We start from the raw sequence: 57,671 nt of genomic DNA, 5'->3' as shown, positions 1-57,671 counted from the left end.
CAGGCGTGGCAGCGGTACATATCGAAGATCAAGTCGCGCAAAAGCGCTGCGGTCACCGCCCAAACAAGGAGATTGTCAGCATCTCAGAGATGGTCGATCGTCTAAAGGCCGCTATGGATGCCAAGACCGATCCTGACTTTGTGGTGATGGCGCGTACTGATGCCTTATCAGTCGAAGGTTTGGACGCCGCAGTAGAGCGCGCCGTTGCCTTCGCTGAAGCTGGCGCGGATATGATTTTCGCCGAAGCCTTGACCGATATCGAGATGTATCGTAAGTTTACCGATGTATTAGACATTCCTGTCCTTGCCAATATGACAGAGTTTGGTCAAACCGATCTATATACCACCGAGCAGCTGTACGGTGTCGGTGTCGATATGGTGCTCTATCCTTTATCGGCATTTCGAGCGATGAATAAAGCGGCGCTTAATGTCTATCAGCACTTATTGGACGATGGCACGCAAGAACAGGTTGTCGATACAATGCAGACACGCATGGAGCTATACGACTTTTTGAATTATCATGAGTTTGAGCAAACACTAGATAAATTGTTTGCTGATAATAAGTAATATAGCTGTTGATACTCACCGAACTTTAGGGTCTCTATGTCAGTTGTTATTCATATTAATAAGCAAATCTTATCCAAAGTCTCATTAGGCTGTGCTTTAGCTGCTGCGGTATTTATGACCGGCTGTAATGATACTGCTACCACTGAGACGGTGGAAGGCGTCGATACGGTCAACGATACGGCCGTCGTCGCTAGTGAGGATGTCGATACTAATTCTAGTGCTAGCGCTGATTCAGATGAGCTGGTCATGACGACGATAACGCTAGATACCGTCGATCAGATGTTATTTGTGCCGCTACTTACCAATGGTGAGCTGAGCCAAGAGCAAGTCAGCTGTCTTGAAGCTCGAGATAAAGATTTGGGTAAGTCGGAGGTCGATGCCTTTTATAAAAGCAAATTTAGCGATGCTGAGCTTGCGTCATTAAACGAGTTTTATGCTTCAGATGTCGGTCAAAAGCTACTAGACTTCGGTAATGAGCAGCTCCTTATTATGAATGGCCAACAGGTCGCTGAACCTATGCCTGATCCTACTCCTGAAGAGATGGCTGAGATTCAGACCTTTATGGAGTCGCCACTAGGCGTTAAGTATATGGAAGTCAATAATGCTGAGGGCGCTGGCAGTGCTATGGAAGTAATAAACGCCCCTATTAACGCCGAATTTAAGCGTTGTAACATCGATATAGAGCTATAAGTTTTTAGTGAAGCAAATTCGTTTATTTTATTAGTATAATTTTTTATTAAGTTATCAAGTTCACCCCCAAAAGCCACCAAAAGGAATTTAATCATGGCAGCACAAAACCAATCTGGAAAAGTATTATCAGGCGCAGGTCTACGCGGTCAAGTCGCAGGCAAGACAGCGCTCTCAACCGTTGGTAAGTCAGGTTCTGGCCTGACGTATCGCGGTTATGATGTCTCAGAGCTTGCAGATAAGTGTGTCTTTGAAGAGGTCGCCTATCTACTACTTTATGGCAATTTGCCGACTCAAAGCGAGCTTGATGACTATCAGGCCAAACTCAAAAAACTTCGTGGCCTGCCGCAGCCGCTAAAAGATGTGCTTGAGCGCATTCCAAAGGACGCGCACCCGATGGATGTGCTGCGTACCGGCTGCTCGATGCTCGGTAACCTTGAGATGGAAACCGACTTTGAGCAGCAAAATGATAAAACCGATCGCATGCTGGCGGTGTTCCCATCTATCATTAACTATTGGTACCGTTTCACGCACGACAATGAGCGTATCGAAACGGAAACTGATGACGATACAATCGGCGGTCACTTCCTGCATCTGCTTAAGGGTGAAAAACCAAACGAGCTGCATACTAAGGTGATGAACGTCTCGCTTATTCTTTATGCTGAGCACGAGTTCAACGCGTCCACCTTTACTGCTCGCGTTTGCGCCTCAACTCTATCTGATATTCACTCTTGTATTACCGGCGCGATTGGCTCACTACGTGGTCATCTGCATGGCGGCGCGAATGAAGCAGCGATGGATATGATCGAGGGCTTTAGCTCACCTGATGAAGCCGAGAAAGAGATGATGGCGATGCTCGAGCGTAAAGATAAGATCATGGGCTTTGGTCATGCGATCTACAGCGAGTCTGATCCGCGTAACGTGGTGATCAAAGGCTGGGCTGAGAAACTAGCTGACGATGTTGGCGATACGGTATTGTATCCCGTATCTGTGCGCTGTGAAGAAGTGATGTGGCGCGAGAAGAAGCTATTTTGTAATGCTGACTTTTTCCATGCCTCTGCCTATCACTTTATGGGTATCCCGACTAAGCTATTTACGCCTATCTTTGTCTGCTCGCGCCTAACTGGCTGGGCGTCTCATGTCTTTGAACAGCGCGCGAATAACCGTATTATTCGCCCAAGTGCCGAATATACCGGTGAAGAGCTGCGTTCAGTGCCTGATATCAGTGCTCGTTAATCTATATAGCGTTTATTTTAAATAATAGGTTTGTAAGGTGGGTTAGCAAAGCGTAACCCACCGATCTGATTAGCGCACCCTACAACTTATTTCAATTCAATTTTTCCTACCCTTTATTTAGCAAAGTTTATGTTAACTGAATCCTGTCACAGGAATAATTTTTGCTAAGTAAATTATTTTTTATACCTACTCTCAACCCATCTCACTTATAAAGGAAAGCCCGCCATGAGCGATGATAGCAAGCAGCCTTTAACGCAAGTTAATCCGCAAACCATGAATAATGAGTATAAAAAACCATTACCAGCTTTGGATGGAGGCAGTACTGACCTGCACTATTTCGATGTCGAGCAAGCGGTCAATGAGATCGAGCCAGGCGCTTATGCCAAGCTACCTTTTAGCTCAAAGGTATTATGCGAAAACCTCGTGCGCCGCTGTCCGCCAGAGGATTTGACCGAAGCACTGTCACAGCATATCTACCGTAAGCAAGAGGTTGATTTCCCATGGTATCCTGCCCGCGTGGTTTGCCACGACATCTTAGGGCAGACTGCGTTTGTTGATCTTGCAGGACTGCGTGATGCTATCGCAGCGGAAGGCGGTGATCCTGCCAAAGTGAACCCCATCGTACCGACGCAGCTGATCGTTGACCACTCATTAGCCGTAGAGCATGCTGGTTTTGAAGAAGACGCATTTGAGAAGAACCGCGCGATCGAAGAGCGCCGTAACGAAGACCGTTTTCACTTTATCAACTGGTGTCAATACGCCTTTGATAACGTCAACGTCGTACCGCCTGGTAACGGCATCATGCACCAAATCAACTTAGAGAAAATGTCGCCAGTGGTACAAGTGGTGGCTGATCAAGACGGCGATGCCATCACCTTCCCTGATACCTTGGTCGGTACCGATAGTCACACCCCGATGGTCGATGCGCTTGGCGTTATCTCTATCGGTGTCGGCGGGCTAGAAGCTGAAAGCGTGATGTTGGGCAACCCTTCATACATGCGTTTGCCAAACATCGTTGGCGTTGAGCTAACAGGCAAGCTGCAAGAAGGCATTACCGGTACGGATTTGGTACTAGCAATGACGGAATTTTTACGCGAGGAAGGCGTGGTCTCAGCCTACCTAGAGTTTTACGGCGAAGGTGCGCGCAATCTGACTGTTGGCGACCGTGCTTCTATCTCCAATATGACGCCAGAGTACGGCGCAACGGCTGCGATGTTCTCTATCGATGAGCAAACCATTGATTATCTGCGTCTCACCGGACGCTCAGAGCAGCAAATCAAAATCGTTGAAGCTTATGCCAAACAAGTTGGTCTGTGGGCGGATGGCCTAAAAGATGCTGAATATGAGCGTGTGCTGCATTTTGATTTATCAAAAGTGGTGCGTAATATCGCTGGTCCTTCACGTCCCCATGCGCGCGTATCAACGACAGACCTTGTCAAGGAAGGCATCGCCCACGGTGAAAATGAAAAACTACCAGAACCAGAAGATGGGCTAATGCCAGATGGCGCAGTCATTATCGCTGCTATTACTAGCTGTACTAACACCTCAAACCCACGCAACATGGTCGCCGCTGGTATCGTCGCCCGTAACGCAGTAGAAAAAGGCCTTATTCGTAAGCCTTGGGTCAAGTCGTCACTCGCGCCAGGCTCAAAAGCCGTTAAGCTGTATTTAGAAGAAGCCAACCTATTGCCCGAGCTACAAAAACTGGGTTTTGATGTCGTCGCCTTTGCTTGTACCACTTGTAATGGTATGAGCGGCGCGCTCGACCCAGAGATTGAGCAAGAAATCATCGAGCGCGATTTGTTTAGTACCGCCGTATTATCAGGTAACCGTAACTTTGATGGTCGTATCCATCCGTATGCCAAGCAAGCGTTCCTCGCCTCGCCGCCTTTGGTTGTGGCGTATGCTATCGCTGGTAATATCCGTTTTGATATCGAAAAAGACTCACTCGGCAAAGACCAAGATGGCAACGATGTTTATCTAAAAGACATCTGGTTTGAGGATAGCGAAGTCGATGCTATCGTGGCTAAAGCTGTCAAACCTGAGCAGTACAATCAAGTATACATCCCAATGTTTGATGAAGCCAAAGCACAGGCAGATCGTAATGAGGCATCGGTCATCGACCCACAATATGACTGGCGTGAGATGAGTACGTATATCCGTCGTCCGCCGTATTGGGAAGGCAAGATGGCGGCGATGAACCGTCTTAAAGGCTTACGTCCATTAGCGGTACTTGGTGACAACATCACCACCGACCATATGTCACCATCCAATGCGATTATGGGCGACTCTGCGGCTGGCGAGTATCTCGATACTATGGGTCTGCCAGCGGAAGACTATAACTCCTACGCCACGCACCGCGGCGATCACTTAACCGCGCAGCGTGCCACTTTTGCCAATCCAAAACTGCTCAATGAGATGGTACGTGATGAGGAAGGCAACGTTATCCAAGGCTCACTCGCGCGCGTGGAGCCAGAAGGTCAAGTTATGCGTATGTGGGAGGCGATCGAGACGTATATGAATCGTGAGCAGCCACTCATCATCATCGCAGGTGATGGCTACGGTCAAGGCTCAAGCCGTGACTGGGCTGCCAAGGGCGTGCGTCTCGCTGGTGTGGAAGTCGTCGTGGCTGAAGATTTTGAGCGTATCCATCGTCAAAACCTCGTCGGTATGGGCGCTCTTCCTGTACAGTTCAAACAAGGCACCAACCGTGAGACGCTAAACATCGATGGCACAGAAATCTTCGATATCGAAGGTGAGGTATCCGCTGGTGGCGAGATGACGTTAGTGATTCATCGCAAAGACGGCACAGTCGATAAGACGCCTGTTATCTGCCGTTTGGATACTGCTGATGAGGTGAAAATATATAACTCTGGCGGTATGCTCCAGCGCTTTGCCAAAGAGTTCTTAGCGGGTGAAGTGGCCTAAGCGTTTTGAGCGTTTAAGATTTAGCGCATAAGTAATACAGAGCCGATGTTGTATAGAGTGTCTATATGGCATCGGCTTTTTTGTAATTATTGATATACTTTTATAAATAGCGTAACATGTACAATAAATAGTACAACTATTGGAGTTTATCATGAGAGTAATTAGTTTTTCAGAAGCGAGAAAGCATTTAAAGTCGGTTTTAGACACCGTTAATGACGATGCCAATGCCACTATAGTGACTCGCCGTGATGCAGATGATGCTGTGGTCATGTCCCTTGATTACTACAACAGCTTGATGGAAACCGTCTATTTATTAAAATCTCCTGCTAATGCAGCTCACTTAGCAAAATCAATTGCGCAGTATCAAGCTGGCAAGACAGCAGTGCGTGATTTAAGAGATAATGAAGATGTAGAGGACGCTGATAGTTATTCAAGCGATGAAACCGATGCTGAAGATGCTTAATACTACTGCGAGTAAAAGCTATGAATGAACAGCTAGCATGGACGGATGCCGCTTGGAAAGACTATCTGTATTGGCAAACGCAAGATAAAAAAACCCTTAAACGCATCAATAAGTTAATCACAGAGTGTAAACGCAATCCATTTGAGGGCATCGGCAAGCCCGAACCTTTAAAAGAAAATCTATCAGGATTTTGGTCTAGGCGTATCGATGATTCTAACCGTCTAGTATACGCAGTTGATGATAACTATCTGACTATTATTTCTTGTCGCTATCATTATTAACTTTTTAAATCTATCCAAACTTAAAAGGTGTAACCTGACCTATTTCAATCTCTGTTTGAGCGATTAATAATTGACGTATGAACTCATAAGACAAATCAGGGTTATCTTGCATTATCTGATTAATTTTTGCCGAATTATCACTTTGTTCTTTTCCTAAATTCATAACAACCTCTATTTCAATTAGTCTTGATCACTCTATATTACCAATAAAACTGTAAACAAGTCATAAATACATAAAGGACTCTCAAAAATGACCAAACCAAAATTCGCCCCGCAAATCTCCGTCCCTGCCACCTATATGCGTGGCGGCACTTCAAAAGGCACGTTTTTTAAATTATCCGACTTACCTAAGCGTTGCCAAGTTGTAGGCTCGCCGCGAGATAACTTCTTACTACGTGTTATCGGAAGCCCAGACCCTTATGGCAAGCAAATCGACGGTTTAGGTAATGGTAGCTCTAGTACGTCAAAAACGGTGATTTTGTCTGAAGCAAAACAAGCTGATCATGACGTTAATTATTTATTTGGACAAGTTAATATCGCAAAGCCGATGATTGATTGGGCGGGTAACTGCGGTAACTTAACCGCCGCAGTTGGTGCTTGTGCGATTAATATGGGTATTGTTGACGCGGATAAGGTTTCTAGTAGCATTGATGTCGATGCCGTTAGCGGTATTTGTGAAGTGCGTATCTGGCAAGAAAATATTGGCAAAACCATCATTGCTCATGTGCCTGTATACAAGGATGAGAATGGTCAGGTGCAAGTACAAGAAACCGGCGACTTTGAGTTAGACGGCGTCACCTTCCCCGCTGCTGAGGTCAAAATTGAATTTATCGATCCGGTTGACTCATCCAGTGATATGTTCCCGACCAACAACCTCGTCGATGACTTTGATGTCTCTGGTTGTGGCCTCGATAAAGACAGCATCAAAGCGACCTTTATCAGCGCAGGCATCCCCACTATCTTTATGAAAGCGGAAGACTTAGGCTTTAGCGGTACAGAATTACAAGGCGATATTAATAGTAATGACGAACTATTAGCCAAGTTAGAAAAAATACGTGCGCGTGGCGGCGTGGCGATGGGACTGTTTACCGATGAATCTGAGGCGCAAAGCAGTCAGCATATCCCCAAAATTGCCTGGGTAGCACCAGCACAAAGCTATACCTCGTCAAGTGGTAAAGAAGTTAAGGCAAATGATATCGATTTAGTGGTACGCGCGATGAGTATGGGGCAGCTGCATCATGCGATGATGGGCACCGCAGCGGTCGCCATTGCGGCAGCGGCCACCACGCAAGGGACATTGGTCAATGAGGCGGCAGGCAGCGGCGAGCTGTCCGAGGTGCGTTTTGGTCATCCATCAGGGACGCTACTGGTCGGCGGTAAAACAGAAATGGTCGACGGCCGCTGGCAAGCCAAAAAAGTGTCGATGAGCCGCTCAGCAAGGCGTATCATGGTCGGTGAAGTTTTTGTGCCAGCGGATGCGTTTTAACCAGTAATCAGGGTATTGATAAATGAATAGAAATTTATATAAGCAGTCATTTACCTTGAGTAATTCACCTGATTATAATTGTCCTAAGTGTAATATTGGACTTCTACGTATTCAGAAAGATAGTTTTAAAAAATATACAACCTTTGACTTAGATGAGCTGCAGAAACATCCCGATTTTGAACCAGAGTGGATTGAATATATTTTTAACTGTGTCTTTGAATGTAATAACGATAGATGTGAAGGTAAGGTACTATGTACAGGACATGGAAGTGTGGGTTTCGATATAGATGTTGATGATTATGGACAACAATATCAAGAGTGGGATGATTATTATCGACCGTTATTTTTTCATCCAAACCTCAATTTAATTATTATCCCAGAAGATACGCCTACTGATATCAAAAAAATCCTCAACCAGTCATTTGAATTGTTTTTTACCTCTCCTTCTGCAGCAGCTAATTTAGTAAGAATAGCTATTGAAGGTATTCTTACAGATCAAGGTGTAAATCTGTATTCTAAAAAAGATGGAAGTAAAAAAATATCTTTACATATAGTCACTGCACTACAAAAGAGTTATGATTTGGATGAATATCATAAAACAATTTAGATAAGTCATTTTCCATCCAGCCTTGGCGTAAAAACTTCACTTGAGCCCATTTTTTCTCGATGGGATTTAAGTCAGGACTATAAGGTGGTAAGAATAGAAGCCTGTGACCATGTCTGTTAAGCAACTTTTGAACGCGCTTATGAAAGGTCGCATTATCCATAACGATCACACATTTTTTCTTAAGCTTTGGTATCAGCGTGAACTTGCATCAGTGATAGAAAACCTCTTTATTGATGTTGGTCTTTAAGCAATCGAGTGCAAACAGCATTTTGCCATATAGCGCACCAATCACGTTGGTTCGCTCCTTGGCTTGCCAGTTATAACTGCCAATGCAGGGGCTACCAATGGGTGCATAACCACAAGGACGCATCGTTTCACTTTCAAAGCCACTTTCGTCCATATAGACAATAGCAAAGCCTTGAGCAATGTAGTGGTTAAGCTTGGCTAGATAAGTCGCTCTTTTAACAGGACAAGCTTTGGGATGCTCAAGTGTCTTTTTTTTTGCTAATACCAATACGCTTTAAGGCTTTGCTGATGCCTGTTGGGCTACAATTAAAACGCTGTGCTCGCTCATAGTGATAATCGTCAGGGTGGTCTTTGACATCTTGAGCTAGGGCTTCATCCTCTATTTTGTAGGGCTTAATATATCGGGTGGTTTTACTATGAAGACGCTTTTTCCACTTCTGGATAGTCGTTGGACTGATATCATAGAAAACAGCAGCTTCGGCAAAGGTCATGCCCTCATCTAAGCTTTGTAAAACTTGTTTGCGGTAATCTAGGGAGTAAGTCATGGTCATTTATACTGGTAATCGTTTAGTTAATTTATGTTATAACATTTTTGTGGTCAGGTGACTATAGTAGAATTGAGGATCATCTGCCAGATAAATATCAAACTATAAAAGAGCATTTTGAGGCTGTGAAATGGTTGGGTAACGCTGGGAGTCATTCAGGTGAGGAATTAACTGCAAATAATACTATGGATGCTTACGAACTGATTGAATACATTCTCTCTCAGGTGTATGCGCCCCCTACTAACAATTTAAATAGATTGGCACAAAATATAAATAAAGTTAAAGGTCCAATAAAAAACAGGTGATTTAACAATAGTAATTAATATAACGTTGCAATAAGGTTTTATGCCGACACCTCCCCAACCCCGCCGTGTGCAATTAGATAAAAAGCCGCCAGTCAAAAAGACTGAGCGGCGCGCTTTATTGTGGAATATCCTCAAAAAGCTGGCGGTGTTTGCCGCGCCTTATAAGCTTTTAATCATTGCCACCTTGATTTTAACGGTGCTTGGATCCTTTACCGCGCAGGTCAATGCTTTTGTGTTGCGTTATGCTGTCGATACTTTGACTGAGATTGCCACACTTGCCGAGCCTTGGGAAGCGGGCGTACGTATGCTTGGCATTATCAGTGCGGTACTACTGACCAAAGAGATACTGTCGATATTTATCTCATTTGGGCAGCGTTTTTTTGGCGAGAAGATTCGCATCAATCTCTCGCGGGATTTATCACAAAAGATTATCGAGCGTATTTTGACTTATCGCATGGCGTTTTATACCAGTAGTGAAAACGATAGCGGTAAACTACAAACTCGTATTGATTATGGGGTTAGTAGCCTAACAAGTTTGGTGCAAAACTTCTTTATCGATATGCTACCGCTGTTTGCCAGTGCCATTGTCTCGCTTATTATTATGTTCTCGACCAACTTTTGGATTGGTCTGGTTGGGCTGTTTATTATTCCGATTTACTTTTTTATTAGTCAAAAACAAGCCAGACGTCTGCAAGGGTTTCGTCGGCAAATGCGCGGCTTTCGCGAAGCCAAAAGCGGACTGGTTATCTCGCTTATCAACTCAATTAGTGTGGTCAAATCCTTTGTCCGCGAGCCTATTGAAGCGCAAAAGCATCTCAAAATACAAAAAGAGATGACGGATAATCAGCTGCGTATTCGCAGTATTGGCTTTATCTATGACGCGGTGAAAACCTTTATTGAACAAATCGGCGTCGTGGTCATCATCTTGCTGACTTCTTACTTTGTGTTGCAGGGTCAAATGACCATTGGCATGATTTTATTTCACGTTATGCTGTTTCAAAACGTCGCCGCCCCTATTCGCCAGCTGCACCGTATCTATGATCAGATTAATAATGCCTTAACTTATGCTGAAGGCTTTTTTGATATCTTAGAAGATGATAAGCAAGTTGAGAATATCGATGGCATCAGTAGCAAAGATCTAAAGGGCCATATCGAGTTAAAAAACGTCGACTTTACTTATCCCAACGGTACCCAAGCGCTAAAAGATGTCAGCTTTGAGATTCGCCCTAACCGTATCACCGCGCTTGTTGGGCTTAGCGGCGCGGGCAAGAGCACCATTATCAATCTATTGGTCAAATTTTATGAGCCAGATGCTGGCATGATTTGCTTAGATGGTCATAATCTAAAGGACTGCGATACTCATGACTTACGTCAGAATATCGGTCTGGTATTACAAAATAATCATATCTTCTCAGGCACTATTAGTGAAAACATCCGTTATGGCAATATGAATGCGACTATGGATGACATTATAGTCGCAGCAAAAAAGGCTTCGATTCATGAGCAAGTGATGCAACTAGCAGACGGTTACGAGAGTACGGCCAAATCGCTATCGGGCGGTCAGCAGCAGCGTATTGCGCTAGCACGTATGTTCTTAAAAGATCCACCGATTGTATTTTTGGATGAGCCAACGGCGAGTCTCGATGCCATCGCCAGTCAACAGGTCAAAAAAAGCTTAGATCTTATCAAAAAAGATCGTACGGTAATTATGGTCTCGCATAACATCGCGCAGATCATTGACGCTGATGATTTGGTAGTAATAGAAAATGGTCAAGTGGTTGAGACGGGTACCCATGAAGCGCTGTATGATAAAGGCGGTAAGTATTACGAGATCTTTAGTGCCATGTCCGATAGTTTAAATCTAGATAAGATCAGTCAGACGATTCAGGGTTAATGTCTTATAGATTATTGCAAAAAGTACGTTTTAATAATAGGGCGTGTTGAACATTCAACCATGGCACTGACAGAGGCTATTTTTTAGACGATTCGAAGGTAAAAATAGTAAGCTTAGTCGCTCTAAGCGTCTATTTTTACCAATGAAGCGGAAAAAAAAGAGTCCTGTCCCTACGGCTGATGCTAAAATTGTTCCATACTGCGTTGCAAATCTAGCTAAGGCATCTGCATTATCGTCGCTTTGCGCCTTGTCTGGAACAATTTTAGCGATCAGCAGTGCCTATTTGTGAATGTTCAACACGCCCTAATCTAAGCGACGTCGTAGGCTGGTGCTTTTAGCCTAGCACCATAAACCCAAAAGCATTAAAAATATGCTTTCATTCAAACGCATTATTATCATCTCATTAGCAAAAGCCAAACTATTATGACCACCCAATTTTCTATAAAAACCTTTGATGAGTTAACCTCCGTCGATATCTACCATATTCTAAGAGCGCGCTCGCAGGTGTTTGTGGTGGAGCAAAACTGCGCTTATCAAGATATGGATGAGCTAGACTTTGACTGCTTACATCTCGTCGCGCATCAAAACGAAGCGCTCGTTGGTTACTGCCGCATTATTCCGCCTGAATACAACAGGCTCAGATCTAACTTGAGCGCCGCTGATACCGATTCGCTTAATACCGCTATGTCAGCTATTGGTCGCGTACTGGTATTATCAGAGCATCGCGGTCAAGGCATAGCAAGGCAGATGATGATTCAAGCTATCGCTAATTGCCGCAAAAAATATGGCAAAAAGCGTCCTATTATTATCTCCGCACAGACTTATTTGCTCAGCTTTTATCAGTCCTTAGGGTTTGTTCCTGAAGGAGATTACTACCTTGAGGATAATATCGAGCATGTCAAGATGGTGCTGCGAGTGGCCAAAAAGAGCAAAGTTAAAAAGGTCAGTGCTGCAAATGGTAGTAAGTCCTCAAAGATTTTGAGCGCTCTACTCTTTATATTGGTGGCACTATTTATTCTCGGGCTACTTTATTTGATGATTTAAAATGAATCAGGATTTATTCAATAGACTTTATATATTAAGCAGATAAGGTTTTAATTTTTAACATAATTCAGTTTGGTTGTTGGCTTTTGCCTATGCTACTTTGAGATATGACTTATTTTTAAGTGGTTCTGTGGACGCTTTGATTGACAAAAATCAGATATAGTCAATCAATATTAAAAGTGGTACAAGGCAGACGAGTGCAAGTACTACAGTAGTAGGCTAAACGAGTCTAACGCTGTAACACTTTAATAGTGGTTCGACTATAAGTCGACTAGTTAAATAATAACTCACTCAAGGAAGAGGAGACGATCATGTCAAACACCCAATCTGATAATCAAAACACGACGGTAGAGAGTAACGTTCGTCCCGAGTACGATAGAGAAATCCAAAAAATCGCCGATTATGTGCTAGGTTACTCGGTAGATAACGACTCTGAAAATAGTGAAGAGGCTTGGACTACCGCGCGCCATTGTCTGATGGATACCCTTGGCTGCGGGCTGCTTGCACTACGTTTTCCTGAATGCACCAAACACCTAGGTCCTGATTGCGAAGGTCAGCTGACGCCTAATGGCGCACGAGTGCCTGGTACCACCCATCGACTTGATCCGATCAAAGCTGCTTTTGATATTGGCTGTATGGTGCGCTGGCTCGACTATAATGATACTTGGCTCGCCGCTGAATGGGGACATCCGTCGGACAATTTAGGCGGTATCCTTGCGGTAGCCGATTATATCAGTCAGCAAAACATTAGCCGCAACCTTAAGCCTTTGACCATGCGGGATGTGCTTGAGGCGATGATTATGGCACATGAGATTCAAGGCGTCATGGCGCTGGAGAACTCATTTAACCGTGTGGGTCTCGACCATGTATTCTTAGTTAAATTAGCCTCAACCGCAGTCGTCGCTAAGCTCTATAACTTACCACGCGAGCGTATCATGGCGGCGATATCACAAGCCCTTGTCGATGGGCAGGCACTACGCACGTATCGACATGCACCCAATGCCGGCAGCCGTAAGTCATGGGCTGCAGGTGATGCCACTAGCCGCGCGGTTCGGCTGGTCGATATTACTCGCCGCGGTGAGATGGGCATTCCAGGGGCTTTGTCCGCGCCGCAGTGGGGTTTTTATGATGTGCTCTTTAGCCATACCAATAAAGACTTAGCGACCAAACCTGAAGAAGATCGCCACTTTAAATTCCAGCGTGAGTTTGGCAGTTACGTGATGGAAAATATCTTGTTTAAATTAAGCTTCCCTGCCGAATTTCATGCGCAGACCGCTTGTGAGGCAGCGGTTATCTTGCATCCGCGTATCGATGATAGAATTGATGAGATTGAGAAGATCGTCCTCACCACCCATGAGTCTGCTATTCGTATTATCTCCAAGGAAGGTACACTCGCCAATCCTGCTGACCGCGACCACTGCTTGCAGTACATGGTAGCGGTGCCTTTATTGACAGGCGATTTGATGGCGGAGAATTATGAGGATGATTACCATGAGCAGCATCATATCTTAATCGACGGACTACGCCGAAAGATGGTGGTGGAAGAAGATGTCAGTTACACCAAAGACTATCACGATCCTAGCAAGCGCTCGATTGCCAATGCGATTCAGGTTTTTTTCAAAGACGGTACCTGTACGGATAAAGTGGTTATTGAGTATCCTATCGGTCATAAACGCCGCCGCGCTGAGGGTATTCCTATTCTAGAAGCAAAATTCCGCGCCAATCTAGCCACTCGTTTTATTGAGAGTCGTTGCCAAGAGATTATTGAGCTATGCGACAATCAAGCAAAACTAGAGCAAACGCCTGTGCATGAGTTTATGGATTTGTTTATGACAAATTAATATTGTTTAATCGCTTTTTTATGAGCTAAATCTGTACCAAACAAAAGGGTTTGGCGTTGATTGAGTAACGACAAACCCTTTTGCTTTTTCTGCTTCTTGTCACTGTGTTTTTGTGTTAAGTGTTACCAAGGTATCGACTCCCCTGCCCAATCAACAAAGCTCCCGGTCTGATCGCTACTCATATCTGCGAGCACCTCTAATAAGGCCTCAGCGCTATAAGCTGGCGAGAACAGATGACCTTCACGTACGTTGGCTTGAAACGGTGCGGACAACTGCGTATTAACGGTACCAGGCTGCATGACAACCACGCAGACGTCTTTTAAGGAGCGTGACCATTCAATACTTAAGTTTTTCATTCCCATATTGAGCGCCGCTTTGCTCATACGGTAGCTGTACCAGCCGCCAAGCTCATTATCGCTGATACTACCGACTCTAGCTGATATCGTCGCAAATATCGCCGGATTATCGGTACTACGCTCAGCGTTTTTGAGCAGCGGCTTGATGTGTTTGGCAATGAGCATGCTGGCAAGTGCATTGACCTGCATATTCTGTAGAAAAAACTCAGTCTGCATCTGCCGCAGCGCTTTTTCAGGCTTGTTATGCTCGGTATGCAGCATACCCACACAATTGATTACCCAGTCGATATGGTTGCTATGAGTTTTTATAGCCTCAATACTCTGCTTGATACTGTGCTCATCGCAGATATCCATCTTTAGCCAATACAAATTATCAGCCTCAATCTCAGGTACGCTATTATGATAAGTCGCAAACACCGCTATGCCCGTCTGTATTTTATGGGTCATCTGGATTAGCTGCTCGACCATAGCTTTACCGATGCCGCCTGTACCACCGATGATAAGATACGTTTTTTTATTCATAACTGGCTCCTAGTTTGTTATCACAGTTGCGTCATTGCCGTTTCGTTATCACTGTTATCACAGTTATCACTATGAATATAAGTTAGCATGGTTTGGCACTGTATTTGGTATTGTATTTGGTATGGTTTTGAGGTTCGTGAGCTCACATTATTTAATGAATATCGTTCAATAATAACCGTTATCGAGATTAGATTTACGCTACAATAATCTGCAGATGTCATTTTACTCATTTATCTTCTATTTTTACTTGGATCTTATTACTTATGCTATCCCCGCAAGATCAGCTGACTGAGCTGGTACGAAACCTTGAGAGCAACAATCATGTGTTTGCCACCGATCCGCTATTGGTGACCGAAAAGCTGCAAAATGAAGATGGCTCGCCAAAACAAAAGCTACATCGGCGCGCCAAACGAATCGATAGTAATGGGAATCTTGCAAAAGTCCTAGGTAAAATTGATGCTCGTATCAAGAGCATCATGGTCATGATGAGTGTGGTCTGGTGTGTTTCAGGATTCCTAGGCTTATTCACTCTATTGCAGGCCAACGTTGTCAATTTCTTTTATGTGCTTGTCTGCTTACTCGGCTTTCATACCCTTATGCTTGTTGGCTGGCTGCTCCTTACTTTTATCAATCGCGGCAAGCAATCTGCCAATTGGTTTGCAAGCCTGGTCAGTCCAAGCTACTTGATTCGCGGTAAAGACGATGTCACTCAAGCGGCGGTTAGTCTCTATGAGCAGCAGCTTGAGCATAGCGGTATGCGCTGGTATCTCGGCAAATTCAGCCATCAGTTATGGCTTGCTACTTTGACAGGTATGCTGCTTGCGATCATATTCTTACTAGTCGTGCGTCAGTACAGCTTTAGTTGGGAATCCACGCTGTTATCGGATAATGCCTTGATTGGTTTGACTCAAACGCTAGGCTGGCTGCCGAGTTTAGTAGGGTTTAACGTTCCTGATAGTGCGGCTATTATCCAAAGCCGCTTAGTGACTGATGCGCTGCCTTTATCGGTGGCGAGGCAATGGGCAAGTTTGCTCGTGGGTAGTTTATTGATGTATGGCATTGTGCCGCGGGCAATTGCTTGGGTGTTTTGTGCGCTGATGTTCCGCCGCAAAAAAATGCGCCTTGATATCAAGCTGCCTTATTACCAAAAAATCATTAGCTTCTGGCAGCGCAAAGTCATTGATGCCGATGACTTCAAAGAAGCGCCCGCTCCTATTGCACCAAAAGCTGAGATAAGCCAAGCCAAAAAGCTCGTCGCCCTACTCGAATATCCTAGCGCGCATCAGCAGTGGTGGCGGGCAGGCGCAGCAATCGAATCTAACGAAGCGGTTGAGAATTTCGGTATCCTTGATGATCGTGATGATATGGCACGCCTAAAGGATTACTTAGATGGTCATCCTGTGCAAGTGTTGTTAGGCATTCATAGTAAAGCCCTACCTGATCGCGGCACTCTGCGTAAGTTGGATCAAATTGCCACTCATGCCAAGCATGGTTTAATTGTACAATTACTAGATGATGATTCGGATATAGATGCTGATACTGAGCTTACTACCGAAACTTATAAAAACGATAATGTGCGCTACCAGCAGTGGCAAACGGCGCTGGCTGAGCGACAAATCGGTTTGGTCGCTAGTCATTAAGCGTTCATCATTCATTATTGAATTAAAAAGCACTATTTTGATAACCTGTAAATAAGACACATTATGAATAATAATACTGACAACGAAAATAATGAAAAGCCAGTCGGACTGTTTGCTGATAAAGCATTAAAAGATGATCCGGCTCCTGCGGTGGTGCCTGAGTCCACTGCTAGTGAAGAGTATGCGACTACGAAGCTCACTGATACGAACTTCACTGAGACAGATAAAGCGGATCAAACCCCCGATAATGATGATGTCAATGCTCCTAACCCTTCCAAACCTCCTTCTAACCTCAAAAAGACACTTGCTACTGGTGAGCCGTTAAAGCTTGCCGTGGTTGGTCATACCAATACCGGTAAGACGTCGATTTTGCGCACCTTACTGCGTGATGTTTATTTCGGCGAAGTCAAAAACGAAGCCGCAACCACGCGTCATGTGGAGCGTGCGCAATTGACCGATAGCCAGACAGGTGAGGTTTTAGTTGCTCTTTATGATACGCCAGGACTTGAGGATGCTTCAGGCTTGATGGACTGGCTTGAGGACAATACAGCCAGTCGCCGTGATGGTATCGAGCGCTTGCAGCAGTTTTTGGCAGCGGATATCGCCACTGGCGCTCAAGGTGCTGAAGACTATAGCCAAGAAGCCAAAGTGATACGCCAACTACTGGCAAGTGATATGGCAGTTTATGTCGTCGATGCGCGAGAGCCTGTGCTCGGTAAGTACAAAGATGAGCTTGCGATTTTGTCTTGGGCGGCGATACCTGTGATGCCGGTGTTTAATTTCACTGATAGTCAAGAAGCTAACATCGATGAGTGGCAGACGATGCTGGCACGGCGTAATCTGCATATCTCGACGCGCTTTGATTCGGTCGCATTCGAATTTGAAGATGAGATGCGACTTTGGCAAAACTTGGCTACCATGCTGACGCACTCAGAGATGCTTGAGCAGCTGATGCAGCGCCGTACCGAGGATTGGGCGCAGCTATATGATGAGGCGAAAATTATCATTGCAGATTTCTTGTTAAATGTGGCCGCTTTTGTGCGTGAGATTAGTGAAGATGATGATCCTATGCCGGTACTGCAAGATATGCAAGAAGCCGTTAGGCAAACAGAACGCACGATGCAGCATCAGCTACTTAATCTCTATAAGTTTTATGATAATGCGGTGGCCGCAACGCCACTTGAGTTACAGGCTTATCAACAAGATCCCTTTGATCCCGAACTGCTCAAAAGCTATGGTATTCGTACCACTTCTGGCGCGGCAGCAGGCGCGTTATTAGGACTAGGGATTGATGCAGCAGCACTTGGAACGACTTTAGGATTGGGTGCTGCACTAGGAGCAATAGGTGGTGGCCTATTATCAAACACCAGCAGTATCGCTGATAAGATCACTGGGGTGAAACGTTTATATATCGATCCGGCGACTTTGACGCTGCTTGCCACTCGTGCTACTGACTTATTGACCGCGCTGCGCCATCGCGGGCATGCGGCAACAGATGCCACACAATTGCTCTATCAAAATGAGAGTATTGATGATGGGGAGATATCAACAAGCAGCCAAGACGATGGTCTAGAAGAAGATAATGCGATCACTCTTTGGCCCCCTCATAAACTACCAAGTGAGCTTAAAAAAGCACGCGGCAAACCGCAGTGGTCATCTTTGAGTAGCGGTAAATCAGAACAAGCGCAGAGCCTGCGCATGGATACAGCATGGTCGCTGGCGAGTAAGCTATAGGGTGCATTGCTTATAGGTTTAACTTTTAGGTTTATTATCTTAATAGCTCACTCAAAGCTTCAAACCCTCGTATATCAGTCTGCTGCAAGTATATTGCAGATAACGGATAGCGCTTGAAGGTAGTCGCGATATCATCCATGATCTGTTGCTGCCTATTAGCGCGCTGCTGCCAAACATCAGCCAAAAAGGCTGCCTTTATCACTTATAGATGTTATAAAAACGCGAACACTTCATTAGTCATTTTAATTTATAGTCTACAATTGCCGTAGTATCACCCTATATCATCGCAGTGGTCAATTATAATCTGCAAAATTGATCGCACTTAAACGATATCTACTAAAACTGCGGTTAAATAAAGAATTATTATCTCAGATATTGATGTTATAGATAGTGACTGCAGCTGATAAACGAATGCAACGTCACTAGTTTTTTACGTATACTGTTCTATTTGATTTAGAATACTCATTTAATAAGATTCAAGGAAAAGATATGGCACACTATTTCGGATTTCCACCGTCAGAGAAACTCAAACAATTAATAGAAGAAGCGGCGCAAGCGGAGGCATCGGATGAGCATGTTGAGTACTATAAACATCGCGACGCACTAACTCACCAAACTGCTAGAGATTTGATCGATAATTTGCTGGTAGGCTTAGTAGAGATTATCCCTAACCCTGAACGTCAAGCCTCCATGCGCAAAATCGTTGGCACCATTGAGCGCTCAGCTGATACGCTACTTAACATCTTATTAAATAAAGAGAATAATGAAGACGTCTTGCCAAGCTTTCACTTCCTGCGCGACCGAGCCACTTTTATTGATAATGAAGGGGTCAGTCGGGTCGGTTTTAAGCTCTCCGAGGATAGTGCTCAAAAAATCACAGAAGGCTTTGCTTCAGTAACTCCTGATGATGTCGATATGAGTAAATTTAAGTTAGCATTAGAGACGATGAACGAAGATACGCTCACTCATTTTATCACTCGTTATGCCGAGACCCTTAAACTTGGCATGATTAAACGCAAATCAGTGCCCGTTACCAAAGCCGCTATCGATAAAGGTATGAGCATGGCATTGAATAAAATGCTACCTGACTTACCTATGAGCTCATTGAACCGTTTGGCCAATTATTATCGTCCTTTTATTGTGGAAAAGGCGGATTAATTAATATTAGGGTAATGGCGGTTTGCGATTAGGTAAATTCGCTAAAACTTGCTAAAATATGTGGCACTTTTATCAAAGGCGCACCCTACTATGACTCAAATCAGTAATCAAGAGATCGAACAAACTCTACGTAATTCAGAGTGTCTCATTAGCAGTATCGAAGTTGCGGCCGCTTACGAGCGTCTTGCTGCCCAGCTTAATTTGCATTATGCAGGCCTAAACCCTATCGTTATGGTAGTGATGAACGGTGGCCTTATCCCAGCAGGACAGCTACTGACTCATCTGACTTTTTATCATCGCATGCATTACATTCATGCGACGCGCTATCGTGACAATGAGGGGACCAGCGATCTTGATTGGAAATTTAAACCCGATGTCAGTATCAAAGGCGAGCATGTACTACTCATCGATGATATTTTTGATGAAGGTATCACGCTCAAAGCTATCGTTGAAGAATTAGGTAAAGAAAAGCCCGCTTCAATCGATTCTTGCGTCCTTTTAAATAAAATGCATGATCGCAAAGTTGCTAATTTCGATGTGGATTTTGTCGGTATCGATGTTGATGACCGTTATGTCTATGGCTGCGGTATGGACTTTCATGGTTACTTGCGTCACCTGCCAGGTATTTATGCGATTAAAGAAGACAAAGTGTAGTATTTCATTCTACACAATAAAAAGCATCCGTTATGGATGCTTTTTTGCGTTTATAGAGCTTCAAACTGTAGTGCTAACCCTGTATAGCGCTCAGTTGGGGTCTGCACTGCCTTCTCAAAGGCAGACTTGGTGCTATATATACTGACCTGTTTTTTGGCGCGAGTCACTGCCGTATAGATAAGCTCTTTACTGAGTAGCCTACTATGACTAGTATCAAAAGTAATCGAAACATGATCAAACTCAGATCCTTGCGACTTGTGAATAGTCATAGCGTAGGCAGTAGACACGAGCTCATCATTTAATAGACTAACGGCGATGCCCTGAGTTTTATTTTCAAAGAAGACTTCTAGTGGCGCGCCATCTGTCCCCGTCTGCAAGCAAAAACCAATATCCCCGTTGAACAACCCAAGCTCATAGTTGTTTTGTAGCATCATAACAGGCCGACCATGAAACCAAGTATTTTGACCTAGCGGCAGTTTTAACTCAGCCAGATGCCACTGTGTTAGGTAGTTATTAATATAATGATCGCCCCACTCCCCATTATGTCCAGCCGTAAGTATTCTAAATTGATTGAAAGCTTGTACCAGAGAGGTAATTGTCTCTTTAACAACTGCTGGCACGGATTTTTCTATTGGATTTCTTAATAGTACATTGATTTTTTTTATGTATTTTTGGTAGTTTAGAGTTATTCTTTTAAGATTTTCTATATTACTTAGGCTATTTTTTATCTGGTTATTTGGATTTGTTTGCGCAGATTGCGTATTTATATTCGAAAAACTCAGCGCCTGATCCTGCTTTAATAACTGCCAAATGCCTTGCGTGTCTGTATCCATATTATTGATTTGCTGAGCCAACTTACCAATACCTGAGTCTTTACTAAATCTGCGACTCTCAGTAAGCTCTACGTGTACGGGTTGCAGGCTTGGTATGCGGCATAGGTCGGATAAGACGGCACCTGCATCTACTGCTGCAAGCTGATTGGCATCACCCAGTAATATAAGTCTCGCGCCTTTTTTTACTGCACTAACCAGATAATTTGCCAGCTCTACTCCGAGCATAGAAGCCTCATCAACGATGATGATATCTTCGCCAAGTGGGTTGTCTGCATCGTAGCGCGGTCTGCCCGTTCGCCCAATGCCTAGTAAACGATGGATGGTTTTTGCTTCTTCTAGTTGCATATCAACATTTGCCGCATCTAAAGCCGCTTGCAAAGATTCCTGCATACGCTGTGCAGCCTTACCAGTCGGCGCAGCCAACGCTAAGCTTGCGCTATCGGTGCTAAACTTGATAGGTGCGTCATCTCCCCTACTCTGTGCTGCTTGTTGCAGAGCAATAACGAGCTGCGCCACAGTATAAGTCTTACCTGTCCCAGGTCCACCCGTGATGATACTAAAAGCGTTGTGATTAGCCACATTAATCGCTGCTATCTGTCGTTTTTCCAGATTATCTGGTATAGCAATTGAAAGAGGGGTTATCTGCTGATTTATAATTGAATTGATACGCGTAGCTAAGCTAAATTCTGCTTGCCAGGTGCGGTGTAGCCAAAGGGTGGCTGATGTATTTTGATTTTCTTCTTTTTGAATTTGATAAATGATTGGTTTATTATTTTTGCTTAGGCTATTTCTATCACCCTTATTAAGATGTTCAACATTACTGAACAAGTCATACTTACCGATTGAGTGAATAAAAGCATCTAGATCTGTATTTCTTAGCCGCTGATATAACGCAGTGATGGCATCTAAGCGCTTCGTCAAAAGCTCTCTTTCATAATTAGTCAGCACTGACTGTGACCATAGTTGATGTCTTTGAGCAACTATAATGCTTAGTAAACTAAAAAGTGAGGGCTCTGTAGCCACTTCATCTGCTATCAGCTGGTCGATTTGTCCCTCTGCTAATACCAGAAGTGGCGTGGCTAGCATCTCTAGCAGCTTCAATTGCCAAGCATACAGAGTCACTGATTCGCCCCCGATATCCCCCTGCACAGGCCTTTCATCCTTAGCCTCTTCCAGAGTTAATACTGTATGCCCTTGTTCTAAATGCGTCGTCAACATGACAAATACAGCGCTAAATAAGGCTTTATCTTGCACCCCATCTACTTGTTCGGTCTCGATATTCGTCTCAACATCAGACACGTGATATGCTGACTGCGTTTGCTGACGACGCAGCAACAGATAATCACTAAGATTGCTAGCCCAACTTTCGTGTAGGCTAATGGCTGCCCTACTATTACTGTTATTCATAATATGTTGTCTCTTATGTCTGTCTTTATGGCTATCTCATAAATCGTTGTTGCTTTATTTTTGGTAAATAGGTTATCTATTCTGAGCCCTAACTCATTAGTCTGGCAAACCAAGCAAGGTATCTAAAGCTTTGATGAAGTCGATGGGTATGTCCCAGATGACTAACCCAAAGCGCTTATCGGTAACTACATTACAATCGGCCGTATTTTTTTTATTTTGCCTAGCACTATCTAAAGCACTATCTAAAGCACTATCTAAAGCACTATCTGATGTCGACGCATCTGCATGATAGACCCCGCGTAAAAACACATACTCGACAGGACCAAGATATTTATCTTCATTACCATCATAATCGCTGACTCGCATACTTAAGAAACGATGCAATGCAACCTGATAAATGGCGGCTTGTAGCCAATACCCAGCCTTTGACATGGCTTGTTTAAGCGTCTTTTCATCATAGCTGCTTAGGCTATTTCCTAAATAGTTACTTTTGTAGTCCACCACATAATATTTGCCTGCGTATTCATAAACTAAGTCAATCTCGCCGCGTAGATAGCGATACAAGTGCGCTTTATTTTGCGCCACTAAAGTCACGTGCTTGTCCGGTTCGTTTGGTAAGTGCTCTGCAAACAGAGTGGTGATATCCTCTGCTCTAAAGTGCTCTGACAAGCCCATGTTGAACTCCAGCTCAGCAAAGCGCTGCGTAGTATCAATTGACTCTAGCGGCTGGTTAGAAGCTAATAGCGGCGTCTGTAGCACCTCTTTGATCCAACCCATTAACGCTTCATGTTGGCTCGCTACTATCGTATCTGTATCGACAGACTGACTATTCTGTTTTTTATTTGCCTGTAATACACGCTGCTGCTGTTCTGCGCTACTATAAATCAGTGGCAGCTGATAGCTACTCACCGCGCGGTCGATGACTTGAGACCACTGAGATTGATTATTAAAGTCAATTTTTTCAAATATTTCATGCAAAAATGTACCGGCATTCGCGCCTTTGACAAAAGTAAAGCGGATATCATCCTCTCGCTTAAGCTCCAAGTCGCAGCCCAGCTCGAAACCTTCATTGCTATCTATGACTCCTACTGGCTCTTTCGTTTCTATATCTATGGCATCATCAATGCGCTCATCGACAACCGCCATAATCTGTGTTGATTCATCTAACTGGCGCGCCAAAGCGGTAAAACTGGTCTTCGCCCAGCCAAAGAAGTAACGACTGCGCATAACTTCCAAGAACGGTGCGTATTCAATCTTCTGTGTCGCTAGTTTCGTTGTGACAGTGGTCAAACCATTTGCCGTGTTGGCGTTATTCGCTTGGCCCTTTTCATGATACTCATTAATTTTATGAGCTCTAATCATCCCTATCGTGCCTTTGAGCCTATCTGGCAACTCAATATTCTTAGCCGGTACGTCTAACCAATAGCAGACTGGTCTCAAGCACGCGTTCGTATTACTATGAGCATCTTTTAAGACTACATAAAGCTGCTCACTAGCACGAGTAAAGGCGACGTAGCCCAGGCGACGTAGCTCATCAAAACCTTCTTGGGTTTCAAACTCAGTGTAATAGTCTGCTTTAGTGGCTGAGCCTTGCACGGGTGAGAAACGGCGCTGATTGCTAACTGTATTTGGTTGTTGTGAGTTACGGTTCGATTGGTCATCATATAGATATAAACCATACTGCTCTTTATTACCGGATCTTCTACTGGCATCGCCCATACCCAGTACATAGACAATCGGGAACTCAAGCCCTTTAGACTTATGAATGGTCATCAGCTGCACTCCTGACTCCGTCGGGAGCGGATATTGCTTCGCCCAATCGCTGTTAGGGGCAGCGTCAATGTTTTGCCGAAACCACGCCAAAATCTCATGCTCGCCCATGCCGCTGCCGTACTGCGCCATAACATCTAGCACATGACGCAAGTCCATAATATGACGATCGCCTTCTGGATGATTCGCAAGTGCCTGCCAAACGCCTTGCGACTGGACCGGGCTCTTATCTAACAAATAATGTAGCGCTGACAAAATCCCAAAATGCTGCCAACGCTGCGCGCCTTCTTTTATATAAGCAATAAAGTCTTGGTAGCTTTGTTTGTGAGCGCTATCACTACGGTTAACAGCGCCTGACTCATGATCTGTCATCATTGCTCTAACGGCCTTGATATTTAGACCATACAGATGACTGGTTAACACGCGATTGATCATGTCATGACGATAGGGATAGAGCATAGCGCTCAGTAGCGCGGCCACATCCTCTGCCATGATGGTCTCAAAGATACTGACATCACTAGTCGTCAGCGTAGGCACTTTTAGCTTCACCAGCTCATCTTCAACCTGCTTTAAGTCTTTTTTGGTACGTGCCAGCACACCGATATCACTTGGTTGAATAGGCACGCCTTTTAAGGTCTGATTGCTGCTTAATAAGGTCGCAATATGACGCGCGGTAATCTCATACTCATCGTACTCAAGCTCGTTGTCATATGGTAAGTGTAATAAGCTCACTGGCTGAGCTGAGAGCACCTCCGTCACTAAATCAGGCACTAAATCAGTCACTAAATCATGGGTTTCAGAAGCTGCCATATTAGACCAAGACAACTGGCTATCTGGTTTTGCCGCTTTGATATGCTGATAATAAATCCCTGCACCTAACTGCGACAGCTTATTATCACCCGTGCTAGGCGTTGCCATACCAAACCAGCAATTCAGCGCATGGATGACGCCTGCATTTGAGCGGCGATTGACGTCTAGCGTCCAAAAGCTTTGCTTATCAAACTGAGCTTTCATGTCGTTGTAGTTGGCCACATCGCCACCGCGAAAGCCATAAATCGCTTGCTTAGGATCGCCAACTAATAACAAAAACTCATGACTGGTTTTTTTCGCGCTAGATTGCTTATCGTTGGCCGAAGCTGCGGTCTTTTTATTGGCTAAATAAATACTTTTAATCATCAATGCTTGCTCGCCATTGATATCTTGCGACTCATCAATAAGCGCAATGGGATAATGATGGCGAATATAACGCGCCAGCTTGGGCCCTTGCTTGCCTGTTAGTGCCTGATTTAGACGCACCATCTGTAGACCAAAAGTCGTCTCACCGCGCTCCTCTAAGATCACTGGCAGCCTATCCCGAACCGCGAGAACAATATGCCGGTTTAGGTTGGCCAACAATGAAATAATATGTTGGTCTAATTTTTCGACCATATCTAAAATGGCCATTAACTTCACTATTGTATCTAACCCAAAAAGAGCCTGATGTTCCTTTTCTCTGTCTTTATTGAAATTTTTAATCTTGCCTTCTTCATTGGGATATCTAGAGTCCTGTAACGAAGTCAGAATTTTATTTTCACGCTCGTCTAAATAGCTAGTAAAGGCTAGCTGATGTTCTGCTATTTTATGATGTACATCAACTAAGGCGTCAAAATGATTGATTAAATTAGAGTTACCACGAAACCCTTGTGACTTCCTATAGTCAGAATTTAAATATGGCTGAATATCTGCTAAATCTAATTGAGCAAATTCATAAAGCATCTTCTCGTACGCACTAAAGTCAAAGTCTTGATCTAGTTTCACCTCATCAATAGGCGCTGAGATAAAATTCAGCGAGCGCGTGACAAAACCCTTATGATCACCGATATCAGTAAGTTTGCCTTGCTGCTCTAGTAACGCATAAAGTTTCGGCTGCTCATGATAGAGGCGACTTTGAAATTGGCGTAGCTCATCATGAATGATGCTATCAGTGACTTGCTCGATACTGCTGTCTTCAATGATACCCATGCCCTGCTGATGACCGGTCTCGCTACTGTATTCCGTCAGCCACTTCTGCGCTAAGCTATCAAGCGTACCCACAAATAGATTATCAAGCGTCGTGAGCACCAATGCCGTGCGCCGAATAGCCTCGGTCATCGGGTAGCTATAGACATGATCGAGTAGATAGCTGATTAAATGTAAGTTGATTGGATCTTGCATGAGGCTATCTAAGCGCGCATAACTGGCTTGCTGTATGAGCCAAGTATCGCGCTCCTCTTTGGCTTTAGCGCGGTTTTCGCGAGTAGTGGTTTGACTGTTTTGTTGTTCATAGTCAAGATCTTGGTTTAGCTCCTCGCTCTTCTGACTGGGGTTCTCTTTGGACTGACTTTCTGAATTGATTTGTTCAGGGGTTACCTGTAAGGATTTTGGATAGAGCATATCTTTATTATTAACATCACTGCTTAGGCTATTTACCCATTGTAATAACTGATAAAACTCAACTAAACGCTCGTGGATACGCTGACGCATCTCGGCGGCTGCGGCACGAGTGAACGTAGTGGCGATGATTTGTTCAGGGGCCCGTCTTGCCTCAATCAACAAACGCAGGACGATGCCCGTTAGCGTCCATGTCTTACCGGTACCCGCTGAGGCTTCAATCAGGTGTTGACCGCTGAGCTCAACCTCAACCGCCGGTACCTTTTCGGATGATTTTACAGATAATTTTCCAGATAATTTTTCAGGTGCTTTGTCTGCTTTATTATTATTTGGCATATCAGCACTTCTCGTGGCGCTTTGCGACTCGTATAAATGCCCATCAGCGAAAGGCAGCTGTTGCGAGCTCTCCGCAAAATCAGGCGTATCGGTAAACTCTGTCATATTGGCGTACACTTTAAATTATTATCAATTTAATTTGGATTACAAAATTAGCTGTCTTAAACGGTATAAAGGACTAACCGTCTAACCCTTCCAAAGCGTCAAACATTGGCTCATATAAAGGCTGTGTGATAGTCGTCAATGCTGTAGCTAAAGCTTTAAAAGTATCTTGATCGCGCAAGACGTATTGCCATATAGCATGCTGCGAACAAGTATCATAAATCATATCTGCCTGATAACTCGGCCTTAGCCAGTCTGAGAAATCTGCGCGTTTTGGCCAATAGTTGCCACTATCACTGTCCTGCGATTTTTGCTGTTTTTCTAGATAACTGAGCGCATACTCTGGCAGTATCGTAACAGGCACTTGACCGACGAGCTGGGCGAAGATTGCCCACTTTATCAGCTCTAGTATGGCGTCTTCATAGACGATAGGAGCGATCTTAAAGGCAACTGACTTCTCAAACTTCTTCACCCCTGATCTAGACTTGTTAAAGCGCCATATGCTCACACCATCATTCAAGGTGACTTGCGCGGCCGTGGTACGTCTTGCGACTTGCCAGTATAAATGCGATAACCAGAACTTGAGTAAATGTTTGGGACTAGCCGCATTAGGCAATACATTGAGCCACTGCTTAGGCGATTGCTCGCTATAAGCAGTATTGGAGTGCAAATGAATATCCTCGCCATGAGCCGCTATCGGTACTTGTCCTTTTAACTTAATAACTTTAGGTAATAATCGCAGTAGGGACTCATGCTGACTGCCGAGCTCTTTGTCAGCGTTATTTATATCGCTATTAAAAATGGTTGCTAACTCTACCCGCACAGGATGCTCAGTGGTTGGGGTTATCAGTCGTAAGACACTAGACTTGTCCTCTACTCTTGCTAGTAACACATCTGTGTTAGCAAAACCATTAGCCATCAGCTGCTCTTGAAACTCTAAACACTGCTGTTGGAGCTTTTGCCGCTCATTTACTAAGGTGGTTTGCCGTGCGATACCTGCCGGCATGATCTTTTGGTACATTAAAGTTGAATAACTCGCTTGAGCATCAAGTTCAAAGTTAGCAGAGTTGTGTTCAGAGTTAGCAGAATAGCTATCTGGATTGGTATAAACGGTACTAGTAGCGAGCTCATTAATGAGATGATCTGTAATCTGATAATTGGTTAAGCCGTCCAAAAATAGTGGCTCTTGCTGCACCCTTGCTTGCTCACCTTGCATGACATACACCTCTTGAGCGCGCAAAAAGGCCTTGGCAGGATGACGGACTTGATAGGCCAGCACTCCTTCTACGTCTATCTCATGAATATCAAATAGGGTTTGACTGAGCATAGTCGTTAAGTCTGCATTATTTGTGTCGTGTGCATTGGTTTTCATATCGAGCGCCAGCAGTTCGATCAATGCTTGCAAATCTTTATGATCGACTTGTCCAAGCTCACCTAAACTGCGTCCAAGTACTTGAGCGATCGCTTCATATTGCGATTTTGTGGGCAAACCAACGAATTGTAAGCGTTTGCTTGGCACGCGGCTCTTTAGGGTATCAAAAACAGCTTGCCAAATCGGTGCGGGTGGAAATTGCTTTTTTTGTGCCAGCTTAGTTTTTTGCATAGCTTGATCTAAGAGTACATCTAACTCATCGCTAGCGTCAGTGGACGCATGGGCGTCAAGGTTGGCAGTATCCGCCACTTCGCTTTGATTATGAGCATCAACACTGCTTGTTGTATTAAGAGCCCCATCCTCTTCGATCATAGATTCAAACAGACTCTCGTGGAAAGGTAGAGCTGGATGTTCAGTGACTAGCCACTGCTTGATGAGCTTAGGAAGATAGCGCTTTAACTGCTCAGTAGTCGCATCAACACTCTCAGGCAATGCCTCTAATGCTTCAAGCGAGCTGACTTGCCACTGCACTTCACCTTGCAAAAACTGTAACAACTCACTGACAGGATTGGCGGGTAGATGCTCATGAGTATCGGTGAGACTTTGGCCGTTATAAAATATCCAGCAGGCACTGCGCGCACATAACAGCGCATCTAAAAACGCACCATTATCGTCATCCTCGCTGACTCTATCTCCGCGGCGAGCCATAGTAGTTTTCATCAAGTCGTAGCGGTTATTACGATCGCGGTCCGGGAACTCAGAGAGATTCATATTGAGCATGACAACCAGCTCAAACGGTACGTTTCTAAGAGCGCCAAAGCGACCAAAGGTAATTACTCCCGTCGGCTCGGCACTGACTTGCTGACTCTCAAGTTCAGCTTCGATACTATCAAGCATAAAGCTTAGCTTAAGCGGTAATTGCTCAACGCCCGCAAGCCGTTGTTCTACCTCGTGATTGTCAGTATCGTCACTCGCGTACTGCCGGTAATGACGATTGGCGCGAAGGCTAGATTTAAAGCCATTCATCGCGTTGTAGATCGCGCGCATCGTACGCGTCTGATCGACCTCACCAAAGTAGCGATGGATCACTTGCGTCTCAATTTGGGACAGCCACTCTTCAGCTTTTTTCTTTTGAGTATGGTCATGACGGCGCTCAGTCAAGCCTGCATAGATACGGCAAAATGCCTCAACGATCATGCCATCATCCAAACTCATCTGCGGTAATGGCAGGCTCATCTCAGGCATAGCCGTACTCGGCCAGTCTGCCTCTGCAAGAGGATACAAACAATCACTCGCGCTTGCCTCAGGCATAATTAAGCCAAGAGCCAATCTATCTAATGCTTGAGCGAAGCTGAAGCGGTAGTCATAGTCGTTGGCGTCTAGAGTCTGCTTGAGATGCTGCTCATCAAAGCCGCGGATAAACCCCGCCTCTACTAATAAATCACAGCCGCGGCTCATCTGCTCATGCGTCAGTCCAAAACTCTCATACAAAGGTGGTAACATGAACCAATCAAGAACCTCAGCGGCCTCAAAACGCGCGCTATGACTACCAAGGAGCTTATAAAAACCGATAATAGCTTCCCACAGTTGGCGAATATCGGTATCGACCACGCCAGTCACTTTGGCTGGCAAAGTCAAACCATCTTGCCCTTTGCCACTGACAAAAATAGAGCTGATCAGTTCATGATGGCGCTCAACATCAGGCATCAGCACGACAATCTCTGAGATATGGCGTTTTTTTTCGCCCGCTCTGATCGGCTCGTTAAGCCAGCGCCCAATCATAATACGTAGCACTTCTAACTGGCGCTGCAAATTATGGCAAGAATGAATGCTTAGGCTATTATCTTGAGCCGACATCTCCCAGTATCGCTGTTTGTCAAAGCGCTTGTTCTCTAATGCCTCATCATCAAACCACTGCACTTCTTGCTCAAAACTTAGCTCTATTTGCTCATTGACTGCTTGCGAGACTTGCACAGCGGTTGCTTGCTGGGTCGCTTGCTCATCGAGCATCAATACATCATTTTGCAAACGTCTGAGTAAACTCGAATTATTTTGTGCACTATCTGCTTCAACAGTCCATTCCTCACTGCTATAAGCATGATCGATGAGACTCTCAGCACTCGTATCGAAATTATCGTGCCATTCTACTAAGTCTTCTTCATATTGCTCATTGCCTGATAAATTCGCCAGCATAGCGAAAGTATCACGCGACTGCTTACCCAAACGTGACAGCAAACTATGACCATAATCGCGTAAGAACACACTTTCGGGGTTAATAATCTGCTGGCGCTGCAGCCAAGACTTATCGACGATATCCGCCCAAAATAGCTTTGATGGATTGTAGTGCAGCAGGGTGATATCCATGTATTTCGACAAGCGTTGCAAGAAGTCAAGCTCCGTCTGCGGCAGTTGCTGAATGGTAAATATGCGTAGCACAGCAGGTAACGGTTCACGCTCATTCGCCTTATTATGCTCAAGAGCTGACCAAAAGGTATTTTCAATCTCAACGCGGTGCTGGTGCACATCAGCAAACAAGTGTAACCATAAAAAACGCTGAGCGACTTCTAACTCAACATAATGTGCTACTAGCCAATCAGGGGTGGCGCGAGCATACTGATCAAAACGCAGCGACAAAGCATCTTTGTCAGCTATCAGCTTATCGACATCTAATAGCTTGTTCTGGGACCAAAGCGCTAGCCAGTCCTCACGGTGGGTTAAGTAGCGATTAAACACTCGCGCCAAATCACTTGCCAGCTGCCAAATACGCACGTCTTGCTGCGCTTTATCAGGGGTGCTGCCCTCTTGCGGCTTCTCGATTAGCGGTGCTAGCAGCGAGTGCACTGGATGCTTGTCATCTTTGACAATCAGCTCTTGATAGTACGTCAAATACCCAAACAGACGCCACTGCATTACTGTAGGCGACAATACCGCCACTTCAGGCACATTCAAGGTTGACGCTTCAGGATTATGCGCGAGCAGATACTCATTATGACGCGCTAACACCTTTTGCATCAAAGTCCACTGATACTGGCCCCAAAAGGTCGTCGTCACTAACGTACTAATACCCGCTTGGCTAGCAATAGATTTATCGAGCCAGTCGCCTAATACCATTGAAGGCACGATAACGATAAACTCAGCAAAGACTGGCTGGTTTTTCGATTGATAATCGGTGAGTAGCTCTGCAACTAAATGCTCAGTGCGGTGCGATTGAATAATTTTAAACATAGATAGCGATCTGATTCGAGTAAAAGACAAGATGAGGTAATAGCGAGATAAAAGATAAGTATTGTAGTCGTGGCAGCTTTTTATTTCTGTTAAGATATGGCGCACAGCCGCTTTAGGTGGCGACCTTGTTACCTTAATAGTTGTCTTATGAGTGAGGTAACGCTTAAGTGTGCCACTGATATCTCTGATTTACCAGTATACTATTTCAAAATGAGTCAAATCCAACATCGCTTGCGACAACTAGTGTCGTAAGTGCGATAAAACACCTTATTATAAGAACCATATTTTATGAGAGACTACAAGCTACTACTTGCAGGGATAATACTGTTATTGCTTCTTATTATTGTCGGGGTTATATCATGGTTATGGCTGAACAATAGTAAAAATATTGATCCCTTACCGATTTTGAGCCGTGAAGACGTCAAATCATTACAGGGCGAATCAGAAGAAGATAGCGACGCCGTCAAAAACGATGCCGCTGCCAATACGCTATATATTCAAGCGCAGCAGCCTCTGCAAGTACCTTTAGACGATGTAATCGTTAGCTTCGAGGCGCGTTATCCGCATATGCAAGTATTAACCAATTACGTGCCAGCTACTGACCTGTTAATTTTGGACAATACTCATCCTACTGACTTAGTCATTGCCGATGATAAGTTATCTGATTCGTTATTAGCGTTATTAGAAGATGAGCTTAATAGTAATGTAAAAAATAACATCGTTAATGCACCATCATCAACAAAAAACAGCTTAGTGACTGATGTCAAAAACCCAGAGTCTCAAACAACAACCGAGAACAAGGAGGCCCGAACGCTCAACCCGTTCGGTTATGCGATGAGAGAGTCGCAAACCGTTGAAGGCGTCATACTCAGTGATAAACCACTCGCTATCAACTTCCGCAACTTCCTTATTTCAAGCACTGGGCAAGACATTCTAAGACAGCATGAATTCGACAATATTGATGGCTATCAAAATAGTGTAGACGACTTATTCAACCCGACTTCAAATGGTAAAACGGCAGTAGAAGACACTGAGATCGTCACTGATGCTGTAACCAATAGCTAATGACAAGTCACTGTTTTTAATAAATCTCTCTTTCTATTCACTAGAAGGTTAAGATTGATTTTATCACGCCACTTTTTTACAATAATGCTTTGAAATGCGCCTATAGCTCAACAGGATAGAGCAGTTGCCTCCTAAGCGATCGATCCGAGTTCGAGTCTTGGTGGGCGCACCAATCACTGTATTTAGAGCCAACCTCGCATTACCTCAAGCCCTTTAAACATCTATCATACCTAGTTTTTAGTCTTTATTAAACACTTGCCATTACCTACTAGCACCTCTAAAATTTTGTTAAATGCGTTGTTAAAAAAACAAACGCATTACATAGGTAGAGATATGACAAAGCGAAAAAAATTACTTGTTATCTAGCTCAAGCGTGTTGGCTATCGCTAAACAACCTGCACCTGCAAAAGTTACCCGTTATAGTGATGGTGACAGCCTTTATTTAATCCACCATCCGAATGGCTCGCTATTTTGGCAAATGCCATACCGCTATCAGTCAGATAAAGACATCAAACCAAAACAAAAAACTTATCAGATTGGTGTCTTCAAGTCTGCAAAGCAAGATATTGATACCGCCTTCAAGCCTGAAGTATCTTTAAAGCAGGCAAGAGTTGAAAGAGATAAGGCAAAACAACTGCTTGCTGATGATATTGATCCGACTGAACATAAAAACAAAGAGAAGAATAAATATGAGCAAAAAGACCTGTTCAAAGTAATAGCAGCTGACTATATCTCTGAGAAACAAGATACCACCCCAAAGAATGTGAAAAAATTACAAGGTTTCTTAAGCAAACACATTCTAAAACACATCGGTGATTATCCTATTACCGCTATCACTGCTCAGGACGTTATTCAAACTGGCTTAGCAATTCAAAATCACTTCGAAAAACAAGGCGAATGGACAGCCGATACTACAAGTAAGTGTGTTGAACTAATTGGCTCAGTTTTTGAATATGCTATTAATACGTTAAGCTACGATATCATTAATGTCGCTTATGGTCGTAATAACAGAGCGCTGGATGTCTATCGAGCGTCTGCATACCCGGTTAATCCCCGTAATCACGGGGAACAGTCTTTTGCAACAATTTAAGAAATGGATAATTACGGTTAATCCCCGTACTTACGGGGAACAGGTCCATTGGTAAACCTGTAAAGGGTTAATCCACGATTTTAAGCTGTATAAAGATACTTGTCCTGATTGGTTACCTGAGAATACTAACTATCTATCAGACAGTGGTTATCAAGGGTTAGCAAAGCGACATAACCAAACTTTCACACCATTTAAGAAACCTCGTGGTGGTCAGTTATTGGAGATATGCAAACAGGCCAATCACTATCTGGCAAAGTTCCGTATTGTGGTTGAGCACAAAATAGGCTTAATCAAGTTGTTTAAAATCGTGGCTCATAAATATCGCAACCGTCGTTAGCGCTATGATCTTAGAATGAGGCTGTTTGCTGGTATCATTAATTCCGAGCTTAGAATATGACTTTTGCAAGAGGTCTATAAGTCTAAAAAAAAGACTTAGCAAACGTCTCCTTTAAACTCTTTGGCTCACGGCGCTTAACGTCGTTGAGTTTATGGCGAGTCTCGGAGGCGACTTGATAGGCCTTGAGACGCGACTGTTGTAAGTTTCCGATAGGACGGTTCTCTTCAAGACAGCGAAATGGGGTAAAGGATAGATTCTCCATAATCTCAAAATTACCGTCATCTGGTACGTCCTGGCAAGGAAGGGTTAAACGCGCTACGGTGACAAAGGGCGTATCCGACTCTTGCCACTGCGTCGTAATCTCTTCAATCGGCTGCTTTTTGAGATTACGGCATAGCTGAATCTGGATATCAAACTGATAATCATGTTCGCGTATCTCCTCGACGATAAGCGGTCGCAGCGCCTCTTCGCGGGCGTCGACATCGACATCACGGCGCGTGACTTTTTTGACAGAAGCGGCTGTTGGCGTTGCCCGTATCTTTGCCATATAATCACCATGACGCACCACACCTTGCGAATGAAAGTCGTATAACAAGGTGTTTTTTGGTTCAATCCTCGTAAAGCCGCCGATAGCTTTAAAGGTTTTAATCGACTCTTTGGTTGGTAATCTTGAGCCGTAATTGGTCAGCCAGTTAAACGCCAACTGCGCTTTACCGATCGCGCCCTTCTCCGTGTATTTAGGTAATTCCAAAAACAGTCTTGAGAGATAGGTATACTCCTCAATTCTATTGCAAAAGAACACCGGATGATTGATAAAGTTATAATCAAAGGTCGTACTGTCCTCCTCCCCGGGAGCGAGCTTCTTACCCGGTACGTCAAAGACTTTAATCGCGAGACCTTGAGCAAAGCCCAACTTACGATCAGCGAATACTCGAGATGAACCGTTGGAAAAACGAATTACCGCATCATGAATGCCCGCTTTAGCATACAAACCTTGCGCGTACTCTTTGGGAATATCATCTAATATCTCAAACTTGGCTTTTAGTGCGCAGTACCCCTTGGCATGGGCATCACGCGTGTGATAATCGATATTGCTGGCTTTATCACTACGCGCAATATAGCTTTTGATATCGTCGGTAATAGTACGAATGTTTTTTTCGTCCTCAGCATTTAATTCGATATATTTTGGATCGTAGGGGACGTATTTGGGTTTAAATAATTTTTTTAGCATTATATTTCCTAATTTTATTCATGATTATTATTGTTAAGTGGTGACTATTACAAATGGTACTGAGAGTTAAGACAGCTCGCTAATCCATTTTAGCGCCGATAAACTCGGAATAAAAAAGTACTCGCCGCCGTGCAAAGTATTAAAGGTTTCAATACCATGGTAGCGTTTGCGAATTGGATCAGCCGGAACAGTAAAGTTATCTGCATCGCTGTCTTTATCACCAGAGTGCAAACCAACCATAGGATCTTTTTCTTCGCCTAAGCTCATAAAGTTGCCATCGTTGATCCACTGTGATTGCAAGAACTCAACCGTCTCCATGGCATGAGCATTAATACCAATAAAAAACAGACCGCGATCTTTGCCATCGTCCTCTATTACATCGGGTGGCACAACTTCACCAAAGCCCACGCTACGTCTAACGATACGGTGAATACGCACATCGGATAAAATAAAATCTTCGCTATCGCGTGGGTTCATACGCCTGATATGCGCACCAAACGGACACTTTTTACCGTAAGGATCGTCTTTATAACCAAAGTCGTTATTGCGGCTAGGATCATCGCCAAGCGCTTTATCATCATGATCGGGAGACAAAACGAGCGGCGCGCCTGAACGCCAGCGTCCCCACATTTTTGCACCCAGCAGCTCCGCCTCTTCCTCGCTGTCGGTATTATCTTTGCGGTATTTATTAAAAGTAGCAACATGGCTATGGTAAGCACGTAACACCATGAACGAGCCGTTCTTGCCTAAGACTTCAGGCTGCGGCATAGGCGCAACCAGCCCTGCCTCCCCTTCGTAACCGAGCACAAACTCCCCTGCGGCAATAGGATCACCGTCATGGTTCGAAGGCGTCTGAATACCACTGCCTTGAATCTCAGGATTACTGATACCATCACGATAACCAAAGACGTTTTTGACGTTGTCATTTGAACCAAAGTCCTGCTCGATTAGGATTTCTACATCACCATTAGCAGGATTGTCCACATCGATATGATCGGTAAGATTATCTCGAAGCTCATCAAGTTTGGCCTGCCATTTATCTTTGGTATCAGCGATAATAGCCGCGCCCACATGGATATCACCCTTATCCCCAAAAGGTGCCATCCAATTCTCAGGGGCATTAACATCAAAATCGCGCAACTGCTCAGCACGTGCTGCCATACCTGCTTTAAAAGACTCAGGAAAGCTATCAAGTGATGACTGCGGTACACCTAGCGCTTGTAGACCCTCGTAAGTCATGACGATAGACAGCGTGGCTTGCATGTCTTTGTGCCAGTCTTCACTACCGGTTACATGAGGCAACACCTGCGCTAGCATTTGTTTGCCAACGTCAGCATTATTGATTTTTAGTGCTACTACCGTGCCAAAATATGGGGCGGGACGCTCACGTAGGACGATGGATTGAATATCTTTTAGCTGCATGGTGACGAGATTGGGGTTAAAGACCCCGCGCGCCCTACGAGCCATCATCTCAATACCGTCACCGACTTCCTCTTTCACGCCTTTAAGCCACGTCTCAAAATCACTGTTTTCAATGCGATTGCCAAACTCATCTTTTAAGTCTTGCAACTTATCGGTCAATCCCGTTAAAGGTTTGTTATCATCATTACTCATACATCGCCCTATTCATTTTTTATCGTTATTAAAGTATGACCGTATCAAAGCCCTGAAATTTATGCACTTAAAAATACAATGTCTAAAAAATTAGTTTGTTTGCGCTTCATCTAAAGCTTTATTGATGCCTTTAACAATACGCTCATGACGGCGAATATCTTGTACCGTCAGATGCGGGACGCCTACGTACCAGCCTGCAGCGGTAATCTGATGATCAAGAATAAACTGCTTAACACTTGGGTCTTTGATGCCCGGCCAGCCCTCGACATTGCCAAATAAAATATCCATGAGTTCAGGAATTTTGGTGGCGAAATCATCAATATAAGGATCCCAGTCACCGTCATAAGCGGTGCAAAAAAGCACTCTTGTATCATTATCTAAAAAGACGAAGCGCAAATCGTGCAAAGTGCCTACCCTTGTCGCGCCTTTTAGATTGCCCCCTGCTATTTTTAGAATCTCTTTGAGACGGGCAGCGCCGCCGTCTTTTAGCGGTGCGATAACGGTAAGCTCGGATACTTTGCCTGACTTTAGACCTTTCTCGCCTGCGCTAGAGGTTGAGTGATCATAACCATCATTGCCGCCCTCTTTTAAATTCGCCACTAACAGATCTGCCCGCAGTTTAAAGGCATCCATAGACTCAGTGATTTTATCTTTCAGATCTTCTGAATTATCGATAATGCGCTCTTTATTATTGTTTTTACTCATAAGTCTTTCCTATATGATTGCTGTTGAGCTATTACCATAGCAAAAACGGTAAAAGGCTCAAGTAATAGCGGACTAATCACACAAAACAACACATAGGTTTAACAATAACGTTTTAAATTGCAGCAGTGTTACAAAGATAGACGGCGCACCTACCGGCGCAATAAATCTTGGTCGTACTTATTAAGTCTTTAAAAGCATGACTGTTTTTGTACTCGTTATTAAATACTAAAAAAGCTTGGCTACTCTAGGTAACCAAGCTTTGAAATCATACTTCGAGTTTTTATAATTATTTATAGTTATTAATATTGGGGCTGTCCTAAATAATTTTACTTATCTAGGACAGCCCCTAAATTATTTATCCTGAGCATGCCGCCGGTGTTTTCTCCAAATTTTATGGTTTAGAGTCCATGGGTGATAATATATTCTTAGCCATTGGCATCGTACAATTGATCATTATCCTAAGCTTTGCTGCCGGTTTATTCAAAACTTGGACTTACGGTTTGGTTTTATTGCTGCATACTGTCTCAACGGTTTCAACTTTTAGTCTATACACTAGACCTTTTGATAACTTATTATTCTTTGCCGCTTGGCCGATGTTAGCGGCTTGTATCGCCTTATTCTTACTCAGAGATTGGGATAATTTAGTTTAGATAAAAAAGGCTTGCCCGCTCACATTGAAGCGGTAACCGATAACCATAAATAAAAGAACAGAACCTGCTATTTGCACTGTTACTTACAGACCCCTTTTGCCTTATTATTTAGCTGGATGTCCCATGATCAAAAAGATAGTTTTAATAGTAGCCGTATTGATGTTAGCCCTCGGTTTTTTTTACTTTGACCTCAATGAGTTGTTGACGCTTGAAGGTCTAAAGGGCTCAATGGCTCAGTTCAATCAATACCAAGCACAGACGCCTTGGTTGGTCATTGGTGGCTTTTTTTTAGCCTATATTGTTGTTACCGCCTTATCCTTACCTGGCGCGGCGATTATGACTTTGGCGGCTGGTGCATTATTTGGGTTGGTGCAAGGTCTGCTTATCGCCTCTTTTGCCTCCAGTATCGGGGCGACATTGGCTTTTTTGACCTCGCGTTATTTATTACGAGACTCTATCAAACAGCGCTTCCCCGAACGCTTGGCCGCTATTGATGCTGGTGTAGAAAAAGAAGGGGCGTTTTATTTATTTACTCTGCGCTTAGTGCCGATATTCCCCTTCTTCTTAATCAATCTGTTGATGGGTGTCACGGCGATCAAAGCGCGAACTTTTTATTGGGTCAGTCAACTCGGTATGCTCGCAGGGACCTTTGTCTTCGTAAATGCCGGTACCCAACTGGCGCAAATTACGAGCTTATCCGGCATTTTATCGTTCAACTTAATAGCCTCATTTGCGCTACTTGGGTTTTTTCCATTGATCGCTAAGGGCGTACTCAATCTACTAAAAAAACGCCGCATCTATAAAAACTATACTAAGCCCAGAACGTTCGATCGTAATATGATTGTGATTGGCGCTGGGGCTGGTGGACTCGTAACCAGCTATATCGCTGCCACAGTTAAGGCCAAAGTTACCCTCATCGAAGCAGGTGAGATGGGCGGCGACTGCCTGAACTATGGCTGTGTACCCAGTAAAGCTTTAATCAAAAGTGCCAAAGTTGCCGAGCAAATGCGCAATGGCGAGCGCTACGGCCTCGATAATACCCAGCCAACCCTCTCATTCAAAAATGTCATGAGCCGCGTGCATAAGATCATCGCAGATATCGCCCCAAACGATAGTGTCGAGCGTTATACTGAACTGGGTGTCGAAGTCCTCAAAGGCTATGCCAAACTCATCGATCCATGGACGGTAGAGATTACGCTGAATGAGGGTGGCACTCAAAGACTCACCGCACGCTCCATTGTTATCGCAACTGGCGCGCGCCCGTTTATACCAGACTTACCAGGTTTAGAGGAAACGGGTTATGTGACGAGCGACACGCTTTGGAATACATTTGCTGAGCTTGAGGAAACTCCCAAAAAGTTGGTCGTCCTTGGCGGCGGCCCTATTGGCTCAGAGCTGGCACAAGCCTTTGCGCGCTTAGGCTCTAATGTGACGCAGATAGAGCGAGGCGAACGCCTGATGAAAAAAGAAGATAGTGAAGTCTCAGAATTTGCCCAGCAAGCGCTCATTAACAGTGGTGTCACGGTCTTAACTTCAAGGCAAGCGAAACGCTGTGAGATACGTAGTGGTAAAAAATATATCATCGTTGAGCCTCATGGTGATCATACAGATCAGCAAGAAACCGCTATTGAATATGACCAATTAATCTGCGCTGTAGGTCGTAGCGCCCGCTTAGAGGGTTATGGACTTGAAGCTTTGGGTATCGAGACCAAACGCACCATAAGCACTGACGACTACCTAGAAACCCTCTACCCTAACATCTATGCGGCAGGCGATGTCGCAGGCCCTTATCAATTCACCCATGTTGCCTCTCATCAAGCGTGGTATGCAGCAGTCAATGGCTTGTTTGGACAGTTCAAAAGATTCAAAGTAGATTACCGCGTTATTCCTTGGACGACCTTTATTGATCCAGAAGTGGCGCGAGTCGGTCTAAATGAGCAAGAGGCTATCGATAAAGGTATCGACTTTGAAGTGACTCGCTATGACTTTGCAGACTTAGATCGTGCGCTAACAGAAAGCGCGAACCAAGGCTTTATCAAAGTTATCACCCCAGCAGGCAAAGATAAGATATTAGGCGTCACCATTGTTGCTGAACATGCCGGAGACATCATGCCTGAGTTTATACTGGCTATGAAGCATGGTTTAGGGTTAAATAAAATACTGGGCACCATTCATATGTACCCTACTTGGGCGGAAGCTAATAAATATGCCGCAGGTGAATGGAAACGCAATCATGCGCCCGAAAAAGTATTAAACTTACTTGAGAAGTACCATACGTGGCGCCGAGGTTAGTGATTTATATGAGCAGCCCCACTAAAAATATAGACCTGCTAAAAGTATAGACCCGCTAAAAATATAAAACGATAATGAAACCTCAAATGCACGTAATGAACGCTTTGCTAGCTTCACCGACCTTTCAGACACTCCGTCAATATAGTCGCTATAGCAGTTACGCTATCGCGCTTAGCTTTTGTCTAGGTATCTCTGCTAGTAGCGTCTCGACGACTAGCAGCGCAGCAGGTCGTAACGTACAGTCGTCTTGGGAGCAACTGTACGAGCGCGGCAAAAACCAAGACGTTTATTTTCATGCTTGGGGCGGTGATCCGCAGGTAAATGCTTATATTCAGTGGGCGGCAGACGCCGTTGAAGATAAATACCTAACGCCTGTCATAAAACCAATACTAACGCCGATAGCTGCCACCTTACATAAGCGCGGCATCACGGCTGACCAATTGACGCTAGCTGGGTTTCTTATTGGCATAGTAGCGCTACCACTATTGGCTTATCAGCTATGGTTTGCCGCACTGGTTGCGATTATACTCAACCGTGTTTTTGATGGCTTAGATGGCGCTCTTGCTCGTTATGCCAACCAAAGCACAAGCGCTGGTGGCTACTTAGATATTACCCTCGACTTTTTATTTTATGCCGCTATTCCGCTTGGCTTTATCTTCGCTGATCCTGAACAAAACGTCATTGCCGGAGCGCTATTGCTTGCTGCCTTTATCGGTACTGGCTCTAGCTTTTTGGCCTTTGCCATAGCCGCTGAGAAGTTTGAACTCGACAAGCCGCAGTTTAAATACAAGAGCTTTTATTATTTAAATGGACTCACCGAAGGTACTGAAACCATAGCTTTATTTATCGCCTTTTGTATTTGGCCACAGCACTTTGTGCTCTTAGCCAGTATCTTTGCTGCAGCCTGTGCTATCACTATCGTGACTCGTATCTACGGCGGTTACCATACTCTCAAACGTTTAGAAGCTAAATCGTGAATGCTGATAAGTACAATAGAATGGAAGAGATACCCTGACGCCAGACAAAACGCTTCGTTATGGGGATTGCTGCTTATGCCTTCTAAAGGTAAAGCCTTCTTGCAGCAATTAGCAGCGCTACCAGAATAAGAGCTGCTTTGGTTCAAGACTAAAAGTAAGCGACAACAAAGACAAAAAAGGGACAAACAAAAGGTCGACTCAAAATATAAGCTTTGAGTCGACCTTATTACTGAACGAACGATAGTGAACTAGCCTGCAGACTTATCGTTACGTAGCCCCTCTATTGAGAACGCCATATCTTCAGCCAGTGCACGTACCGCGGCACTATCAACATCACGCTGCGCGAAGGCTCGCAAACCCATGACTTCTGCCTGCAATCGACGTGCTAACCTTAGCGGATCAAGCTCAGCATCAAGCTCCCCTAAACGCTGTGCCTCTACAAAACATTCAGCAAAACGCGACTCCATGCCAGCCAATAGTTTCTCGACTTTCTGTAATGCCGCCTGCTCGCGAGCGCCAAGCTCAAGCAAGCTTTTGACCAACATACAAGCGCGACTAGGCAAATCTTTATCGCGGATGCCACCAAGCTGACGTATAAAAGCGGCCAGTCCTGATAAAGGCGATTGATGATGAGCCAGTATTCGCTCAAGCTCAGTTAATGAAGCCTTAGCATAATGATCTAGCGCCTCTTGAAACAGGCCATCTTTATTACCAAAGGCGGCGTAAATGCTACCCGGGCGCATATCAAGAGCCTGTTCAATATCTTTTAAGGAAGTCGCATGAAAGCCTTTATGCCAAAACAGCTTTACAGCGCGATCTAGTGCCTCTTGACGATTATATAGTGTAGTACGTGACATCAAATCTTCCAGTTTTTAAAATTTCAGTACAAAAACCCCCTATCTCTTTAAGTAGGGGGTGGTTCATGCGCTGACTACTAAGTCGCTGAAGAAGTCATAATCGAATGGTTTGAGTGATTACTTAATTTTATCTTGCTTCACTACTATAGTCTAGTTAAGATTTATTATGATTGCTTAGCCTATTAGCCCTTATCTAAATCAATCGGATGATATAACACCTAAACACCCATTATTACTGATAAGAGGGGCTAATAACCGTTCGTTCTTGAACCTGAGTGCTAGGGAGATGCCGCATATCATATTCCAAAATCTTTACTCGATAGCTTTTGGCTACGCCTCGATTACTACTAACAATGACCTTATCCTCATCAAAATCTAAGTCGTTAAAACCTAAGTCATTGAAATCTAAGTCGTTAAAACCTAAGTCATCAACATCAGTATTCCATTGTTTTTCATTAACAGGTGTCTTTATTTGAGAGTTATACTGATACATCTCTGCCAACATTGGCAAAATAGCCAATGTGGAGGTGGCTGGAACAATCGCCAACATCAACCCTAAACCATATAAACGTGCTAAAAAGACGCTACGATTAAAACTAGATTTCATAATAGTAATCCTTAGTATAATGACAGTAGGTATTAGGGTTTAAGCCCGCTCGCGTATCATCAAATGGCGTAAGCGTCTTACAAGCGAGCCCTACTAAGAAACGCTACGGTTACGCGTTCTACCACCTTTACCTCCACGATCACCTTGCTCACCGCGTTCTGCCTTCATTTGTTGCAGCTGAGCACGCTGCTCAGCAGTTAAGACTTTAGCGATCGCATGTTGGCTTTGAACGTTATCGATGAACCGCTGTTTTGATTGTGCGGCATGTTGATTCGCTAAGCGATTCAAGGTTGCCGTATCAAGCGTACTGGCATTAGTTAAGGCTCGAAGCTGTTCACGCATTTGTTCGCGTTGCGCTTTGTTTTGTTTGCGAGTAGTGTTGCGCTCCGTTCTGTCGGCTTCTTTGATAGCTTTGATTTGAGCTTGCTGCGTGGCTGTCAAATTAAGCTGAGATAATGGCCCCCTATCTGTAGACATACCGCTTTTGTGATGATGCATCTGGGTTGCGCGCTGAGGTTGATTGTCTGGAGCGGCACTGGCAATGCCAGCCATTCCCAATAAAGTTGACGCTGATACTAAGGTTGCGAGGGTTAGGTTTTTCATTATGTTTTCCTTTTGGAATGAATATTAGAAATACTAGGGTTTTTTCAATTTACAGTCTTGCAAATCGTTATGAACCCTTTGAAAAAACAGTGTTCTGTTGACAAGACAAATCATAAGCGATTGTGATGTTGCATAGATTTATAAAACTTTAAGAAAGGTAAAGATTGTCACTACTAGGCCTTTGTCTCTTGTAAACTTATGCACTGCATTAGCTGAGCGGCTAAACAACTATGACTCATAAAGCACTACCTTATATCTAGATTTTATAGATATCATTGAAACCAATATCATCGAATTTTTTTAAATTTAGGATTTTTTATGACTCATATTTTGCTTGGTGATGACGACGACGAGCTGACCCAATTACTACAAGAGTATCTGCACAATCATGACGTCAGCTGCGATTGTGTATACGATGGCGAGCAAGTACTGAAGCGACTACAGGATCCGGGGTATCAATACGATCTGTTAGTGCTGGATATTATGATGCCAAAAATCGATGGTCTGAGCGTCCTGCGTCAGCTTCCTACGACCAGTCAAATTCCAGTGATTATGCTAACGGCTAAAGGCGATGAGATTGATCGTATTATTGGGCTTGAGCTTGGCGCTGATGATTATATTGCTAAACCCTGCAATCCAAGAGAGCTATTGGCTCGTATTAACGCCGTTATTAAGCGCTCGACCCTAATATCAACCGATATAGCACCGCTCAATCATGATCGATTGCTACTGGATCAAGGCCACCGCATTTGTAAAATAGATGGACTTGAGCTGCAAGTAACAGGTACTGAGTTTGACTTATTAGTCGCCTTATTAAAGCAGCAAGGTGAAGTGGTCAGTAAAGAATGGCTGTCACAAACTGTCCTTCAGCGTGAGCTACAACCTTTTGATCGTAGCCTTGATGTTCATGTGTCTCGCCTTAGAAAAAAACTTCGGCCTTTTCATGACGATCCTATCAAAGCCATACGTGGCAAGGGTTATCAATTGGTACTTTGATGAATAATTTTAAGTCATATATGCGCTTACTAAATCTAGCCCCTTCTTTGTTTTGGCGACTATTCATAAGTTTATTACTGATGCTATTGGTGATGTCTACTATATCTATCGGTATAGAGAGGTGGATAAATGCGCAAGCATTAGAATCACGAATGGCGTTGCAAGTTGCGCACTTAGTGACGGTTAGACAGGAGGTTGTCCAAGCCTTGGAATCAGGCGATTATAAAAAGGTGCGACAGATTTATCGTAGTACACGTGGTCTTACAAACCAGCTGCTTATTATTGATGAACAGGGACTACCCTTTCATTATCGATTCAAACCTGATTGGGTTAAAGAGTTTTCAGAAAATAATAGGGAGCCCAAGACTGCGAATCAACAAGCCTCTCCAACTGAGCGCATGATTCAACACGTCATACCAGATACCAGTTACTACCCTGAGTTACAGGATATCTCTGTTGTGACTCCAGATAATTATACTTATAAAGTACAGCTACAACCTCGTCTGCCTTTACATGAGCTTGTCGCGTTACAAAGAACACACCTACCTATGCGCATCAGCATTATTTTACTTTTTAGTGTTTTGGCATGTTATTGGTTTAGTCGCACTTTGTCCAAACGGATTCGCCTCGTTCAACTTAAAGTACACCGTATGAGCGAAGGAGATTATCTAGCTGGGGATGACTTATCACAGTTAGGGGATGATGAGCTTGGCATACTCGCAAAAGATGTTGCAGGTTTGTCTAATAGACTGGCTGATAGCGAGATGTCTCGTAAGCAGATGCTCAGCGACATCTCTCATGAGTTACGCTCGCCACTAGCGCGTCTTGAAGTGGCGACTGAGCTGACTCGGGATTATGCACCCAATGCGACGCATTATCTTGACCGTATTCAAAAAGAGTCCACTCGAATGAATGAGCTGATTGGGCAAATTATTCATATTCAATCACTGCAAATGCAGCGCTATGTGGCGCGCCCTGAGGACTGCGAGTCGATAGATATAGCAATGCTCCTTGATGAGATTGGTCAGGACGTGAGTTTTGAGTTTTATGACAAGCACGTTGAATGGCAATGTTTGAGAAATAAGGACAATAGTAGTGATGATGAGCTTTCATACCTTATAATCGGTAATCGAGAGCAACTGCATAGCGCTTTTGAAAATGTGATTCGTAATGCCTTTATCCATTCAAACTCACATTCTATCGTCTCATCTAAGATTGAAACTATTAAGCTTACACATCAAACATCGACAATAAAAATAAGCATTATAGATCAAGGAGCAGGCATAGATAATGATAACCTAGAGCGTATATTTCAGCCTTTTGTACGCCTAGATGCGTCCAGACAACGCCCAACAAGCCCTACTGCTAACAGCACTGCTGATAAAACCAGTAAAAAAGAAGACGGTTACGGGCTTGGACTGGCTATTGCTCAGGCGATTATTGCCGCGCATAAAGGACAGATTAGCGCGCGCAATCGTGAAGATGGTGTCACAGGGCTCGTGGTTGAGATAGTATTACCCGTATCTACTTAACGATTATTTTAAGCGTTAAAAAAGGTTTGAGACATTAGCCATCAAGCTACCGCAAATCATCAACGACCGCTAACATAGCAAGTAATGAGGCTTCTCCCAGTTTCATAGAACGCTCAGGCGACCAACCTGTATCGGCATCAGGCACATGATCATTATCTTTAAACGGCATCTCTAAGGTATTGGCCAGACAGTCAAAATGCTCCGCCACCCAATTAGTGGCAACTGTCATGTTCGCTGTGCCCGGTGCATCAATCTCATAACCATATTCCGACTGAAAGTCAGCGCTAGCGAGTTTCAATACCTCGGTGAATCTATCACGCAAATGTGCGAGGCGCTCACTATAACTTGGTGCCCCTTGAGAGCCTGCCAAAAACACATAAGGTAGCGCTTCATCACCATGCACATCATAAAACAAATCTACACCTGTGGCCTCCATTTTGTTGATGATGTGAAAGACCTCAGGGCTTCTCTCCAGACTTGGATTTGACCACTCACGGTTTAGATTAGCCCCTGCAGCGTTTGTACGTAGATGTCCGCGCACACTGCCATCTGGGTTCATATTTGGCACGATATAGACATTCGCTTTTTCTAACAGCTGTTTAGCCGTGGCATTGTCCTCATCGAGTAGGCTGTACAGAAGTCCTTCAATGAGCCATTCGGCCATCGTTTCGCCCGGATGCTGGCGCGCAATGATCCAAATGCTGCGTTTATTTACATCACTACTGCTATCGCCATTACCTATTTTTACTAAGGTCAAGTCGCGCTTATCAAGCGTTTCACCCAAATGCTCTAAAGTTGCTAACGGGTGCATTTGTACCGTCGCTAATAAATCTTGATGGCGCTCATAGCTGTATGGCGCAAAATAAGCAATTTGTATATTGTCATAAGCCATATCCACAGTTATGCTCAACTTGCCGTCTTTGTAGGTAGTGGGCAGACGAAACCAATCTTCGCGATCGTAGGAAGCGACCGCTTGGTAATTCTCCCAGCCCTTAACATAAGACGCCTCTCCTGCATTCATGATATTAAGAACATAATGGTCGCCAATCTCACCTGACAGGCGAAAGTTAAACCACTGAAAAAACTCGCCACCAGCGTCCGGTCGTATGGACAGTTGGATATCTTGTTTGTTCTCTAAACTTATAACCTCGATGTTACCGGCATCAAAATTGGCAGTGATACGCATATTTTTTCCTTATATTACAGATAAATAGCACAGCTTAATGAGCAAGTGCATTATTTCGCAAACTTTCTATAGAGGTTGCCATATCCTCAGCTAATGCATGCACCGCTATACTATCTACATCACGCTGAGCAAAAGCACGTAAACCTATCACCTCAGCTTGTACTCGGCGCCCAAGTCTATTGGCATCCAGATCACAATCGAGCTCTCCTAAGCGCTGCGCCTCGGCGAAACACTCTGCAAAGCGCGTCTCCATACTAGCGAGTAGTTTTTCTACCTTATCAAGCGCTGCCTGTTCACGCGCGCCAAGCTCAAGCAAGCTTTTGACCAGCATACAGGCGCGACTGGGCAACTCTTTATCACGGATACCGCCAAGCTGACGCATAGTAATCCAGCGCCTCTTGGAACAAGCCATCTTTATTACCAAAAGCAGCATAGATACTGCCCGGGCGCATGTCAAGAGCGTGTTCAATATCTTTTAAGGAGGTAGCATGAAAGCCCTTTTGCCAAAACAACGCGATAGCATGCTCAAGCGCCTGACGGCAAGTGTATAGAGTCGTTCGCGACATAATATAGTCCAATCTAGAGGGTGGCAACCTTTAATAACGAGATACCAATGCTCGGTGGCGAGATGACTTCATTAGGCAAGCCTGAAAATGGCTATGACTGGAAGTTAGTCGTGGTTTATCGCGGCAAGCATTGCCCGATTTGTACCAAGTATCTTAATAAGCTAGAAACCGTAAAAGGATCATTTGCTGATGCAGGCGTGGATATTCTAGCTATATCAGGCGATAGTAAACAGCAGTTGCAGGAACACTTAGAAGAGTTAGAGGATATCAATTTCCCAATAGCTTATGGTTTGAGCGTTGAGCAGATGAATGAGCTTGGGCTTTATATCTCAGATCCGCGTTCAGAAAAAGAGACCGATCATCCTTTTGCTGAGCCTGGCGTATTTGTCATTAATGCTAAAGGCGAGATTCAAATCATTGATATCTCAAATGCTCCGTTTGCCAGACCTGAGCTTGAAATGCTTGCTAATGGCTTATCATTCATTCGTGAAAATGATTACCCTATTCGCGGTACACACGGTTAAACGTCACTATAAATAAGGGCTAATCATGTTTGGTAATCCTAAGCCCAGAACATCGCTGACTTTGGATTACCTTAACACCTCTACTACCTGTTCAATCAAATACTCTTTAATCGCATTGATCTGCACTTTATAATTAGTGCTGTTCTGCTATGTCGCTGGCTTTTTATACCACTGCTTAGCTAGCGGCTTGTGCTTTTTGATATTTACGCACGTTGCTGCCATCTTTACGGGTAATCGTAAACCCAGTAAAACCAAATACTATCGTCAGTAGCAGCGATAAGTAACAGAAGAACGCATAAGGCAGATAATCAAGCACGGGTACTTCTAACGCTTGGCTGATAAATACCCCGCACACACTCCACGGCACCAATGGATTGATGACCGTACCCGCATCCTCAATGGTACGCGATAGGTTTTTGGAATGTAAGTTCAAGCGCTCAAACGTCGGGCGAAAGGCGGTCCCTGATAATAGAATACTCAAATACTGCTCACCGATGAGCACGTTGATACTAAGGGCTGCCATAGCAGCGGCAAAGATAGCGCGACCTGAACTGGTCAGCATATCTTTGATACCTAGAAGTAGTGCTGGCAGGATACCCAAAGCACGTAGTAGACCGCCCAAACTCAATGCCAAGATTACGATGGTTTGAGTAAAGAACATACTCTGCATACCGCCACGTGAGATCATACCGCCGACTTCGCCAAGCTCTAAGTTGTCGGCAGGGGTATAGCCACCAAACATATAGCCGCCCAACTGTCCGATGCTCGGCATACTATGTAAATAGGTAATGATTAAAGCGCTAGCAATGGTGTAAATAATAGTATAGATGGCATTGACTCGGCAAAGCGCCAAAACGACGAGTACGATGAATGGTATAACTGCATAACCATGAACTAAACCACTATCGACCAGCTGCGACTGCAGTAAAGTCACTTGATCTAAATTACCACTGCCGGCTTGCCCAGAGAAAAACCAAAACAACCCTGCAGTAATAATCCACGCCGGCACTGTGGTATACATCATATTGCGTATGTGCTCGAATAAATCGATACCCACTACAGAAGACGCTAGCGTACAAGTATCAGATAACGGCGACATCTTATCCGCAAAGAACGCACCTGATACGATAGCCCCTGCAGCGATAGCGACATTGGCATCAAAGGCATTACTCATGCCAATGAAGGCTACGCCAATAGTAGCAGCAGTGGTCAAACTACTACCCAAGGCAATGCCAATAATCGAGGTCAAAACAAAAGCGGAGATATAATAATACTGCGGCGAGATCAGCTTAAAACCATAATACATAATAGTGGGTATAGCGCCTGACATCATCAGCGCAGCGACTAGAAGACCAATAAAGAATAATAAATAGATCGCGCCAATACCACTGACGACACCCGATGACATTTGCTCTTGCATCTTCTCAAAGCTTAGCCCTTTGAACATCCCTAAGGCGAGCAAAATAGCGATGGCAAGCATCAACGATAAATGCGGCACCCAGCCAAAGCCGATCATGGTGACACCCATAATCGCAATGACGGCGCTGGCAATGATAAAGGCTAATTTAGGAGATAGCTGGGTAAGTACTTGTGGAGGCATAACACATCCTTATGTTGCCTGTTTTTGTTAAAGCTCTAAAATAGAGGCTTAAATGATTAAAAACGTACGGCTAAAGATTAATAATAAATGACAGTGATTAAAGAGCAGTCACTCTTTTTAAAACACGCGTTTATAAAATAAGTACTGCTAAAAAAACCAGCCTCTTACTCATCTAGCAAAGCATCAGTCTTTGCCGCCATCACAAAGTCATTCTTGTGCAAACCCTTGATGCTATGCGACCACCACGTGACGGTTACCTTGCCCCATTCAACGAGCATACCGGGATGATGGCCCTCAGCTTCAGCATCCTCGGCCAATTGATTGGCAAACGCCATCGCCTGCATAAAGTTTTTGAATTTATATTGACGCTCTAATTGCTGAATCCCTTCGACTTCAATCAATGACCAGTTAGGAATCTGCTGTAGCAGCTGCTGAGCTTCTGATTCGCTAACTTTTGGTGCGCCGACACGGCAGACTTCACAGCTGGCTTGTGATAATGCGGACATAATAATCTCCTTTTTTTAATTTTTCTCTATTGATATTTTTTTTGAGGGTTAATTGTTTTTAGGCGTACTTTATTGAATAGCTATTGACCGTTATGATTAGAGCCTATAGCTGAATCATCAGCTCACTACTGCTCAGCATAAGCGGGTGCAAATAGACCCAAACTCATGGCTTTTTTTACCGCGCCCATGATATCGCTATTTACGATATCAAATAACGTATCTAAATCATCAATGACATAATAAATAGGCTGAATTTGGTCAATACGGTAAGGGGTACGCAGCACATCAATCAGATCAAACGCTCGGCATTCGGGCTCATCGCTCAGTGCGTAGACAGTCTCAGACGGTGAGCTTAAAATACCGCCTCCATAGATCCTGCGGCTGTCTTTGGTGGCGCCCATCAGACCAAACTCGATAGTGAACCAATAAAGACGCGCCAAGAACCAACGCTCCTCTTTACTGGCATCAAGCCCAAGCTTGCCATAAGTCTCATTAAAGGCGGCAAACGCAGGATGAGTCAGCAGCGGACAATGTCCGACGATTTCGTGAAATATATCAGGCTCTTCGATATAGTCGATGTCTTCAAAGCGGCGGATAAAGGTGGCTACTGGAAAGGCTTTATTAGCCAAGAGTTTAAAGAACTTGCCAAAGTTAATCAGCGCTGGCACCGCTGCCGTCTGCCAGCCCGTGGTGGCTTGTAGCACTTCATCGATAGTAGAGAGTTGAGGAATATGAGTGGTAGGTAGTCGCAGCTTCTCCAAACCCTCTAGGTAAGCTGAACAAGCACGATTGGGAATCTGTACCGCTTGCCGTTCGAGCAGCGTTTGCCACATCGCGTTGTCATTGTCACTGTAATAAATATGACCGTGCTTATCGGGCTGACGCGATATGTAAGGCTGCTTTCTATCAGCTGCCTGCTTTTGACTAGAAGCATTGTGGGTAGAAGCATTGGAAGTAGATGATTTGGGGGTCAGCGCGTCATTGGCACTGACCGGCTGTTGAAGCGTATGAGATAATTGGCGTTCCATGCCTAATTTCCTTCTATTACTTGTTATTTTATTGTTATTACGGGTGTGGGAAAAAATACAGTTGCAAAAAGTACAAAGGGTTAATAACCATCATTGAAGTATTAGCAACTTAAATAGTAAGGTAAAAAAGACAGGACAAACTCCTTTTGCCCTGCCCGTTTAGCACTTTTATTATGGTGTTTCAGTTTCTGACTGATTTTCTGCTTGGTCATCTGACTGACCTACCGCGCCGCGTTTTACTTGATCGCGCTCGATGGACTCGAATAAGGCTTTAAAGTTACCTTCGCCAAATCCTTCTTCGTAATCGCCTTTACGCTGGATGAACTCAAAGAATACTGGGCTACCTAAGATGGTTTCAGAAAAGATCTGTAACAGCAGACGCGGCGAGCCACTCTCGGTCGTACCGTCTAACAAAATACCACGCGTTTGTAGCTCAGAGACATTCTCGCCATGACCCGGTAGACGCTCATCTAACATCTGATAATAAGTGTCATTGGGCGCAGTCATCAATGGGATACCCGCGTCTTTGAGCTTATCGATACTACTTAATAAATCATCACAAGCTAAGGCAATGTGCTGTATACCTTCGCCATTAAAGTGCATCAAATACTCTTCGATTTGACCGCCGCCCTGCTTTGATTCTTCATTTAGTGGGATACGGATTTTGCCATCAGGTGCGGTCATCGCTTTACTGGTTAGGCCGGTGTATTCGCCTTTGATATCGAAGTAACGAATTTCGCGGAAGTTAAAGATACGCTCATAAAAGTTTGCCCAATAAGCCATACGGCCACGGTAAACGTTATGGGTTAAATGATCGATAACTTTAAAGCCATAACCTACGGGTCGTCTGTCGACACTATCGAAAAACTCAAAATCGACATCATAGATAGACTCGCCATCTTTATAGCGGTCGATAAGATAAATCAGTGAACCGCCGATGCCTTTTATAGCAGGCAATCTAAGCTCCATTACGCCAGTTGGGACGTCAACTGGCTGCGCGCCCATTTCGATCGCACGCTCATAAGCTTGTTTTGCATCCTTGACACGAAAACCCATGCTGCAAGCACCAGCGCCATGCTCTTCAACGAAGTAGCTGGCTTGGCTTTTTGGCTCACGGTTTAAGATCAGATTGATATCACCTTGGCGATATAGGGCCACGTCTTTTGAGCGGTGGTTAGCAATATGAGTAAAGCCTAGCTGTTTGAATAAAGCTTCAACGGCATCAGGCTGCGGTGAGGCGAATTCAACAAAATCAAATCCGTTTAGGCCCATTGGGTTGTCAAATAAATCTGCCATTGCAATCATCCTTAATTTCAATCGGTGGTTATAAAACTAAAATCAGTAAATCTAATATAAAAGATAGTTTCATCAGTACTGCTTATTGACGATGTATTTATATTAGAGTAGCTTCATTTATAAGACTAATTGTTTTTTATGATTTATTTATCAGGTTTACTTATGAATATCAGCATTCGCCAATTAAACGCCTTTATCAAAGTTGCTGACAACGGCAGCTTCACTCGTGCCAGCGATCAGATGTATTTGACTCAATCTGCAGTCAGTGGCTTGATTAAAGAGTTAGAATCGAGTCTCGGTGTGGTGTTATTTGATCGCACCACGCGCCAGCTGTCTTTATCGGTTGTTGGCCATCATCTACTGCCGCAAGCGCGGCGTATCTTAAATGAGATGCAATTGTTTGAAAACGAGGCCAGCAGCTTGACAAGCTTGGCGAAAGGCAACGTGAGACTTGCAGTATCGCAGTTTGCCGCCTCCTCCATGCCAGCGGTGATTGCGCAGTTTGGCAAACACTATCCTGATATTAGTGTGTCGCTATTGGACTGTTCGGCTGAGAATTTGCTCAAACATATTCAAGATATTGAAGTGGATTTAGGGGTGGGTACTGAGCTTGAATTTATCGACAATGAGGATGACATCAAAGCTGATTTGTTATATCAGCTGCCATTTTGCGTGGTTATGCCTGACGATCACCCCTTAGCAAAAAAAGCGGATATCACTTGGCAGGATCTGTTATATAGTCCGCTCATTACCCTACAAGGGCCTTTTTTGGAGCAAGTCACCACTGAGCTCACTGATGATGTGGCAAGCCATGTGCAGCAGGCGCGCTATAAGGTCAACTTTATGTCAACCGCCCTTGAGATGACCCGTCAAGGGTTTGGTATTACCTTATGCTTGCCCTATATGCCAGAAGTTATCGATTGGGTCAGCGCTAATAATTTGCAGATGCGGCCACTGGCACAGCCAAAAAAAATGCGGCAGTTCTTTATCTATCAGCGCTCATCACGCACCCTATCCCCGGCAACTATTGCCTTTAAAGAATTTTTGCAGCACTACTTTGCTGATTATTTTGACGACTTACAGCAGTGATTTATAACCTAATTCAGTATTGGCTATTTAAGATAATGAAATCTTGTATTGAGTTCATCATCAATTTGCTCTATGATTTTTGGCGGCTCGATTTATATTTTGCGGTACAAAGAAAAAAGGAAGCAACATGTTTGAACGTATCGATTATTATGCGGGTGACCCAATCTTGGGATTGGTAGAGAAGTTTTTGGCAGATGAAAACCCGAATAAAGTCAATTTAGGTATCGGTATTTATTATGATGAAAATGGCGTTATGCCGGTACTTGAGTGTGTAAAAACTGCAGAAAAGCGTATCGCGGACTCGATTGCTGCGCGTCCGTATTTACCGATGGCAGGATTGCCGGGGCATCGTAAAGGCTGTCAGGAGCTGCTGTTTGGTAAAGAGTCTCAGGTTCTAAAAGACGGCTTAGTTGCCACCATCGCCACTATCGGCGGCTCAGGCGCACTAAAGGTTGGTGCTGAATTTATCAATCAATGGTTCCCGCAATCTAAGTGCTACGTGAGCGACCCGACATGGGGCAACCATATCGCTATCTTTGAAGGCTCTGATGTAGAAGTGGGTAAATATCCGTACTACGACACCGCAACAGGTGGCATTAGATTCGATGAGATGATTGCGTTTTTTGAGACATTAAATAAAGATGATGTGATCTTGCTTCATCCGTGCTGCCACAACCCAACGGGACTAGATTTGACTCGTGAACAATGGGATACGGTATTAGATATCATCCAAGACCGTGAGTTGATCCCATTTATGGACATCGCTTATCAAGGTTTTGGCGAGGACATGGACAGCGATGCTTACGCTATTCGTAAAGCTGTGGATATGGGTCTGCCGCTGTTTGTCAGTAACTCATTCTCCAAAAACTTATCGCTATATGGCGAGCGTGTCGGTGGTCTATCCGTGGTTTGCCCAACGGCAGATGAAGCTGAGCGCGTCTTTGGTCAGCTAAATTCGATGGTACGCCGTATCTACTCAAGCCCGCCATCACATGGTGGTCATGTCGTCGATATCGTGATGAACGATGCCGCCCTGCACGAGCAATGGATCGGTGAAGTCTATGCGATGCGCGACCGTATCAAAGCCATGCGCCTCAAGCTCAAATCCGTGCTAGAGGCCAAAATCCCTACACGCAACTTTGACTACATTACTCGTCAAAACGGTATGTTTAGCTTTACCGGCCTGACTCCTGAGCAAGTCGAGCGCCTAAAGAACGAGTATAGTATCTATATGATATCTAACTCGCGTATGTGTGTGGCTGGCCTGAACACCAGTAACATTGATTACGTCGCTAATGCTATGGCCGATGTGCTAAAGGACTAATCCGCTGAAACATTAAGCGCAAAAACTAAGTGAACAGCGGTAAGCTTTAGCAAATATAGATAAATTAAAAAGGTTGAGCCAGTCTCAGCCTTTTTTTGTGCTTGTTTTTTATGTCCATCTTTATGTATAGCCTTAATAAAAAGACTTGCAATCTGCAATCTGATAAATTACATTATACGTAAGCAGTTACCTATGTCGTAATTAAACCCATTATTATTTCTAATAATTTCAAATTCATATATTTTCAAATCCATATCCAGCAAGGAGCAACCTATGTCAACGATTGACAAAACCCTCACCTCATTCATCGATGTCGCGCAAGATTCTGACTTCTCCATCCATAACCTACCTTATGGTATTTTTAGTGAGACAGCTGACGGACAGCGCCGCGCAGGCGTAGCGATTGGCGAGCAAGTGCTAGACTTATCACGCCTTGAGTCAGAGGGCTTACTCAGCCTAGAGGGCGGGCCATATTTTGACCAGCCAACGCTGAACGCTTTTATCGATTCTGGTCGCGACAATTGGACAACAGCTCGCAAAACTATTCAAACGCTACTCTCTAGTGATTGCGATAGCTTGCGTGACAATACCGACTTGCAGAAAAAAGCGCTATTTCAGCAAGCAGACGTCACGATGCATCTGCCAGTGCAAGTGCCAGGCTTTACTGATTTCTACTCTTCTAAAGAGCACGCGACCAACGTCGGTACTATGTTCCGTGATCCAAATAACGCCCTACTGCCGAACTGGACGGAAATGCCGGTCGGCTATAACGGCCGCGCTAGCACTGTTATTGTTAGTGGCGATGAGGTGGTACGTCCGTCAGGTCAGCTAAAGCCCAACGCTGATGAGCGCCCTATCTTCTCGCCTTGTAAGCGTTTGGACTTTGAGCTTGAGACCGCATTTGTCGTTGGTCGCGGCAACAACATCGGTCAGCCGATTGCCGTCGATGATGCTAGCGAGCATATCTTTGGCATGGTGCTCTTAAATGATTGGTCAGCCCGTGATATTCAAAAATGGGAATACGTGCCTTTAGGCCCGTTTAACGCCAAGACCTTTGCCTCGGAAGTGTCGCCTTGGATCGTAACTATGGATGCTTTGGCACCTTTTAAAACACCTTGCCCAACCCAAGAGCCAAAGCCGCTAGCGTATCTTAACGAAAAAGAGATCGATAACAGCTATGACATCAATCTGTCAGTTGAACTGATGCCTGAAAGTAGCGATGAAGCGACTGTGGTTTGTGAGACCAACTTCAAATATATGTACTGGTCGATGGCGCAGCAGCTCACTCATCACACTATCACGGGCTGTAAAGTAGAAGTCGGCGATATGATGGGTTCAGGGACGATTTCGGGACCGACGCCTGACTCTTATGGCTCAATGCTTGAGATCGCTTGGAATGCCACCAAACCTGTCAGCCTCAAAGGTGGCGAGACACGTAGCTTTATCGAAGATGGTGATACGGTGATTATGAAAGGCTATAGCGAAAAAGACGGTATTCGCGTCGGCTTTGGTGAAGTCCGCGGCAACGTACTGCCTGCGCTGAATTTTGATTTTGACAAGTAGCCTTTATATACAGCATTCACCTACCTATCGTAACTATGGGCTGCCAATCGCCTAATGAGCTATTGGCAGCCCTATTAACAGCACGCCCTATCAAAAGGAGTTTGATATGAGTTTTCAGATTGAAAAGATTCATCACGTGGCTTATCGCTGCAAAGACGCTAAAGAGACCGTAGAGTGGTATCAAAAGCATTTAAATATGAATTTTATTTTAGCTTTTGCCGAAGACCATGTGCCCTCGACCAAGGCCTTTGACCCTTATATGCATGTGTTTTTGGATGCGGGTAATGGCAACGTACTGGCGTTTTTTGAAGTTCCTAATCAGCCTGAGATGGGCTTTGATCCCAATACGCCAAACTGGGTTCAGCATTTGGCACTAAAAGTCAAAGACCGCGACACGTTGATAGCCGCTAAGAAACAGTTAGAAGATGGCGGAGTTGATGTTATCGGCGTGACCAACCACGGCATTTTCCATTCTATTTATTTCTTTGATCCTAATGGTCATCGTCTAGAGCTAACTTATGATGACCCAACTTCAGAAGATAAAGTGTCTATGATTACCGAAGAGATTAAGCAAGACATGCTTGATGAGTGGTCACGTACCAAGCGCGCGCCGGCGCATACGCAGTTTTTACATGCTGAGGAATTGGCAGAAGCTAAAGAAGTCGCGCCTGCCGGTGAATAAGCTTGCACTGATTTGCTCGCTTACAATAAGTGAGTCGCTGTTTGTAAAGATTAGGGCGTGTTGAACATTCACAAATGCGCACTGCTGATCGCTAAAATAGTTCT

The 57,671-nt window shown here is 44.3% G+C and carries 48 protein-coding genes and 1 tRNA gene (1 of these 49 running past the window's edge); 28 read left to right on the top strand and 21 right to left on the bottom strand.

Annotation, left to right across the window (positions count from 1 at the left end; all coding sequences use genetic code 11):
• The 6 genes from prpB to I3248_RS02815 all read left to right on the top strand — a co-directional run.
• On the top strand, nucleotides 1-566 hold the 3' portion of the coding sequence (prpB, locus tag I3248_RS02840; protein WP_025646999.1) for a methylisocitrate lyase. Its footprint begins 325 nt before the window's first position; only the last 566 of its 891 coding nucleotides appear in the window; its start codon lies beyond the left edge, outside the window; the stop codon is at nucleotides 564-566.
• 36 nt (nucleotides 567-602) lie between these two features.
• Nucleotides 603-1,256 carry a DUF2059 domain-containing protein gene (locus I3248_RS02835; RefSeq protein ID WP_238062472.1) on the top strand — a complete coding sequence of 218 codons (654 nt, stop codon included), beginning with the start codon at nucleotides 603-605 and terminating at the stop codon, nucleotides 1,254-1,256.
• Nucleotides 1,257-1,349: 93 nt separating this feature from the next.
• Nucleotides 1,350-2,489 (top strand): 2-methylcitrate synthase, encoded by a 1,140-nt coding sequence (gene prpC / locus I3248_RS02830; RefSeq protein WP_238062471.1) that lies wholly within the window; start codon nucleotides 1,350-1,352, stop codon nucleotides 2,487-2,489.
• Between the two features lie 273 nt (nucleotides 2,490-2,762).
• Entirely contained in the window at nucleotides 2,763-5,417 is a 2,655-nt protein-coding gene (gene acnD, locus I3248_RS02825; RefSeq protein WP_238062515.1) for a Fe/S-dependent 2-methylisocitrate dehydratase AcnD, read from the top strand.
• 151 nt (nucleotides 5,418-5,568) lie between these two features.
• Entirely contained in the window at nucleotides 5,569-5,880 is a 312-nt protein-coding gene (locus I3248_RS02820; protein ID WP_238062470.1) for a type II toxin-antitoxin system prevent-host-death family antitoxin, read from the top strand.
• Between the two features lie 20 nt (nucleotides 5,881-5,900).
• Nucleotides 5,901-6,161 carry a Txe/YoeB family addiction module toxin gene (locus I3248_RS02815; protein WP_025646994.1) on the top strand — a complete coding sequence of 87 codons (261 nt, stop codon included), beginning with the start codon at nucleotides 5,901-5,903 and terminating at the stop codon, nucleotides 6,159-6,161.
• 10 nt (nucleotides 6,162-6,171) lie between these two features.
• Here I3248_RS02815 and I3248_RS02810 read toward each other — a convergent pair whose 3' ends face one another.
• The gene (locus I3248_RS02810) at nucleotides 6,172-6,324 is read right to left on the bottom strand and encodes a hypothetical protein (protein ID WP_156923994.1); all 153 of its coding nucleotides are present in this window, start codon (nucleotides 6,322-6,324) and stop codon (nucleotides 6,172-6,174) included.
• 87 nt (nucleotides 6,325-6,411) lie between these two features.
• Here I3248_RS02810 and prpF point away from each other — a divergent pair, with 87 nt between their 5' ends.
• Together prpF and I3248_RS02800 are read left to right on the top strand one after the other, a co-directional pair.
• On the top strand, nucleotides 6,412-7,647 hold the full coding sequence (prpF, locus tag I3248_RS02805; protein WP_238062469.1) for a 2-methylaconitate cis-trans isomerase PrpF: 1,236 nt from the start codon (nucleotides 6,412-6,414) through the stop codon (nucleotides 7,645-7,647).
• 22 nt (nucleotides 7,648-7,669) lie between these two features.
• A complete protein-coding gene (locus I3248_RS02800) occupies nucleotides 7,670-8,254 on the top strand; it encodes a hypothetical protein (protein WP_238062468.1) in 585 nt (194 codons plus the stop codon).
• A 208-nt stretch (nucleotides 8,255-8,462) separates the two neighbouring features.
• Here I3248_RS02800 and I3248_RS02795 read toward each other — a convergent pair whose 3' ends face one another.
• Together I3248_RS02795 and I3248_RS02790 are read right to left on the bottom strand one after the other, a co-directional pair.
• Nucleotides 8,463-8,768: a hypothetical protein gene (locus I3248_RS02795; RefSeq protein WP_238062467.1), complete on the bottom strand. Its 306-nt coding sequence runs from the start codon at nucleotides 8,766-8,768 to the stop codon at nucleotides 8,463-8,465.
• A complete protein-coding gene (locus I3248_RS02790) occupies nucleotides 8,740-9,051 on the bottom strand; it encodes an IS630 transposase-related protein (RefSeq protein ID WP_346268416.1) in 312 nt (103 codons plus the stop codon). The genes I3248_RS02795 and I3248_RS02790 overlap by 29 nt, the downstream gene beginning before the upstream one ends.
• 339 nt (nucleotides 9,052-9,390) lie before the next feature.
• On the opposite strand from I3248_RS02790, the gene I3248_RS02785 reads away from it, so the two are divergent.
• From I3248_RS02785 to I3248_RS02775, 3 genes are all read left to right on the top strand, one after another.
• The gene (locus I3248_RS02785; RefSeq protein WP_238062466.1) at nucleotides 9,391-11,244 is read left to right on the top strand and encodes an ABC transporter ATP-binding protein; all 1,854 of its coding nucleotides are present in this window, start codon (nucleotides 9,391-9,393) and stop codon (nucleotides 11,242-11,244) included.
• A gap of 423 nt (nucleotides 11,245-11,667) precedes the next feature.
• Nucleotides 11,668-12,288 carry a GNAT family N-acetyltransferase gene (locus I3248_RS02780; RefSeq protein WP_238062465.1) on the top strand — a complete coding sequence of 207 codons (621 nt, stop codon included), beginning with the start codon at nucleotides 11,668-11,670 and terminating at the stop codon, nucleotides 12,286-12,288.
• Nucleotides 12,289-12,599: 311 nt separating this feature from the next.
• On the top strand, nucleotides 12,600-14,129 hold the full coding sequence (locus I3248_RS02775) for a bifunctional 2-methylcitrate dehydratase/aconitate hydratase (protein ID WP_238062464.1): 1,530 nt from the start codon (nucleotides 12,600-12,602) through the stop codon (nucleotides 14,127-14,129).
• Between the two features lie 122 nt (nucleotides 14,130-14,251).
• Here the strand turns inward: I3248_RS02775 and I3248_RS02770 are convergent, their stop codons facing one another.
• The gene (locus I3248_RS02770; protein ID WP_238062463.1) at nucleotides 14,252-15,007 is read right to left on the bottom strand and encodes an SDR family oxidoreductase; all 756 of its coding nucleotides are present in this window, start codon (nucleotides 15,005-15,007) and stop codon (nucleotides 14,252-14,254) included.
• A 263-nt stretch (nucleotides 15,008-15,270) separates the two neighbouring features.
• Here I3248_RS02770 and I3248_RS02765 point away from each other — a divergent pair, with 263 nt between their 5' ends.
• Together I3248_RS02765 and I3248_RS02760 are read left to right on the top strand one after the other, a co-directional pair.
• Nucleotides 15,271-16,647, top strand: a complete 1,377-nt coding sequence (locus tag I3248_RS02765; RefSeq protein ID WP_201559119.1) for a DUF2868 domain-containing protein — start codon at nucleotides 15,271-15,273, stop codon at nucleotides 16,645-16,647.
• Between the two features lie 63 nt (nucleotides 16,648-16,710).
• Nucleotides 16,711-18,381: a DUF3482 domain-containing protein gene (locus I3248_RS02760; protein ID WP_238062462.1), complete on the top strand. Its 1,671-nt coding sequence runs from the start codon at nucleotides 16,711-16,713 to the stop codon at nucleotides 18,379-18,381.
• A gap of 34 nt (nucleotides 18,382-18,415) precedes the next feature.
• On the opposite strand, the gene I3248_RS02755 is transcribed toward I3248_RS02760, so the two are convergent.
• Nucleotides 18,416-18,565, bottom strand: a complete 150-nt coding sequence (locus I3248_RS02755; RefSeq protein WP_238062461.1) for a hypothetical protein — start codon at nucleotides 18,563-18,565, stop codon at nucleotides 18,416-18,418.
• A gap of 305 nt (nucleotides 18,566-18,870) precedes the next feature.
• On the opposite strand from I3248_RS02755, the gene I3248_RS02750 reads away from it, so the two are divergent.
• Nucleotides 18,871-19,539 (top strand): hypothetical protein, encoded by a 669-nt coding sequence (locus tag I3248_RS02750; RefSeq protein ID WP_201602778.1) that lies wholly within the window; start codon nucleotides 18,871-18,873, stop codon nucleotides 19,537-19,539.
• A 90-nt stretch (nucleotides 19,540-19,629) separates the two neighbouring features.
• On the top strand, nucleotides 19,630-20,193 hold the full coding sequence (locus I3248_RS02745; protein ID WP_238062460.1) for a hypoxanthine-guanine phosphoribosyltransferase: 564 nt from the start codon (nucleotides 19,630-19,632) through the stop codon (nucleotides 20,191-20,193).
• Nucleotides 20,194-20,243: 50 nt separating this feature from the next.
• On the opposite strand, the gene recD is transcribed toward I3248_RS02745, so the two are convergent.
• The 3 genes from recD to I3248_RS02730 form a co-directional block, all read right to left on the bottom strand.
• The gene (gene recD / locus I3248_RS02740) at nucleotides 20,244-22,433 is read right to left on the bottom strand and encodes an exodeoxyribonuclease V subunit alpha (protein ID WP_238062459.1); all 2,190 of its coding nucleotides are present in this window, start codon (nucleotides 22,431-22,433) and stop codon (nucleotides 20,244-20,246) included.
• Between the two features lie 96 nt (nucleotides 22,434-22,529).
• Nucleotides 22,530-27,053: a UvrD-helicase domain-containing protein gene (locus I3248_RS02735; RefSeq protein ID WP_238062458.1), complete on the bottom strand. Its 4,524-nt coding sequence runs from the start codon at nucleotides 27,051-27,053 to the stop codon at nucleotides 22,530-22,532.
• A 73-nt stretch (nucleotides 27,054-27,126) separates the two neighbouring features.
• A complete protein-coding gene (locus I3248_RS02730; RefSeq protein ID WP_238062457.1) occupies nucleotides 27,127-31,647 on the bottom strand; it encodes an exodeoxyribonuclease V subunit gamma in 4,521 nt (1,506 codons plus the stop codon).
• Between the two features lie 288 nt (nucleotides 31,648-31,935).
• On the opposite strand from I3248_RS02730, the gene I3248_RS02725 reads away from it, so the two are divergent.
• The 3 genes from I3248_RS02725 (at nucleotide 31,936) to I3248_RS02715 (ending at nucleotide 33,802) form a co-directional block, all read left to right on the top strand.
• Nucleotides 31,936-32,712, top strand: coding sequence for a hypothetical protein (locus I3248_RS02725; protein ID WP_238062456.1), 777 nt, complete (start codon nucleotides 31,936-31,938; stop codon nucleotides 32,710-32,712).
• Between the two features lie 96 nt (nucleotides 32,713-32,808).
• Nucleotides 32,809-32,884, top strand: a tRNA-Arg gene (locus I3248_RS02720).
• Nucleotides 32,885-33,088: 204 nt separating this feature from the next.
• Nucleotides 33,089-33,802, top strand: coding sequence for an integrase arm-type DNA-binding domain-containing protein (locus tag I3248_RS02715; protein WP_238062455.1), 714 nt, complete (start codon nucleotides 33,089-33,091; stop codon nucleotides 33,800-33,802).
• A 419-nt stretch (nucleotides 33,803-34,221) separates the two neighbouring features.
• On the opposite strand, the gene I3248_RS02710 is transcribed toward I3248_RS02715, so the two are convergent.
• The 3 genes from I3248_RS02710 to I3248_RS02700 form a co-directional block, all read right to left on the bottom strand.
• Complete coding sequence (locus I3248_RS02710) at nucleotides 34,222-35,370, bottom strand: catalase family protein (protein ID WP_238062454.1); 1,149 nt, start codon at nucleotides 35,368-35,370, stop codon at nucleotides 34,222-34,224.
• A gap of 66 nt (nucleotides 35,371-35,436) precedes the next feature.
• Nucleotides 35,437-36,984 carry a Dyp-type peroxidase gene (locus I3248_RS02705; protein WP_238062453.1) on the bottom strand — a complete coding sequence of 516 codons (1,548 nt, stop codon included), beginning with the start codon at nucleotides 36,982-36,984 and terminating at the stop codon, nucleotides 35,437-35,439.
• Nucleotides 36,985-37,074: 90 nt separating this feature from the next.
• Complete coding sequence (locus tag I3248_RS02700) at nucleotides 37,075-37,617, bottom strand: hypothetical protein (RefSeq protein ID WP_058023649.1); 543 nt, start codon at nucleotides 37,615-37,617, stop codon at nucleotides 37,075-37,077.
• 479 nt (nucleotides 37,618-38,096) lie between these two features.
• On the opposite strand from I3248_RS02700, the gene I3248_RS02695 reads away from it, so the two are divergent.
• The 3 genes from I3248_RS02695 to I3248_RS02685 all read left to right on the top strand — a co-directional run bounded on the left by I3248_RS02695 (nucleotide 38,097) and on the right by I3248_RS02685 (nucleotide 41,608).
• Nucleotides 38,097-38,339, top strand: coding sequence for a hypothetical protein (locus tag I3248_RS02695; protein WP_238062452.1), 243 nt, complete (start codon nucleotides 38,097-38,099; stop codon nucleotides 38,337-38,339).
• Between the two features lie 123 nt (nucleotides 38,340-38,462).
• Nucleotides 38,463-40,631: a bifunctional TVP38/TMEM64 family protein/FAD-dependent oxidoreductase gene (locus I3248_RS02690; RefSeq protein ID WP_238062451.1), complete on the top strand. Its 2,169-nt coding sequence runs from the start codon at nucleotides 38,463-38,465 to the stop codon at nucleotides 40,629-40,631.
• An 86-nt stretch (nucleotides 40,632-40,717) separates the two neighbouring features.
• On the top strand, nucleotides 40,718-41,608 hold the full coding sequence (locus tag I3248_RS02685; RefSeq protein WP_238062450.1) for a CDP-alcohol phosphatidyltransferase family protein: 891 nt from the start codon (nucleotides 40,718-40,720) through the stop codon (nucleotides 41,606-41,608).
• Nucleotides 41,609-41,856: 248 nt separating this feature from the next.
• On the opposite strand, the gene I3248_RS02680 is transcribed toward I3248_RS02685, so the two are convergent.
• The 3 genes from I3248_RS02680 to I3248_RS02670 form a co-directional block, all read right to left on the bottom strand.
• Nucleotides 41,857-42,465: a TetR/AcrR family transcriptional regulator gene (locus tag I3248_RS02680; RefSeq protein WP_238062449.1), complete on the bottom strand. Its 609-nt coding sequence runs from the start codon at nucleotides 42,463-42,465 to the stop codon at nucleotides 41,857-41,859.
• A gap of 232 nt (nucleotides 42,466-42,697) precedes the next feature.
• On the bottom strand, nucleotides 42,698-43,072 hold the full coding sequence (locus tag I3248_RS02675; protein WP_238062448.1) for a hypothetical protein: 375 nt from the start codon (nucleotides 43,070-43,072) through the stop codon (nucleotides 42,698-42,700).
• Nucleotides 43,073-43,165: 93 nt separating this feature from the next.
• The gene (locus tag I3248_RS02670; RefSeq protein ID WP_238062447.1) at nucleotides 43,166-43,675 is read right to left on the bottom strand and encodes a Spy/CpxP family protein refolding chaperone; all 510 of its coding nucleotides are present in this window, start codon (nucleotides 43,673-43,675) and stop codon (nucleotides 43,166-43,168) included.
• A 318-nt stretch (nucleotides 43,676-43,993) separates the two neighbouring features.
• Between I3248_RS02670 and I3248_RS02665 the strand changes: the two genes are divergently transcribed.
• Together I3248_RS02665 and I3248_RS02660 are read left to right on the top strand one after the other, a co-directional pair.
• Nucleotides 43,994-44,671, top strand: a complete 678-nt coding sequence (locus tag I3248_RS02665; protein WP_238062446.1) for a response regulator transcription factor — start codon at nucleotides 43,994-43,996, stop codon at nucleotides 44,669-44,671.
• A 92-nt stretch (nucleotides 44,672-44,763) separates the two neighbouring features.
• On the top strand, nucleotides 44,764-46,203 hold the full coding sequence (locus I3248_RS02660) for an ATP-binding protein (RefSeq protein WP_238062445.1): 1,440 nt from the start codon (nucleotides 44,764-44,766) through the stop codon (nucleotides 46,201-46,203).
• Nucleotides 46,204-46,249: 46 nt separating this feature from the next.
• Here the strand turns inward: I3248_RS02660 and I3248_RS02655 are convergent, their stop codons facing one another.
• Genes I3248_RS02655 through I3248_RS02645 form a run of 3 tightly spaced genes read right to left on the bottom strand, consistent with a single transcriptional unit; the run spans nucleotide 46,250 to nucleotide 47,955 of the window.
• Nucleotides 46,250-47,389: a M14-type cytosolic carboxypeptidase gene (locus I3248_RS02655; RefSeq protein WP_238062444.1), complete on the bottom strand. Its 1,140-nt coding sequence runs from the start codon at nucleotides 47,387-47,389 to the stop codon at nucleotides 46,250-46,252.
• A gap of 34 nt (nucleotides 47,390-47,423) precedes the next feature.
• Nucleotides 47,424-47,771, bottom strand: coding sequence for a hypothetical protein (locus tag I3248_RS02650; protein ID WP_238062443.1), 348 nt, complete (start codon nucleotides 47,769-47,771; stop codon nucleotides 47,424-47,426).
• A complete protein-coding gene (locus tag I3248_RS02645; protein WP_238062442.1) occupies nucleotides 47,746-47,955 on the bottom strand; it encodes a helix-turn-helix domain-containing protein in 210 nt (69 codons plus the stop codon). Before I3248_RS02645 ends, I3248_RS02650 begins: the two co-directional genes overlap by 26 nt.
• Nucleotides 47,956-47,975: 20 nt before the next feature.
• Here I3248_RS02645 and I3248_RS02640 point away from each other — a divergent pair, with 20 nt between their 5' ends.
• Complete coding sequence (locus I3248_RS02640) at nucleotides 47,976-48,479, top strand: redoxin domain-containing protein (protein ID WP_238062441.1); 504 nt, start codon at nucleotides 47,976-47,978, stop codon at nucleotides 48,477-48,479.
• 175 nt (nucleotides 48,480-48,654) lie between these two features.
• Here the strand turns inward: I3248_RS02640 and I3248_RS02635 are convergent, their stop codons facing one another.
• The 4 genes from I3248_RS02635 to hppD all read right to left on the bottom strand — a co-directional run bounded on the left by I3248_RS02635 (nucleotide 48,655) and on the right by hppD (nucleotide 52,909).
• Nucleotides 48,655-50,079 (bottom strand): Na+/H+ antiporter NhaC family protein, encoded by a 1,425-nt coding sequence (locus tag I3248_RS02635; RefSeq protein ID WP_238062440.1) that lies wholly within the window; start codon nucleotides 50,077-50,079, stop codon nucleotides 48,655-48,657.
• A gap of 164 nt (nucleotides 50,080-50,243) precedes the next feature.
• Nucleotides 50,244-50,585 carry a 4a-hydroxytetrahydrobiopterin dehydratase gene (locus I3248_RS02630; RefSeq protein ID WP_238062439.1) on the bottom strand — a complete coding sequence of 114 codons (342 nt, stop codon included), beginning with the start codon at nucleotides 50,583-50,585 and terminating at the stop codon, nucleotides 50,244-50,246.
• A gap of 125 nt (nucleotides 50,586-50,710) precedes the next feature.
• A complete protein-coding gene (gene phhA / locus I3248_RS02625; protein WP_238062438.1) occupies nucleotides 50,711-51,613 on the bottom strand; it encodes a phenylalanine 4-monooxygenase in 903 nt (300 codons plus the stop codon).
• 171 nt (nucleotides 51,614-51,784) lie between these two features.
• Nucleotides 51,785-52,909: a 4-hydroxyphenylpyruvate dioxygenase gene (hppD, locus tag I3248_RS02620; RefSeq protein ID WP_238062437.1), complete on the bottom strand. Its 1,125-nt coding sequence runs from the start codon at nucleotides 52,907-52,909 to the stop codon at nucleotides 51,785-51,787.
• Nucleotides 52,910-53,071: 162 nt separating this feature from the next.
• Between hppD and I3248_RS02615 the strand changes: the two genes are divergently transcribed.
• From I3248_RS02615 to I3248_RS02600, 4 genes are all read left to right on the top strand, one after another.
• Nucleotides 53,072-53,998: a LysR family transcriptional regulator gene (locus tag I3248_RS02615; protein WP_238062436.1), complete on the top strand. Its 927-nt coding sequence runs from the start codon at nucleotides 53,072-53,074 to the stop codon at nucleotides 53,996-53,998.
• Between the two features lie 127 nt (nucleotides 53,999-54,125).
• Nucleotides 54,126-55,322: an amino acid aminotransferase gene (locus I3248_RS02610; protein ID WP_238062435.1), complete on the top strand. Its 1,197-nt coding sequence runs from the start codon at nucleotides 54,126-54,128 to the stop codon at nucleotides 55,320-55,322.
• Nucleotides 55,323-55,595: 273 nt separating this feature from the next.
• Nucleotides 55,596-56,885 carry a fumarylacetoacetase gene (gene fahA / locus I3248_RS02605; RefSeq protein ID WP_238062434.1) on the top strand — a complete coding sequence of 430 codons (1,290 nt, stop codon included), beginning with the start codon at nucleotides 55,596-55,598 and terminating at the stop codon, nucleotides 56,883-56,885.
• Nucleotides 56,886-56,991: 106 nt separating this feature from the next.
• Nucleotides 56,992-57,567 (top strand): VOC family protein, encoded by a 576-nt coding sequence (locus I3248_RS02600; RefSeq protein ID WP_238062433.1) that lies wholly within the window; start codon nucleotides 56,992-56,994, stop codon nucleotides 57,565-57,567.
• Nucleotides 57,568-57,671: the final 104 nt, after the last annotated feature.

It is taken from the genome of Psychrobacter sp. Ps3, assembly GCF_022129275.1.
Taxonomy (GTDB): Bacteria; Pseudomonadota; Gammaproteobacteria; order Pseudomonadales; family Moraxellaceae; genus Psychrobacter; species Psychrobacter submarinus.
This window is presented reverse-complemented; position numbering and strand designations above follow the sequence as displayed.

Excerpts from the sequence above, each read along its gene's own strand:
- I3248_RS02835 (WP_238062472.1), top strand. The coding sequence starts at position 603 with ATGTCAGTTGTTATTCATATTAATAAGCAAATCTTATCCAAAGTCTCA.
- prpC (WP_238062471.1), top strand. The coding sequence starts at position 1,350 with ATGGCAGCACAAAACCAATCTGGAAAAGTATTATCAGGCGCAGGTCTA.
- acnD (WP_238062515.1), top strand. The coding sequence starts at position 2,763 with ATGAATAATGAGTATAAAAAACCATTACCAGCTTTGGATGGAGGCAGT.
- I3248_RS02820 (WP_238062470.1), top strand. The coding sequence starts at position 5,569 with ATGAGAGTAATTAGTTTTTCAGAAGCGAGAAAGCATTTAAAGTCGGTT.
- I3248_RS02815 (WP_025646994.1), top strand. The coding sequence starts at position 5,901 with ATGAATGAACAGCTAGCATGGACGGATGCCGCTTGGAAAGACTATCTG.
- I3248_RS02810 (WP_156923994.1), bottom strand. The coding sequence starts at position 6,324 with ATGAATTTAGGAAAAGAACAAAGTGATAATTCGGCAAAAATTAATCAG.
- prpF (WP_238062469.1), top strand. The coding sequence starts at position 6,412 with ATGACCAAACCAAAATTCGCCCCGCAAATCTCCGTCCCTGCCACCTAT.
- I3248_RS02800 (WP_238062468.1), top strand. The coding sequence starts at position 7,670 with ATGAATAGAAATTTATATAAGCAGTCATTTACCTTGAGTAATTCACCT.
- I3248_RS02790 (WP_346268416.1), bottom strand. The coding sequence starts at position 9,051 with ATGACCATGACTTACTCCCTAGATTACCGCAAACAAGTTTTACAAAGC.
- I3248_RS02785 (WP_238062466.1), top strand. The coding sequence starts at position 9,391 with ATGCCGACACCTCCCCAACCCCGCCGTGTGCAATTAGATAAAAAGCCG.
- I3248_RS02780 (WP_238062465.1), top strand. The coding sequence starts at position 11,668 with ATGACCACCCAATTTTCTATAAAAACCTTTGATGAGTTAACCTCCGTC.
- I3248_RS02775 (WP_238062464.1), top strand. The coding sequence starts at position 12,600 with ATGTCAAACACCCAATCTGATAATCAAAACACGACGGTAGAGAGTAAC.
- I3248_RS02770 (WP_238062463.1), bottom strand. The coding sequence starts at position 15,007 with ATGAATAAAAAAACGTATCTTATCATCGGTGGTACAGGCGGCATCGGT.
- I3248_RS02765 (WP_201559119.1), top strand. The coding sequence starts at position 15,271 with ATGCTATCCCCGCAAGATCAGCTGACTGAGCTGGTACGAAACCTTGAG.
- I3248_RS02760 (WP_238062462.1), top strand. The coding sequence starts at position 16,711 with ATGAATAATAATACTGACAACGAAAATAATGAAAAGCCAGTCGGACTG.
- I3248_RS02750 (WP_201602778.1), top strand. The coding sequence starts at position 18,871 with ATGGCACACTATTTCGGATTTCCACCGTCAGAGAAACTCAAACAATTA.
- I3248_RS02745 (WP_238062460.1), top strand. The coding sequence starts at position 19,630 with ATGACTCAAATCAGTAATCAAGAGATCGAACAAACTCTACGTAATTCA.
- recD (WP_238062459.1), bottom strand. The coding sequence starts at position 22,433 with ATGAATAACAGTAATAGTAGGGCAGCCATTAGCCTACACGAAAGTTGG.
- I3248_RS02735 (WP_238062458.1), bottom strand. The coding sequence starts at position 27,053 with ATGACAGAGTTTACCGATACGCCTGATTTTGCGGAGAGCTCGCAACAG.
- I3248_RS02730 (WP_238062457.1), bottom strand. The coding sequence starts at position 31,647 with ATGTTTAAAATTATTCAATCGCACCGCACTGAGCATTTAGTTGCAGAG.
- I3248_RS02725 (WP_238062456.1), top strand. The coding sequence starts at position 31,936 with ATGAGAGACTACAAGCTACTACTTGCAGGGATAATACTGTTATTGCTT.
- I3248_RS02710 (WP_238062454.1), bottom strand. The coding sequence starts at position 35,370 with ATGCTAAAAAAATTATTTAAACCCAAATACGTCCCCTACGATCCAAAA.
- I3248_RS02705 (WP_238062453.1), bottom strand. The coding sequence starts at position 36,984 with ATGAGTAATGATGATAACAAACCTTTAACGGGATTGACCGATAAGTTG.
- I3248_RS02700 (WP_058023649.1), bottom strand. The coding sequence starts at position 37,617 with ATGGATGCCTTTAAACTGCGGGCAGATCTGTTAGTGGCGAATTTAAAA.
- I3248_RS02695 (WP_238062452.1), top strand. The coding sequence starts at position 38,097 with ATGGGTGATAATATATTCTTAGCCATTGGCATCGTACAATTGATCATT.
- I3248_RS02690 (WP_238062451.1), top strand. The coding sequence starts at position 38,463 with ATGATCAAAAAGATAGTTTTAATAGTAGCCGTATTGATGTTAGCCCTC.
- I3248_RS02685 (WP_238062450.1), top strand. The coding sequence starts at position 40,718 with ATGCACGTAATGAACGCTTTGCTAGCTTCACCGACCTTTCAGACACTC.
- I3248_RS02680 (WP_238062449.1), bottom strand. The coding sequence starts at position 42,465 with ATGTCACGTACTACACTATATAATCGTCAAGAGGCACTAGATCGCGCT.
- I3248_RS02675 (WP_238062448.1), bottom strand. The coding sequence starts at position 43,072 with ATGAAATCTAGTTTTAATCGTAGCGTCTTTTTAGCACGTTTATATGGT.
- I3248_RS02670 (WP_238062447.1), bottom strand. The coding sequence starts at position 43,675 with ATGAAAAACCTAACCCTCGCAACCTTAGTATCAGCGTCAACTTTATTG.
- I3248_RS02665 (WP_238062446.1), top strand. The coding sequence starts at position 43,994 with ATGACTCATATTTTGCTTGGTGATGACGACGACGAGCTGACCCAATTA.
- I3248_RS02660 (WP_238062445.1), top strand. The coding sequence starts at position 44,764 with ATGTCTACTATATCTATCGGTATAGAGAGGTGGATAAATGCGCAAGCA.
- I3248_RS02655 (WP_238062444.1), bottom strand. The coding sequence starts at position 47,389 with ATGCGTATCACTGCCAATTTTGATGCCGGTAACATCGAGGTTATAAGT.
- I3248_RS02650 (WP_238062443.1), bottom strand. The coding sequence starts at position 47,771 with ATGCGTCAGCTTGGCGGTATCCGTGATAAAGAGTTGCCCAGTCGCGCC.
- I3248_RS02645 (WP_238062442.1), bottom strand. The coding sequence starts at position 47,955 with ATGTCGCGAACGACTCTATACACTTGCCGTCAGGCGCTTGAGCATGCT.
- I3248_RS02635 (WP_238062440.1), bottom strand. The coding sequence starts at position 50,079 with ATGCCTCCACAAGTACTTACCCAGCTATCTCCTAAATTAGCCTTTATC.
- I3248_RS02630 (WP_238062439.1), bottom strand. The coding sequence starts at position 50,585 with ATGTCCGCATTATCACAAGCCAGCTGTGAAGTCTGCCGTGTCGGCGCA.
- phhA (WP_238062438.1), bottom strand. The coding sequence starts at position 51,613 with ATGGAACGCCAATTATCTCATACGCTTCAACAGCCGGTCAGTGCCAAT.
- hppD (WP_238062437.1), bottom strand. The coding sequence starts at position 52,909 with ATGGCAGATTTATTTGACAACCCAATGGGCCTAAACGGATTTGATTTT.
- I3248_RS02615 (WP_238062436.1), top strand. The coding sequence starts at position 53,072 with ATGAATATCAGCATTCGCCAATTAAACGCCTTTATCAAAGTTGCTGAC.
- I3248_RS02610 (WP_238062435.1), top strand. The coding sequence starts at position 54,126 with ATGTTTGAACGTATCGATTATTATGCGGGTGACCCAATCTTGGGATTG.
- fahA (WP_238062434.1), top strand. The coding sequence starts at position 55,596 with ATGTCAACGATTGACAAAACCCTCACCTCATTCATCGATGTCGCGCAA.
- I3248_RS02600 (WP_238062433.1), top strand. The coding sequence starts at position 56,992 with ATGAGTTTTCAGATTGAAAAGATTCATCACGTGGCTTATCGCTGCAAA.